Origin of the sequence: Mycobacterium kyogaense (assembly GCF_036946525.1) — a bacterium.
Taxonomy (GTDB): domain Bacteria; phylum Actinomycetota; class Actinomycetes; order Mycobacteriales; family Mycobacteriaceae; genus Mycobacterium; species Mycobacterium kyogaense_A.
In genome coordinates this window covers 112,864-168,060 of record NZ_JAQIIY010000015.1, presented here as the reverse complement: position 1 = coordinate 168,060, position 55,197 = coordinate 112,864, and the positions used below count along the sequence as shown (strand labels likewise).

The following is a 55,197-nucleotide window of genomic DNA, read 5'->3' as shown; positions in this document are numbered from 1 at the left end:
CGCCTCCAAGCGGGCTTGCTCGACGAAGCGCGCCGGCGTCATGCCGACGTGAATGCGGAACATGCGCACCAGATGCCGTTCGCTGACGGCGGCGCGATCGGCCAGCGCGGCGATCGAATGGTCGGCGGCGGGGTCGGTGATGATCGCGTCGAGGATGGCGCGCAGCCCGCTGGACACAACAGGCGCGGACTCGGTCCACACGCTGAATTGGGCCTGACCGCCGGGACGCTGGAGGAACACCACCATCCATCGCGCTACCCGCCGCGCCACGTCTGGTCCGTAGTCGCTTTCCACCAGGGCCAGCGCGAGATCGATGCCGGCGCTGATGCCGGCCCCGGTGATGAATCGCCCGTCCTGGACGAACAAGGAATCGGCGACGACCTCGACCTCCGGATACACCCTCGCGAGATGGCGGCAGTGCGCCCAGTGGGTGGTCGCGCGGCGGCCGTCGAGCAATCCGAGCGCGGCCAGCACGAAGGCGCCGGTGCACACCGACGCGACGCGACGTGCCCGCGGCGCCAGGACGTCCACCATGTCCAGCGCAGCAGGTACGTCGTCGGGCGTCCGTTCCTCAGGGATGTCGTGCTCGCCCGGTGTGAAGGCGAAATCCGGCGGCACCCCGCCCGGCACGATCAGGGTGTCGAACCGCGCGGGGACTTCGCTCAGCGCGCGGTGCACCTTGAGTGCGACGAACGACGTGGTCTCCACCGCAGCACCCGTCGGGGAGGCGAGGATGACCTCGTAGTCAGCTCCGAAATCGTTGGCGCGCGCGAAGATCTCCAACGGCGCCGCCACGTCCTGCAACGTGACCTTGTCGTAGAGGGCGAACACGATGGTCTTGGCTGCCTTCGACCGTCGAGTGTGCGTGGTGCGTGCTTGGGTCAGCCGCGCTGACCGCGCTGCCCTGCTGTCGTCGGCCACCGGCTGTGCCCCTTCGTCGCCCCCTGTGCGCTGATTGTGGTCGCTGTCCCACCGCGTTCGCTCGCGACGTCACGGACGAATGACGCTAACGCGGAGCTGTTACGACGGCATTGCCGATCGTCGCGGCCTGCGCAGACGCGCACGCCAGCCGCGCGATCTGCGGTGTCGGCGGCGGTGTCGACGTCCGGAACTGCGGGGATCGTGTCCGCTCCGGACGGCGGGTGACACATGAGATTTACGCACGCGAAACCTGTTGCCGTGAGGCTCTTTTTGACAGTACGCATGCCGCCCGGCACGCGGTCATCTGTGGCGAAGGTGAGCTCATCGATTCTCGAACGGCCTTGACGCTGAGCATCGGTGTCCTCGGCGGCGTCGCGGTCGCGCTGACCGCCGAGGTCATCACCGTGCCCATCTGGGTGGTGTTCCTGGCGTGGGCATCGTTCTTCTTCGTCGGCGGCGGCCCCGCCGGGTGGGTGCGCTCGGTTGCCTCGAATCTCACCGGCGTCGTCATCGCCTCGGCCAGTTTGTTCGCCGCGTACCTGCTCGGCGGCAGCCTGCTCGCGGTCGCAGTCGCCGTCGGCGTGGGTAGCGCGGTGATGGTGCAGGCGTCGTGGGTCGGGTTGCTGTCCACCACGCCGGCGGTCGTGGTCGGATTCGCCTCCACGGTGTCGACCGTCGCGGGGACAGGGAACGACGTCACCGTCACCACGATCTCTCACCCCGGCCTCGTCGCGGCGGTCGCCTGCCTGCTCGGAGCGTCGTTCGGTCTTCTGTCGGAATACCTCGCGACCGCGATGACCGCGAAGTCGGCCACCGCACCTGATGGAACCCCTGCCACGGAAGGAAATCCGGCCTGATGAAGCTGCAGCACTATCTCGGCGGACTGGAAGGTCTGCCGTCGCCATTGGCGCTCGAGAAGCGCGTGTTCGTCGAAGAGTGGGAGAAGCGCATCTTCGGCATCCACGTCGCGATGATGGGACTGTCGAACCATCTGGGCTCCGCTGCGCCGGCCTATCCGATCGACGCGGTGCCCACCACCTTCGCCGACGAATGGACCTGGGCCGACCTGCGGACCGGGGCCGAGGGAATGAATCCTTTCGACTACTTCAAGTTCCGCTACTACGAGAAGTGGCTCGGAGGCATCACGGCGTTCTTCGTCGAGAAGGGGTACATGACCGAAGAGGAACTCGCGGCGCGCATCGCCGAGACCACGTCTTCCGCACCGGCCACCGAGAGCCCGGAGATCGACGAGCAGGTGATCGCCTACTTGCGATCCGGTGACACGCCGCGGCGTGACATCGCCCACCCGATATTCGCCGTGGGCGACACGGTGCGGATCGCCAACCCGCGCTCCGATGCGCACAGCCGCCTTCCGGGATACCTGCGCGGCCGGGTCGGAACCGTGGAAAGGATCTTCGAAGGCGACTACGCCTACTTCTGCCAGACCGGCGACGGCATCGGCGCTCCGATGCCGATCTACATCGTGGCCTTCGACCCCGCCGAGATCTGGGGTGCCCGAGCCGAATCGGGCCCGCTGTCGTTGTACGCCGAATTGTTCGAGGCCTATCTGGAACCGATGGAGGAGTCATGACCGATCAATTCGCCTACCCGGCCGACCGGGAAGAGGCCAGCGCCAAGAAGGCCGCCGCACTCGAAGCGCTGCTGATCGAAAAAGGCGTCATCACCCCGCAGACGGTCGACAAGGTGCTCGCTTATTTCGAGACCGAGATGACCCCGCTCAACGGCAAGAAGATCGTGGTGAAAGCGTGGACCGACCCGGTGTTCGCCGAGAAGGTCGTCACCGACACCCCCGCCGCGATCGCGGAGCTCGACTTGCCCGATGGCATGGCCGGGGCGGAGGGTGAACATCTGCAGGCGGTGGCCAACACGGCCGGCGTCCACAACCTGGTGATCTGCACCCTGTGCTCGTGCTTCCCGTGGCCGGTGCTGGGTTTGCCGCCGTACTGGTACAAGGATCCGACGTTTCGGGCCAGGGCCGCCCGCGAACCGCGTGCGGTGCTGGCCGAGGTGGGCGTCGACCTGCCGGCCGAGACCGAGATCAAGGTCTGGGATTCCAGCGGGCATTCGCGATGGTTCGTGATCCCCGAAAGGCCCTCCGGGACTGAGGATTTCACTGACGAGATGCTGATGGACCTGGTCACCACCGAGTCGATGATCGGCGTCGCACTGGCGGGGTCGGCCCGATGAAGCTGCACGACACCTGCACCACTGACCAGGCGGCTCCGCAGTTCGACCACGAATGGCAGCGTCGTGCATTCGGATTGGCGCTCGCCCTGTCGGAATTCCGGCACTACCCGTGGAGTGAATTCCAGGAGACCCTGATCGCGACGATCGGGGAGTGGGAGGGCACCCCCGAATCCGAACGCGGACAGTGGGAGTACTACGACCACTGGGTGGCCACCCTGGAGAAGCTCGTCGACCGCCACGAACTCCTGACCGCCCCCCTACACACCGACGACGGCAACCACGCTGTCGCCCACGACCACTGAGGAAACAACGGCGATGAACCATGCGAACCCTGCCCTGGCCCTACCCCGGCTCGACGTCGACGCGGGCCGACTCGGTACTGCCGCCCGGCTGAGCGCCATCACGCTGCTGGCGCTGATCGGTTACTACTTCCTGGGGTACGACCAGGGTGCGGTGTCGGTCTTCGGGTCCGACACCCACATTCACGAATTCCTCCACGACGCGCGCCATCTCCTGGGGTTCCCGTGCCACTGACGGCATCGTCGAATGGGGTTCTGCGCTATCTCCTGCCGGGTGTGGTGGCCGGTGCGGTGACGTTCCTCGTCAGCCGGGTGCTGGTCGCACCGCTGATCGACGCCGCGGTGGACGCCGAGGCGGCGCTCGAACACGCCGCCGGCGGCGAGCATGCCCACGCCGCGGAGCTGTTCACCCGGTCGGTCCAGGAGAACGTCGGTGCGGCCGTCGGCGTCATCGGCTTCGGTGTCGTCATGGGTGTGCTGTTCGCGGTCGCGCACACCGTGGTGGCGCGTTCCCTGGCCACCCGTGGTGTCGCGCCGAACCCCACTGCGCTGGCGCTCCTGCTGGCCGGCGGGATGTTCGTGACGATCGCTCTCGTCCCGGCGCTGAAGTATCCGGCGAACCCGCCCGGCGTCGGGCTGGATGACACTGTCGCAGAACGGACCTCAGCGTCGCTGATGATGACGATCCTGTCGGTGGTGGTCGCCTGCGCCGCGCTGGCCGCGGTGGTGGTTGCCGCGCACCGTGTGCCGGGGTGGCGGCTCACGGGCGTCGCGGTGCTGGGCTACGCCGCGGTGATGTGCGTGGCAGCCGCCCTGCTGCCGAGCTTCCACGAGGTGCCTGACGGCTTTCCCGCCGAGACGCTCGCCGACTTCCGGCTGTACTCCGTGCTGATCCAGGCGGTGCTCTGGGCGGTCATCGGCAGCGTGTGGTCGTGGTTGGCGGCCCGCCGCCCGGTCAGGGACGAATCTTCCAGCGTCAGTCCGGTGTTCAGCGCGAGGTGACGGCGGGTTCGGCTGCGCCGAGATCGGCGGTCAGACTGCGGGTGATGACACGTCGTACCGCAATGAGCGTGACGACGCCGGCAATCGCCGTCCACGACATGTCCACGCTGAGGCGCAGAAGGCCGGCCGCAGTGAACAGGTCGATCATCGCGCGCAGCGCGGGCAGTGGCCGGCGGAAGACCAGCAGCGTGGCCACCCCGATCGTGATGCCGGCGATGGCCAGACACCATGACGCCTCGGCGACGACGGTCGAGAAGGCAGGGCTCAAGGCGGTGGCGCCGGGCGGGGCGGCTTCTGCGCGTCGATCTCCCGCTGCTCCTGGGCGATCTCGCGATTGAGGAAGTAGTTGAGCAGCGTCCGGATCGCCGCGATCGCGGCGAGCTTGCCGATCTCGGCGAACGACGGGGAGATCGCGGTGCGCAGCACATCGGCGGCGAGCTGGAACTCCAGCCCCAGCACCAGAAAGCGAGCCAGTGACAGCCGCACCGACGAGAACTGGTTGATGTCGCGCCGACCCAGTGCGGCAACGAATTTCACGATAGCGACCAGCGCACCGATCATGATGACGATCGCGCCGCACGCTTCGATCAACCGCACCATGGTGTCGACCAGGGTGCGCAGGGCCGATTCGGGCAAGATCTCCCAGGCCGCGAGTGTGACGGTCACACCCCGCGACTCCGGTCGCCCTGCAACTCCAGCGGCTCGGCCTCCAGCGGCGCCGGACCCTTGCGGGACCGTCGCAGGCGCGCCTCCAGCCGGGTGGCCAGCCACGACAGCGTGAAGTTCAGACAGATCATCAGCAGCGCGATCACGATCAGCGCCGGAATGTAGTTGCCGTAGGACGACCCGACGTTGGTGCCTTGACGCACCAACTCGACGAACGTGATCTGGTATCCCAGCGCGGTGTCCTTGAGGACGACGACGACCTGCGACACCAGCACCGGCAGCATCGAGGTGACGGCCTGCGGCAGCAGGATCGACCGCATCGTCTGCCCCGACGTCAGCCCGAGCGCCGAGGCGGCCTCGGCCTGCCCTCGCGGCAGGGCGTGCACACCGGCGCGCACGATCTCGGCGATCACGGCGCCGTTGTACAGCGTCAGACCCGTGATCACGCCTGCCAGCGCCAGGTACTTCGACGCGAACACGTCGTAGTTGGCGTAGAGGAAGTACGCGAAGATCATCATGATCAGCACCGGCACCGCGCGGAAGAACTCGACGATGACCGACGACACCCAGCGGATCGGGCGGTTCGTGGACAACCGGCCCACGCCCAGCAGGAAACCGAGCACCAGCGCCAACGCGATCGACACCGCCGCCGCGGTCAGGGTGCCTTCGATGCCGGGCAGGATGTAGGTCCGCCACAGATCGGGAGTCAGGAACGGCTCCCACTTGGCGGCGGTCAGCTGCCCCTTGGCGTCCAGCCGCGCGTAGACCACCCATGCGATCGCGAGCACCACGACCACGGTGATCGCCGATATCAGCCGGTTGCGGATCCGCGCCCGCGGCCCCGGCGCGTCGAAAAGCACCGACGACCCGGTCACGACGGCTCACCACCCCTCGGCGAGCAGACGCGAACTCGAGTGTTCGCGCGGCGTGTCACGCGAGTATGTATCTGCTCGCGGGAAGAAATCGTCACCGGGCCACCGCCAGTCGCCGGCCCAGCCAGCCGAACAGCAAGCCCAGCGGCAAGGTCAGGATCACGAAGCCGAGCGCGAAGATCGATCCCACCACGAGCACCGCCGCGGTGTTCTCGATCATCTCCTTCATCAGAAGCGCCGCCTCGGCCACCCCGATCGCCGAGGCAATCGTGGTGTTCTTGGTCAGCGCGATCAGCACCGAGCCCAGGGGAGCGATCACCGCACGAAACGCCTGCGGCAACAGGATGATTCGCAAGTTCTGGGAGAACGTGAACCCCAGCGAGCGCGCCGCCTCGGCCTGACCGAGCGGAACCGTGTTGACCCCCGAACGCACCGTCTCGCACACGAACGACGCCGTGTAGACGATGAATCCGAGGACCGCCAGGCGGAACCCGCTGTCGGCGATGAACGTCGGCGACGTCCGGTCGGCCAGCGTGATGCCCAACGTCTGCGCCAGCCCGAACGAGCAGAACAGCACGATCAGCGTCAACGGCGTGTTGCGCACGACGTTGACATAGGCGGTGCCCAGCCAGTTCAGCATCGGCACCGGCGCCAGCCGCATCGCGGCCAGCACCGTGCCCAACACCAGCGCGCCGATCGCCGAGAACACCGTCAGCTGAATCGTCGTCCAGAACGCCTCGAAGATCTCGGCGCGGTACTCGGTGAAGATGTCCACTGCGGAGCCGGACCCCGCGACTACTTGTCCAGCGGCGGCGGCGCGGGTGCCGTGATACCGGCGGGCCCGAGGTTCTTGTCGAACGCCGCCTTCCACGCCCCGCTGTCTTCCATCTTCTTCAGCGCGTCGTTGATCTTGGTCTGCAGCTCGGTGTCGTCCTTCTTCAGGCCGATTCCGTAGCGCTCCTCGGAGAATGGCTCGCCGACGATCTTGAACGTGCCCGGGCTCTGCGCCGCGTAGCCGGCGAGGATGACCTCGTCGGTGGTGACCGCGTCCACGGCGCCGTTCTTGATCGACTCGATGCACGCCGAGTAGGTGTCGAACTGCTGCAGCTGCACCTTCGGGTACTCGTCCTTGATTTTCTGCGCCGGCGTCGAACCCGACACCGAGCACAGGATCTTGCCCTCCAGCGACGCCTTGTCGGTGATGTCGTTGTTGTCCGCCCGCACCAGCAGGCTCTGGCCGGTGATGAGATACGGACCGGCGAACGACACCTTCTCCTTGCGGGCGTCGGTGATCGAGTACGTCGCGGCGATGAAGCTCACCTGACCGTTCTGGATCAGGTTCTCCCGCTGCGACGACGGGGATTCCTTCCACTCGATCTTGTCCGGCGCGTACCCGAGTTCCCCGGCGACGTAGGTCGCGACGTCGACGTCGAACCCGCTCATCGTGCCGTCGGGGTTCTTCATGCCCAGGCCCGGCTGGTCGAACTTGGTGCCGATGACGATGGTGTCACCACCCCCGCCACCGCCTCCGCTGGTGCCCCCACCACCGCATGCGGTCGCGGCGAACGGGAGGGCGACGGCCAGCGCGAGTGCGGCCACCGCGCGTGTGGAGAAAGCCGGCCTAAAAACCATGGTCAGGGGATTCCTTTCGCAATCAGTGATGCAGGATTTTGCCGAGGAAGTCCTTGGCGCGATCAGAGGTCGGATTGTCGAAGAACTGGGCGGGTTCGGCGTCCTCGACGATCGACCCGTCGGCCATGAACACCACGCGGTGCGCGGCGCGGCGGGCGAAGCCCATCTCGTGGGTGACCACGAGCATCGTCATACCGTCGGACGCCAGGTCGGTCATCACCGACAGCACCTCGTTGATCATCTCCGGATCGAGTGCGCTGGTCGGTTCGTCGAACAGCATCACCTTCGGGCTCATCGCCAGCGACCGCGCGATCGCCACCCGCTGCTGCTGCCCACCCGAGAGCTGCGCCGGATACTTGTCGGCCTGGTTGGCCACGCCGACGCGTTCGAGGAGCGTCATCGCAGCGGCGCGTGCGTCGCCCTTGCCCTTCTTGCGCACCTTGACCGGGGCCAGCATGACGTTCTCGACGATCGTCTTGTGGGCGAACAGGTTGAAGGACTGGAACACCATGCCGACGTCGCTACGCAGCTGGGCGAGCTTGCGGCCCTCCGCGGGCAGTGTCTGCCCATCGATCGTGATGGTGCCCGAATCGATGGTCTCGAGTCGATTGATGGTGCGGCACAAGGTCGATTTGCCGGAGCCCGACGGGCCGATCACGACGATGACCTGTCCCTTGCCGACTTCGAGGTTGATGTCCTGGAGGACGTGCAGGGAGCCGAAGTGCTTGTTGACCCCCTTCATCGAGATCATCGGCACGTCAGGGGACTCCCTGGGGCTCTCCATGGGAGCTGACCTTACCCAGGGAACGCACAGATGGCCCCGCAACTTGCGCAAACTGCCGCTGGACGGGCCGCCCAGCCGGCCGCCGTAGGATGGGCGCCGTGACTTCGGTGGTGACCAGGCAGGGCGACGCGGCGGCAACCGACCGCCCGGCGCGCACTTTCCAGGTCCGCACCTACGGCTGCCAGATGAACGTGCACGACTCCGAGCGCCTCGCCGGCCTGCTCGAAGAGGCCGGCTACCAGCGCGCCGCAGACGGTGCGGACCCCGACATCGTGGTGTTCAACACCTGCGCGGTGCGGGAGAACGCGGACAACAAGCTCTACGGGAACCTCAGCCACCTCGCGCCCCGCAAGCACGCCGAACCCGACATGCAGATCGCCGTCGGTGGCTGCCTGGCGCAGAAGGATCGCGACACCGTGCTGCGCAAGGCACCGTTCGTCGACGTGGTGTTCGGCACCCACAACATCGGCTCGCTGCCGGCACTGCTGGACCGTGCCAGGCACAACCGCACCGCCCAGGTCGAGATCGCCGAAGCCCTGCGCGAATTTCCGTCGTCGTTGCCGGCGCGCCGCGAATCCGCTTACGCCGCTTGGGTTTCGATCTCGGTCGGCTGCAACAACACGTGCACGTTCTGCATCGTTCCCTCGCTGCGCGGCAAAGAGGTCGATCGCAGGCCCGGTGACGTACTGGCCGAGGTGCAGTCGCTGGTCGACCAGGGCGTGCTGGAGATCACGCTGCTCGGCCAGAACGTCAACGCCTACGGCGTGTCGTTCGCCGACCTGGAGCAGCCGCGTGACCGCGGCGCGTTCGCCAAGCTGCTGCGCGCGTGCGGGCGGATCGACGGGCTGGAGCGCGTGCGCTTCACCTCGCCGCACCCGGCCGAGTTCACCGACGACGTCATCGAGGCGATGGCCGAGACCCCGAACGTCTGCCCGACGCTGCACATGCCGCTGCAGTCCGGTTCCGACAGGGTGCTGCGGGCGATGCGTCGCTCGTACCGTGCCGACAAATACCTCGGCATCATCGAGCGCGTGCGCGCCGCGATCCCGGACGCAGCCATCACGACCGACATCATCGTCGGTTTCCCCGGGGAGACCGAGGAGGACTTCCAGGCCACCCTCGACGTGGTCGCCGCGGCCCGGTTCTCCAGCGCGTTCACGTTCCAGTACAGCAAGCGGCCCGGGACGCCGGCCGCCGAGCTGCCCGACCAGGTCGCCAAAGATGTTGTCTCGCAGCGCTATCAGCGGTTGATCGACCTGCAGGAGCGAATCTCGCTGGAGGAGAACGCAGCTCAGATCGGCAGGACCGTCGAATTGCTCGTCGCGACGGGGGAGGGGCGCAAGGACACCGCCACCGCCCGCATGTCCGGGCGGGCACGCGACGGGCGCCTCGTGCACTTCGCGCCCGGAACCGACGCGGGGGCCATCCGTCCCGGCGACATCGTCGTCACCACGGTCACCGGCGCCGCGCCCCACCACCTGATCGCCGACGCGAGCCTGAGCGCGCACCGGCGCACCCGCGCCGGCGACGCGCACGAGAGCGGACAACGGCCCCGCACCGGGACCGGTCTCGGCATGCCCGGCATCGGTGCGCCGGCCCAGACCGCGCCGCTAGTGGCGGGATGTACCCGATGAGCGACCGTCCCGACGACTTCGACCATCTCCGCGAGGACCTCGAGGAGGCCGAGCGCCGCATCGCCCGCGAGATCGACCCGGGACCTCGCGCGCTGGCCATCGCGATCTTCGTGTTCGCCCTGCTGGCCACGCTCGCGCTGCCGCACGCCGGCGACGCGCGCGGCCTGGACGTGCTGGCCGGCTCCGACGCCGCCCACGCCAGCGCGATCGCGTTGCCTCACAAGGTGTTCGCCTGGCTGGCGATCGTGTTCGGGGCGGGATTCTCGATCCTCGCCCTGCTCACCCGCCGCTGGGCGCTGGCGTGGATCGCGCTCGCCGGCTGCACCGTGGCGTCGTTCCTCGGACTGCTGGCCGTGTGGTCCCGCCAGACAGCGGCCGCGCCATACCCGGGGCCCGGCATCGGGCTGCTGATCGCGTGGTTCTCGGTGATCCTGCTGGCCTACCACTGGGCCCGCGTGGTCGCCGCGCGCAGTGCGCTGCAGCTGGCCACCGAAGAGCACCGTCGCCGGCTCCTCGCCGAACGCGAGAGCAAGAGCCTGCTCGACACGTTCGGTGACGAGGACACGCCGAAGTAGCCGGCTAGCGCCGCTTCTCGAGCGACTCGGCAGCCGCCTCGGCCCACTGCCGCCACTGCTGCGCACTGGCCCTGGCCTGCTCGGCGTCCTTAGAGCGACCCGCAGCCTCGGCCTTCTCTGCCTGGCGTTCGAACTGCTCGGCCCGCTCCCGGAACTGGTCCGCGCGCGCCTGCGCCTCCGGGTCCACGCCGCCGGTCGGGGCGTCGCGGATCTTCTTCTCCACCGCACGCATGCGCCGTTCGAGTTCGGGCGCCCGCTCCCGGGGGACCTTGCCGATGGCGTCCCATTTGTCACCGATCGTGCGGAGTGCCGCGCGCGCGGCGTCGCGGTCGGAGGCGTCGATCCGCTCCGCCTCGGCCAGCAAGGCCTCCTTGGCTTCGGCGTTGGCCGTGAACTCGGCGTCGCGCTCTTTGGTGGCGGCGTTACGGGCCGCGAAGAACGTGTCCTGGGCGCCCTTGAACCGCTGCCACAGCGTGTCGTCGACGTCCTTGGACGCCCGGCCCGCCGCCTTCCACTCGGTCAGCAGATCCCGGAACGTCGCCGACGTGGCTCCCCAGTCGGTGGAGCCGGAGAGTTCCTCGGCGCGCACACACAGCGCCTCCTTCGCCTGCCGGGCGCCGGCGCGTTCACGGTCCAACTCGGCGAAGTGCGAACCGCGGCGCCGGTTGAACGTCTCGCGTGCCGCGGAATAGCGCTTCCACAGCGCGTCGTCGGTCTTGCGGTCGACCCCGCTGATCGTCTTCCACTCGTCGAGGATGGCGCGCAACCGGTCACCGGCGGCCTTCCACTGCGTCGCCGTGGCGGCCAGCTCCTCGGCCTCGACGGCCAGGGCCTCCTTGCGCGCCGTCTGCTGGGTGCGGAACTCCTCGCGCTTGGCCTTCTCCTCCTGCGAGGCGCTGTCGGCCTGGGTGACGATCGCCGCCAGCCGCTCGGACAACGAATCCACATCGCCGAGCACGTGGGCCTCGGGCAGGCCCTCGGCGAGCGCCACCGCGGCGGTGCGGATCTTGCGGGCATCGCCCGAACCCGACGCCAGCCGATGCTCCAGGAGGACCACCTCGGCGTGCAGATCGTCGAACCGGCGTCCGAAGTGCGCATAGGCCGCTTCGGCATCACCCGCCTGCCACGATCCGATCTGCCGCTCCCCGGCAGCGGTGACCAGCCACACCGTGCCGTCCGCGTCGACGCGGCCGAAGCGGTGCGGGTCGACCGACGGCACCGTGGCGACGACCGGCGCGGCCGCCGGCGCCGCCGGACGCGGAACGGGACGCGCCGGGCCGGGCTTGGGCCTGGCGCTCGACGGGCCCGGGCGTGGCGGTGACGCCGTCGCAGCGCCTGTCTCGGGTGCGCCGTTGTCTGCGGATTCGCCCGGTTCGGTCGTCGTCATGTCAGCTACCTCGTGTCTCCGCGCGGGGTCCCGCGCACCTGCCGCGCAGCGCGGCGCCTGAAGATGGTGTGACCGCTATTCAAACAGGTCGCCCGGCGCTGCGCCCACGGCTTCGCGCCCACGGTCTCTACGCTCGGTGCGGAAATCGGATCGGGCGTGTGGGGAGGTGGCCGATGGCCAAGGCGGAGATCGCCGCTGTGCTGGCGTTGGCCGCCGCGCTGTTCATCGCCATCGGCGACGTCATCCACCAGCGCAGCGCCCACGACGTCACCGACGAACCCGTCGGCCACGTCGAGCTGTTCGGCCGGTTGCTGCGCGACGGACGATGGTGGCTGGGTAGCGGCGTCGCTGCTGTCGGTTTCGCGCTGCAGGCCGCGGCGCTGGGCCTGGGGTCGGTGCTGCTCGTGCAGGCGCTGCTGGTGACCTCGCTGCTGTTCGCCCTGCCGATCAGTGCCCGGTTGTCGCACCGCCGGGTGACGAACTGGGAGTGGCTGTGGGCGGCGCTGCTGGCCGCGGCGGTCGCATTGATCGTGACGGTCGGCAATCCGACCGAGGGCGCGTCGCGTGCATCGCTGCACACGTGGGTGTGGGTGGCCGCCGTGCTAGGGCCGGCCCTGGCGTTGTGTCTGCTGTTCGCGCAGATGGCCTCTCCCACGGTCAGCGCTGTCCTGCTGGCAGTGGTCTCCGGCGCGCTGTGGGGACTGTTCGCCGTGCTGACCAAAGCGGTGGTGACCCGGCTGGATCTCAGCAGCTGGGCCGGGGTCGGCACGCTGCTGAAGACGCCGGAGCTGTATGTCTGGGCGGCGGTCGCGATCGCGGGCACCGCCATGCAGCAGGCGTCGTTCCGGTCGGGGGCGTTGACGGCGTCGCTGCCCACGATGACTGTCGCCGAACCGGTGGTGGCGAGCGTGCTGGGCGTCGTCGTGCTCGGCGAGACGCTGCGTCCCGGGGAGACCGGGGTCTTCGTGCTGGTCGTCTCCGTGGTCGCGATGATCGTCGCGACGGCGGCCCTGGCCCGCGGCGAAGCGGCCACACGGGAACCCGGGTGAGGCACGCCCACTAGGTTGGTGTCCGTGCTGACGGCCATCGCGATCGTTCCGTCGCCGCCGGTCATCGTGCCCGAACTGGCCGGTGCGGCTGCCTTCGAGGTCGCCGACCTGCGCACCGCGGCGGTGACGGCGGCCGGCAGGCTGCCGTCCCGGTGGGTCGCCGTCGGGGTCGCGGACACCGACGCGGTGATCGGGCCCGACGCGGTCGGCACCTTCGCCGGATACGGGGTCGACGTGCCGGTCCGGCTGTCCGACACCGCGGACGGCCCGCCCGACGCGCTGCCGTTGTGCGCACTCATGGCCGGCTGGCTGCGTGGCCTCGTCGCCACTGCTGCCGCCGTCGAGGTGCGCACCTACGCCGAGCACACGCCGCAGGCGGCAGCCCTGGCCGCGGGCCGGGCACTGCGCAGCGAGCTCGACGCCGCACAGGAGGCTGTCGGGGTGCTCGTCGTCGCCGACGGGGCCAACACCTTGACCGCAGCCGCGCCCGGTGGACACGACCCGGATTCGGTTCCGGTGCAGGCCGCACTCGACGACGCGCTCGCCGGAGGTGACAGCGCAGCACTGGCCGGCCTGCCCGACGGGATCGTCGGCCGGGTCGCCTACCAGGTACTGGCGGGACTGACCGAGTCCGGAACCCAAACGGCAGAACAGCTCTACCGCGGGGCGCCCTACGGCGTCGGATACTTCGTCGGCGTCTGGGCGCCGTGATCCGACCGCTGGCGATCATCGGCCCGACCGGCACCGGCAAGTCCGCGCTCGCGCTGGCCGTTGCCGAGGTGATCGGACATCCCGTCGAGGTGGTCAACGCCGACGCGATGCAGCTCTACCGCGGGATGGACATCGGCACCGCGAAGCTGCACCCCGACGAGCGGCGCGGCATCCCGCACCACCAGCTCGACGTGCTCGACGTCACCGAGACCGCGACGGTCGCCCGGTACCAGCAGGCCGCCTCCGCCGACGTGGACGCGATCCTGGCGCGCGGTGCGGTGCCGGTGATCGTCGGTGGCTCCATGCTCTACATCCAGTCCCTACTCGACGAGTGGTCGTTTCCCGCCACCGATCCCACCGTGCGAGCCCGGTGGGAGGCGCGGCTGGCCGAGGTCGGTGTCGGCGGCCTGCACCGGCAGCTCGCGGAGGTCGACCCCGCCGCGGCGGCGTCGATCCTGCCCAGCGACGGGCGGCGCATTGTGCGCGCCCTCGAGGTCGTCGAACTGACGGGCCAGCCGTTCGCCGCGTCGGCACCCACCATCGGCGCACCGCGGTGGAACACCGCGATCATCGGATTGGACTGGCCCACAGAACATCTCGATGATCGCCTGGTGCAGCGCACCGACGAGATGTTCGCCGCCGGACTGATAGACGAAGTGCGTGCACTGCAGGCGCGCGGACTGCGCGACGGCGTGACCGCCGCCCGAGCCCTCGGCTACGCGCAGGTGCTGGCCGATCTCGACGCCGGCGGTGACGGCACGGCCGCGCGAGAACCCACGTTCGTCGGCACCCGCCGCTACGTCCGCAGGCAACGGTCGTGGTTCCGCCGCGACCACCGCATCACCTGGCTCGATGGTTCGGCCGCCGATCTCGCCGGCAGCGCTGTGCGCATCTGGCGGGACGTATCCTGAGCTGGTGAAGTTCGCCAAAGGGCATGGCACGCAGAACGACTTCGTCGTGCTGCCCGACGTGGCGGCCGAGGTGACGCTGACACCCGCCGCGGTCGCCGCGCTGTGCGATCGCAGGCAGGGCCTCGGGGCCGACGGTGTGCTGCGGGTGACCACTGCGGGTGCCGCGCGGGCCGCCGGAGTGTTCGATCGCCTGCCGGAGGGGCTCGCCGCCGACGACTGGTACATGGACTACCGCAACGCCGACGGGTCGATCGCCCAGATGTGCGGCAACGGGGGTGCGGGTCTTCGCGCACTACCTGCGGGCCAGCGGACTCGAAACGCGCGACGAGTTCGTCGTCGGCTCGCTCGCGGGGCCGCGCCCGGTGGTGCTGCACAGCGTCGGCCCGGTGCGCGCCGACGTCACCGTCGAGATGGGGAAGGCCAACGTGCTCGGGTCGTCCACGGCCACGGTGGGTGGGCGGTCGTTCGACGGGCTCGCCGTCGACGTCGGCAATCCGCATCTGGCCTGCGTCGACCCGGGGCTGACGGCACAGTCGCTGGCGGACCTCGACGTGGCGGCACCGGTGAGCTTCGACCGCGGACAATTCCCCGAGGGCGTGAACGTCGAGGTGCTCACCGCCCTGACCGCCGACCGCACCGTCACGATGCGAGTCCACGAGCGCGGCGTGGGGGAGACCCGCTCCTGCGGCACCGGTACGGTCGCCGCCGCCGTCGCCGCGCTGGCGCAGCAGGGCCGGCAGACCGGCGAGGTGAGCGTGCACATCCCGGGTGGGGCGGTCACCGTCACCGTCACCGACGCGACCAGCTACCTGCGTGGACCCTCGGTCCTTCTCGCCCACGGCGAACTCGCCGAGGAATGGTGGGCCGCCCATGGCTGTTAAAGCGGGTGCATGAACAGTGTTCTCCGTGCGAACCTTGATTCGCCTATGACGTATCCCGAATTCCACAACGACACCCCCAGCCTGGGTGAACTGGCCCTCGAAGAGCGCTCGGCACTGCGCCGTGTCGCCGGGCTCTCCACCGAACTGGCCGACGTCACCGAGGTCGAGTACCGCCAGCTGCGCCTCGAACGCGTGGTCCTGGTCGGGGTCTGGACCGAAGGCTCGGCCGCCGACGCCGACGCCAGCCTCGCCGAACTGGCCGCGCTCGCCGAGACCGCCGGCTCCGAGGTGCTCGAAGGCCTCATCCAGCGCCGCGACAAGCCCGACCCTGCCACCTACATCGGCTCCGGGAAGGCCGCCGAGCTGCGCGAGATCGTCGTCGCCACCGGCGCCGACACCGTGATCTGCGATGGTGAACTCAGTCCCGCCCAGCTCAACGCGTTGGAGAAGGTCGCCAAGGTCAAGGTCATCGACCGCACGGCTCTGATCCTCGACATCTTCGCCCAGCACGCCACCAGCCGGGAGGGCAAGGCTCAGGTCTCGCTGGCGCAGATGGAGTACATGCTGCCCAGACTGCGCGGCTGGGGTGAATCGATGTCCCGACAGGCCGGCGGTCGCGCCGGCGGTGCCGGTGGCGGCGTGGGTACCCGCGGTCCCGGTGAGACGAAGATCGAGACCGACCGGCGCCGCATCCGTGAGCGGATGGCCAAGCTGCGTCGCGAGATCAAGGACATGAAGAAGATCCGCGACACCCAGCGCAGCGGGCGCAGGCGCAGCGAGGTGCCGGCGCTCGCGATCGTCGGTTACACCAACGCCGGGAAGTCGAGTCTGCTCAACGCGCTCACCGGGGCGGGTGTGCTGGTCGAGAACGCGCTGTTCGCCACCCTCGAGCCCACCACGCGCCGCGGCCAGTTCGACGACGGTAGGCCGTTCGTGCTGACCGACACGGTCGGGTTCGTGCGGCACCTGCCGACCCAGCTGGTCGAAGCGTTCCGCTCGACGCTGGAAGAGGTCGTCGACGCGGAGCTGCTGGTTCACGTGGTCGACGGATCCGATGTGAACCCGCTGGCCCAGATCAACGCCGTACGCGGTGTGATCAACGACGTCGTCGCCGAGTACGGCATCGCGGCGCCGCGAGAACTGTTGGTGGTCAACAAGACCGACGCGGCGAGCGGATTGATGCTGGCCACACTGCGCCGCGCGCTACCGGATGCGGTGTTCGTCTCGGCGCACACCGGCGACGGACTGGACCGGTTGCGGGCCAGGATGGCCGAACTCGTGGAACCCACGGACATGGCGGTCGATGTGACGATCCCCTATGACCGCGGGGATCTGGTCGCACGCGTGCACGCCGAAGGTCGCATCGACGCCACCGATCACACCGAAGCGGGAACCCGGATCACGGCGCGGGTACCGGTCGCGCTGGCAGCCGGCCTCGCGGAGTTCGCTACGTCCTGACGATCCGGGGCGGCTGGTGCGCGCGCACCGGAGGCGGTGTCGCGGTGTACTTCTCGACGTCGACAAGGACGTGTGCACCCGTGCAGCCACGCGCCAGCGACGACGTGCCGATGTCGTCGGTGAGCACGTTGGGGTTGCCGTGGACGCACGTCGCGTCGGGGTCGGCGGGATCGATCGGGTCGTACCACGCCCCCGTCGAGAGCTGTACGACCCGCGGCCGCACGCGATCGTCGACGAGCACCCCGGCCAGGCATGCGCCGCGGTCGTTGAACACCCGCACCACGTCGCCGGTGCTCAGCCCCCGCGCCGTCGCGTCCGACGGATGCATCCGGATCGGCTCTCGTCCAGCCACTTTCGAGTCCTGGCTGGCCTTCCCTCCGTCGAGCTGGCTGTGCAGCCGTGCCGCAGGCTGGTTGGCGACCAGGTGTAGCGGGAAACGCTGTGCGCGTGAGCCGCCGAGCCATTCGGCGGGCTCGAACCACGCCGGATGTCCCACGCAGTCCGGATAGCCGAAGCCGTCGATGTCGTCGGAGAAGATCTCGATCAGCCCGCTGCGCGTGCCGAGCCGGTGCGCGAGCGGATCCGCGCGGAAGTCGGCCAGCAGGGTCAGGCCGTCCTCGACCGGAAGCCTGACTTGACCCGCCGACCAGAAATCGTCGAACGCAGGTACCCGGAAATCCAATGTCTGTGACCATGTTTCGTACAGGTGGCGCAGCCACTGCGCCGAGGTTCGGCCCTCGGTGAACTGGTCTCCGACGCCGAGGGTGTACGCCAGCGCGGCGAAGGTGTCGTAGTCGTCACGGGCATCGGCGTAGGGCGCTGTCATCCGGGGCATCGCCATCAGCACCGGATCGTTGCGGGACCCCGAGAAGTCGTCGCGCTCGGCGAACGTCGTCGACGGCACGACGATGTCGGCATGTCTTGCCATCGCCGTCCAGTACGGGTCGTGCACCACCACGGTGTCCACCCGCCCCAATGCCCGACGCAGTCGCGGGATGTTCTGGTGGTGGTGGAACGGGTTACCCCCGGCCCAGTACACCAGCCGCACGTTGGGGTAGGTGAGGCGTAACCCGTTGTAGTCGAACGGCTCTCCCGGGTGCAGCAGCATGTCACTGATCGCCGCGACGGGGATGAACGAGGTGACGGGGTTGAGGCCCTGCGGAAGGCGGGGCAGCGCGCAGCGCAGTGGCGGCAGTCCCGGCTCGTTCATCGACCCGTAACCGTGGCCGAATCCTCCACCGGGCAGGCCGATCTGGCCCAGCATCGCGGCCAGCGTCACCCCCATCCACGGGGCCTGCTCGCCGAACCTGGTGCGTTGCAACGACCAGCTGACCGTGACGATCGTGCGCGCTGCGGCCATCTGGCGAGCCAGCGTGGTCAGGTCCTCTGCGTCGAGCCCACACAGCGCAGCCGCCCACTGCGGCGACTTGGGCACGCCGTCGTCGGTGCCGAGCAGGTAGCGCTCGAACCGCTCGTAGCCGGTGCAGTAGGTGGCCAGGAACTCGCGGTCGGCCAACGACTCGGTGGCCAGCACGTGCGCCAGAGCCAGCATGATCGCCACGTCCGTACCGGGCACGGGCGCGAACCAGTCGCACGGTCCGTCGACGTCGTCGCGCAACGGGGAGAACGACACGACCCTGCCGCCACGTTCGCGGAAACGGTGCAGCGCATCGCGGGCCGGATGTGCCGTCGTCCCACCGTGATTGACTCCCGTGTTCTTCAGCGCCAGTCCGCCGAAGCACACCAGCAGCTCGGTGTGCTCGACGATGACGTCCCAGGAGGTGGACCGCTTGAACAGATCGTCGTGGGTGCCCACCACCCGCGGCATGATCACCCCGGTCGCGCCCAGGCTGTAGGAATGTCGGGAAAAGGTGTATCCGCCAACGCAATTGAGGAATCGGTGAACCTGGCTCTGGGCGTGGTGGAACCTGCCGGCGCTGGCCCAGCCGTAGGAGCCGCCGTAGATCGCAGAGTTGCCGTGACGGTCGATGACGCGCCGCAGTTCCGCGGCGAGGAGTTCGGTGAGCTCGGCCCAGCTGACGGCTACGTAGTCGTCAGCACCGCGGCGGGTGCTCGGCCCCGGCCCGTCCTCGAGCCAGCCACGGCGCACCGAGGGGCCGGTGATGCGCGACGAGTGACGCACGGAACCAGGCAGATTCCCCAATGCGGGAGAGGGATCGGTGTCGCCGGCGATCGGGGCCACGGACGCGATGTCGCCGGCCTCGACGGTGGCGCGGAACGCGCCCCAGTGGGTGAGGCTCATGCCCATGGGCATGAGTGTAGGGGCGGAGGTGTGTAGGGGCGGGGCCCGACCGACGCGCCACCGAGCGCCCCACCAGAACGACCAACCATCCGGTTGGGTGGGGTAGCGTGGCGGCACACCCGTCACCGACGCGAGGAACCTCCATGGGCTCTGCAGCCGAAAAATCCGTCATCGCCTACGAGCGCACGCTGTTCGAACCGGAGCACGAGATGTTCCGCGACTCCTTCCGGACCTTCCTCGAGCGCCACGTCGTGCCGTTCCACAATCAGTGGGAGGCCGACAAGCTGGTCGACCGCAGCGTCTGGGTCGAAGCGGGCAAGCAGGGCTTTCTCGGCATGGCGGTCCCCGAGGAGTACGGCGGCGGCGGGGTGACCGACTTCCGCTACAACACCGTCATCACCGAAGAGGTCACCGCGGGCCGCTACAGCGGCCTGGGCTTCAGCCTGCACAACGACGTCACGGCGCCGTACTTCATCCGGTTGGGCACCGAGGAGCAGAAGCAGCGCTGGCTGCCGAAGTTCTGCAGCGGCGAGTACATCAGCGCGATCGCAATGACCGAACCCGGCACCGGCAGCGACCTGCAGGGCATCAAGACCCGGGCGGTGCGCGACGGGGACCACTACGTGCTCAACGGCTCCAAGACCTTCATCACCAACGGAATCCTGTCCGATCTGGTGATCGTGGTGGCGCAGACGGACCCCGACAAGGGTGCGCTGGGCTTCTCGCTGCTGGTCGTCGAGCGCGGCATGGAGGGCTTCGAGCGGGGGCGCAAGCTCGACAAGGTGGGCCTGGACGCCCAGGACACCGCGGAGCTGTCGTTCACCGATGTGAAGGTGCCGGTCGAGAACCTGCTGGGCGAGGAGGGTCAGGGCTTCATCTACCTGATGCAGAACCTCCCGCAGGAGCGCATCAGCATCGCGATCATGGCCGCCGCGGCCATGGAAGCGGTGCTGGCCGGCACGCTGCAGTACGCCAAGGAGCGCAAGGCATTCGGAAGGCCGATCGGCAGCCAGCAGAACAGCCGATTCCTGTTGGCGGAGCTGTCCACCGAAGCCACCGTGGTGCGCATGATGGTCGACGAGTTCATCCGACTTCACCTCGAGGACAAGCTCACCGTCGAGCAGGCCGCGATGGCCAAGTGGTACTCCACGGAGAAGCAGGTCCACCTCATCGACCGCTGCCTGCAGCTGCACGGCGGATACGGCTACATGCGTGAATACGACGTCGCGCGTGCCTACCTCGACGCCCGCGTGCAGACCATCTACGGCGGAACCACCGAGATCATGAAGGAGATCATCGGCCGCAGCCTGGGCGTCTAGCCGGGCGGTGGCATTTTCGGAGCACAGTTCGGCGAGGTGGCTTGGTAAACAGGGTCCACTGACGCAGAGTGAACGCACGCGGTAATTTTCGCTGAACCGTGATGGAGTTACCTCAGTCGCCGACCACGGGGAGGTTGAATGACCCGGCAGCCGATGCTGCGTCGACGTAGGACCAGTCGTTGGGCACTCGGATTGCTGGGGGTCGCCGCGGCGCTCCTGGCGTCGCCGGTCGCCACCGCGCAACCCGACGTCGATGCCGGCAACGCGATCACCGCCACGTGGCAGGCCACCGGCGGTGACACCGGCCCGCTGGGGCCCGTCTCCGGCGACGTCTACCCGATCGGCGCCGGCTTCGCGCAGAACTTCGCATCGGGCAAGGTGTTCTTCACCCCGGCCACCGGTGCGCACTTCATGCAGGGCGCCATCCTGGAGAAGTACGAGTCGTTGGGCGGCCCCGCCGACGGCGATCTCGGGTTTCCGACCATCGACGAGGGGCCGGGTCGGGCCCCCAACAGCGTCAACAGCACGTTCAGCGCGTCCGACAATCCGGTCATCTTCTGGACTCCGGACACGGGCGCACACGTGGTTCGCGGCCCCATCAACGCGGCCTGGGACCGGCTCGGAGGCTCGTCAGGGACCTTGGGTGTGCCGTCCGAGGACGAGACCTACGACGGTGCGGTGGTGACGCAGAAATTCACCGGCGGCCAGATCTCCTACGACGGGCGCACCAAGAAGTTCACCACCGCCCCGGCCGATCTGGCTGGTCAGCTCGCCGATCTCTCCGTACCGGACGATCCGGTGGCCGCGATCAACGCCGCCCGCCGCGCCGCCGGAGGTCCGCTCGGGCCGTTGGGCGCCAGCGACGGTGAGCCGTACAAGATCGGCTCCGACGGTCTCGGCCAGAACTTCGTCAACGGCAAGATCTTCTACAGCCCCGCGACCGGCGCCAACGTCGTGACCGGCCAGGTGCTCGAAAAGTACGAAAGCGTGGGAGGCCCCGAGGGCGACCTCGGATTCCCGGTGACCGGCGAAGTGGACGGCGGCGTCGCCCCGGCCAGCAGAATGAGCAGCTTCGCGGCGGCCGACAAGCCGGTCATCTTCTGGACGCCCGACTACGGCGCGGTGATCGTGCGCGGTGCTCTGAACGCGGGCGTGGGAGAAACTGGGCGGTGCCACGGGCACACTCGGTGCACCGGTGTCCCGATCAGACACAGAGCGGCAACGCGATCACCCAGAAGTTCAGTGGCGGCGCGATCACCTACGACACCGGCACCAAGCGATTCAGCACCGAGCCGGCGAACCTCGCTCCGCAGCTCGTCGGCCTGGACGTTCCGGGCCAGGAGGCGACGCAACCCACGCCGTCGGCGCAGGGCGGCGACTCCGGATCGGGTGACGGGGGTGCGCTGGGAATGGTGGTGGCTGCTGGCGATCATCCCGGTGCTGCTGATCCTCGCGGTGGTCGGGCTGGCGATCGCGCGGCGTCGAGGGCCGCGATCGCGATGATGACTCGTTCGCACTGCCTCCCTACGACTCAGACGACCACGACGCCGGTGGCTACGACGACCCGGAGTCGTCGTCGGATGCGGGGGGAGGACGCGCAGTTCGCCGACCGCTATGCGCGCGAGGGTCTGGGGTCGGTGGCTCCCGGCGCGCGGCCCGTGACTCCCGCCGAAGGCCACGAACCGAGTGGGTTGGACCTGTGGGGGCTCAGTGAGTCCGCAGCGACGGATCGTCCCGCCGCGGTCGGCCACGAGGCCGATCCTTTCGTCGAGCAGGATGACCCCGACTCGGTCGACACCGCACCGACCCGGATACAGTCCGCGCCCGACTACGACTCTGCGACCGATCACGACGTCGAACAGCCCGATCTCGCCGGGGATTCTGTACGCGACGACGTGGTCGACGAGGAACCGGTATTCAAAAATCCGGAGTACGAGGAACCGGTATTCGAGGAGCCCGCGCTCGACGAGCCCTCGCGCGAGGATGACGCCGAGTCGGACCACGCGGCCGTCACCTCGGCGTTCGCGGCCGCACCACTGGTCGCCCCGGCTCCCGAGCGCGACGAGCTCAACGACACCGGTAGACACGCTCGGATCGATGACGACGATGACATCGCACCGATGGGCACGGCGCTGCACCTGCCGCTCGATGATCCCGATGCGATTCCCGACGGGTATCCGATCAAGGCCGACACCCGATCAGGACTGTTCTGGAGCCCCGGCAGCGCCGACTACGACGAGGCGCGGGCCGAAATCTGGTTCGCCACTGAGGAGATCGCCCGCACCAACGGGTTCGTCCGCGGGAGCTGACGAACCCCGTCGGTGCCGGGTCAGATCTTGCGGATGACCGTGACGACCTTGCCGAGGACGGCAGCATCATTGCCGGGGATGGGGTCGAAGGCCGGGTTGTGCGGCATGAGCCAGACCTGACCCTTGGTGCGCTTGAACGTCTTGACGGTGGCCTCGCCGTCGATCATCGCGGCGACGATGTCGCCGTTGTCGGCGACGTTCTGTTGGCGCACCACCACCCAGTCGCCGTCACAGATCGCGGCGTCGATCATCGACTCACCCACGACCTTCAACAGGAACAGCGACCCGTCCCCGACGAGCTCACGAGGGAGCGGGAACACGTCCTCGACGGCCTCCTCGGCGAGGATCGGTCCTCCGGCTGCGATACGTCCGAGCACCGGGACGAACGTCGGCTCCGGCAGGGCGTCGGAGCCGGAGACCTCGGTGGCGACGATCGGCGTGGCGGCTGCATCGTCGACGCCGCGCACGTCGACGGCTCTGGGCCGGTTCGGGTCACGGCGCAGGTAGCCCTTGCGTTCCAGGGTGCGCAGTTGATGCGCCACCGAGGAGGTGGACGTCAGGCCGACGGCGTCACCGATTTCCCGAATGCTGGGTGGGTAGCCGCGGGTGGTCACCGACGAACGGATGACGTCGAGGATGGTGCGTTGACGTTCGGTCAGGCCTGACCCGCGGTCACGTCGGTTGGCGGAGTCCGGACCGGCCGTGGTGTCGCTGCTGTCGTCGCTCATGACCACGAATGTAACGCGCAGCGCACGCGGAATCAAACATGTGTTCGAGGCGTGTCGCCCGTGTCGGGGTGGAATCCGTCGTCGCGACGACTTGTCGGTGCCCTCCGTTAGCGTTCGCAACAGTTCGATCACATGTTCTATCGATCGAACACCTGATCGAGTAGTGTTCGAACACAAGAGCGAATCCCCGGAGCGAAAGGCAGTCAGATGACCGTTCTCCACACCCCCGATGTTCGTCAGCCCGTGGGCCGCGTCGCGCGTCCCGTGCGGATCGAGCCGGCCACCTCTGCCTCGCCGAACACGCGTGCTGCCAGGGCGGCCCGGCAGCGGGCCCACCAGCGTCCGGGCGGTGCGCGTCTGAGCTACCGCGGCAGCGGCGTGCTGGTGTCGCGCGCGTCGCACCGGCGCCGTCCCATCACGCCCGCTGCCACCGTCGTACTGGCGCTCGTCGCCGGTGCCATCACGTTGTGGCTGGGTCTGGTGGCCCAGGCAGGCGGTGTGGTCGGACCGCAGGTCGAGGTGCCGGGCCGGCTGGCCGTCGTCCAGGTGCACACGGGGGAGTCGTTGCAGCAGGTCGCCGAGCGGGTCGCTCCGCATGCGCCGGTCACGGACGTGGTCGCCAGGATTCGCGAACTCAACCAGCTCGAGACGGTTGCGCTGACCGCCGGACAGACGCTGATCGCCCCGGTCGCCTGACGGCAGACAGGACACCGGACCGGGAGGCAGCGTGGTGGCGACCGTGGACATCTCGCCCTGGAACGCGCCGATGGGTCTGCTGCTGAGCTGCGCACTGCGCCCGCAGGTACGCTCGAAGACGTTCGAAGTGGTCCGTCGGTGCGGTGAAGGAGCAGTGGTGCACTGTCCGTTCTGCCGCCATCCCGACTCGCGGGTGGTCGATTCCCGAGAGACCGACGAAGGTCAGGCCATTCGCCGCCGCCGATCCTGTCCGGAATGTGGACGCCGATTCACCACCGTGGAGACCGCGGTACTGGCCGTGGTGAAGCGCAGCGGTGTCACCGAGCCGTTCAGCCGCGAGAAGGTGATCAAAGGCGTGCGGCGAGCGTGCCAGGGTCGGCAGGTCGACGACGATGCGCTCAATCTGCTCGCCCAGACGGTGGAGGACGCCGTGCGCGCCACCGGATCGCCGGAGGTGCCCAGTAACGAAGTGGGCCTTGCGATCCTGGGCCCCCTGCGCGACCTCGACGAAGTGGCCTATCTGCGATTCGCCTCGGTGTACCGGTCCTTCTCGTCGGCCGAGGACTTCGAGCGCGAGATCGAGGCGCTACGCGCGCACCGAGAGGTGTCCGCGGGCAGCTGAGATCGTTCAGTCGATCTCGCGGCGTCCGTCCTCGACCACCCGCCCGGCCACCTGGACCCACCCTTGCGGGCTCCACACCGTGTGAATGACGGATCCGCGGCCCTGAACGATGGTGAGGTCGCGACTCAGATACTCCGTGATACGCACGGCCGCAGCGCCCGTCGCTTCGTCCTCGCGAATGCCGAGGCCTGGAGCGAACATCCGTGACTGAATGGCTCCGGCCTCGCGGTCGCGCCAAGTCCACAGATAGTGTTCGTCGATGTCGCCGTCGCCGTAGTCATCGGGGTCGACAGCTGCCAAGGACTCGACGCTGTCGATGTCATAGATCGCGAATTCGGGCGCCCATTCGGCCCTGGCGCTCACCATGGTCAGGTCATCGGAGTAGTCGACCTGGACGATGCCGGCAGGCACCTGCAGCGTCCGGATCGGCGTGCCCTGATGCTTGAGCCACCACGCCGCGCCGACAGTCGGATGCCCTGCGAAGGGCAATTCGGTTGTCGGCGTGTGGATGTGAGCGTGCGCGGTATGGGTGCCGGGCTCGGGGGTAGTGACGAAAATTGTTTCGCTGTAACCCAATTCAGTAGCAATGCCCTGCCGGTCCGCGGGGGAGACGGTGGCGGAGTCGATGACACCGAGAGGATTGCCGAAGTCGCCGTTCTCGTCGGTGAACACCCGCAGCACGGTCACGTCGATGGCCATGACCCGATGCTACGTCGTGGACGCGCCGCAACGGTCCGTGCCGTAGACGGGCACCGCTCAGGTGGCGCTGCGCTCGTCTGCGCCCATCGCATCGAGCACAGCGACTCGGGTGTCCACCGAACCCGACAGTGCGCTCTCTTCGATGCCCGTGCGCAACAGCGTACGCAGATACTCCTGGTCGTAGACCGCTGGTTGGGTCCCGTCGATGAACTTCTCGACCACCTCAACGAAGCGGTCCGGATCGTCGTGGAAGGGGAAATGCCCTGAGCCGGGGAAGATCTCGAGCTGTGAGCCCGGCATCGCGGTGTGGGCCATCTCAGCATGGTCGACCGGAATCACCGAATCGCAGCTGCCCCAGATCAGTTGCACCGGCACCGACTGCGTCAGATAACACCGATCCAGCATTGTGACGACCTGACCCCGCCAATCCACGACGGCCCGCAGCGTCCGTGCGAACGCCGATGAGGCCGTCGGCTCCGGGAGGTCAGCGAGGATTCGCAGCATGTCCGGGATGTCGCGGCCCACGCCTGTCGACCCGAACATCGCACCTCCCAGCCGGCCCACGAGCTGCAGGGCCGGGAGCACCAACGGCAGTCGAAGTAGCGCAAGGGCTTCGGTGCCCATGGGCAGCGACGCGAGCCGCAGCGCGACGTTGACATCCTTGGTCACCCCACCGGCCCCGACGAGGATGAGCCGTTCGACCAACTGGGGGAACTGGTAGGCGAATTGCATGGCTACGCCGCCGCCGAGCGAGTGCCCCACCACGGTGACACTGTCGATCCCCAGCACGCTGAGAAGATCCCGCATGCCATTGGCGTAAGCGGCTACCGAATAGTCAGCGCGGGGCTTGTCGGACTTCCCGTGGCCGAGGAGATCGGGTGCGATGACGGTGAACCGCTGCGCGAGTGCGGTCTGCACGGTGCTCCACGTGGTGGAGTTGTCACCGATTCCGTGGATCAACAGGATCGCGGGCCCGGAGCCGGCGATGCGATAGGCCCGCCGATATCCGTGGATCGTGCGGAACTGCAGCGTCGGCGTCAGTTCGCGCACGGGGCGCAGGTTTGGCTTGCGCTCAGTCATCGCCCGAAATCACATGTCATGTCGCCCACCTCGTCGTCGGGACAGGTACGTGCGGGCCCGTGCAGGCCCGCCTGGACCCGGGACGATTACGAGCTGTCCCGGGGATCGTCCTTGTCTTTGTCCTTCTGGTACTCGCCGGCCTGCTGGGCGAGGAACCGCTCGAATTCGGCGCCGAGTTCGTCACCGCTGGGCAGATCCTCGTCGCGCGCGAGGAGAGACCGGTTCTCCTGTGCGGCGACGAACGCATCGTATTGCCTCTCCAGGGCGTCCACCACCTGAGCGACCTCCGCGCTCGCGGCCACCTGTTCGTTGACCTTCTCGGCGACCTCCGCCGCGGCCCGGCTCAGGTCGGCGGTCGGGATCTGCAACGATCCGCTGCGGGCTGCCTCGGAGAGCAGCGTTTCGGCGGCGGCCGGGTACTCGGTCTGGGCCAGATAGTGCGGCACGTGCACGCTGAAGCCCACAACTTCGTGGCCGTGTTGGGCCATCCGGAATTCCAGCAGATTCGACACGCTGCCCGGCACCACGACCTCACCCACCCACGGCTGGTGTTCGGTGATCAGCTCTTTGTCGTTGGCGTGCGCGGTCAAGGTGATCGGTCGGGTGTGCGGCACGGCCATCGGGATCGCGCCCAGACCGATCACACGCCGCACCGCCAGCCGCTCGGACAGCAACCGCACCGCGGTGATGAACCGCTCCCAGCGCAGATCCGGTTCGAGACCGGCCAGCAGCAGGAACGGCGTACCGACGCTGTCGCGCATCGCGTACAGGTTGAGTTCGGGCTCCTCGTAGCTGGTGAAGTGGTCGGTCTTGAACGTCATCAGGGGGCGCCGCGACCGATAGTCGAGCAGCTCGTCGATCGCGAACGAGGCCACCAATTCGGTGTCGAGAGTGTTCTTCAGGTGCTCGGCGGCCAGCTTGATCGCCCGGCCCGCGTCCGAGAAGCCCTCGAGTGCGTGGATCAGCACCGGTCCGCGGCCGTCGGGGGAGGAGAGCGAGGGCGCGGGGAACTCGAGCTCGTACATCCCTGTCTGCTCGGGTTGGTAGTGCTGACCGGACTCTGTTTCGTCAGCCATGGCCCTTGCCTCCTCTCGATGTCGGGTGTTCCACCAGTGTCCCTCACCGGCGATCCCGCGCCCCACCGGAGTCATCCGTGCGCGGCTCACCACCCGTGAGTTCGAACGCTGGTCGACCGATGTGACATTCCGCGGCGTCGGGCGGTTCTACCCTCGTCGACCGTCATGGAAACGCCAGATGGAGGATCATCGGTGGGTATGCGCCTGTTCGCCTGTGCCCGGCCCGCGCTGGCCGTGCTCATCACGGCCTCGCTGACCGCGTGCGGGGCCGCGTACTCGGAGCCGCCGTCGGCGAAGGCCCCGGCGACGACGAGCGCCGCGCAGACGCTCGCTGCCGCTCATCCGGTCTCCCCGGACAGCAGGATGGGGGCACTGTTCTACGGCACCGACGACCTGCACTTCTGTACGGCCTCGGTCATCGAGTCCGCGGTCGCCGACCTGATTCTGACCGCCGCGCACTGCGTCACAGACGGGGCGGACACCACGTTCGTGCCCGGATTCTCCGATCAGGCGGCACCGGATGCCCTGTGGCGACTTGACGCCATCTATCTCGATCCGCGCTGGATGGCCGACCAGGATCCCGCAGCTGATTTCGCGGTCGCGCGGGTCAGTCGCAACGACGGTGATTCACTGCGGTCGCTGGCAGGCGGCGGCCTGCACCTGGGTGCTGCGCCCGTGCCCGGAACGGATGTCACGGTCGTCGGTTACGGCGCCGGCATCGGGGGAGGCCCGACAGCGTGCTCTGCGGCGACCGCACCGCCACGGGAGGGATACCCGGTGGTGCACTGTGACGGCATCGTGGCCGGCTTCTCCGGTGCACCGTGGTTGGTGGGGTCGACGGTGGTGGGTGTCATCGGTGGACTCGACGGCGGGGGTTGCCGCGACGAGGTGTCCTACACACCGGCCTTCGGCGACGCCGTCCGCGCGCTCGTGACCCGGGCGGAGTCAGACGGGCCGTCCGACGACCCGCCGGCGAGTTTCGACGACGGCTGCGGCGAGACCTAGGCGCGGAACTGCTTGAGGGCGCGCAATTTGTTCATCACGTCCAGTGCGGCGACCTTGTAGGCCTCGGAGAACGTCGGATAGTTGAACACCGCGTCGACCAGGTACTCGATGGTTCCGCCGCAGCCCATCACGGCCTGCCCGATGTGCACCAGTTCCGTTGCGCTGGTGCCGAATATGTGAACCCCGAGCACTGTGAGGTCCTCTGTGGACACCAGCAGCTTGAGCATGCCGTAGGAATCGCCGGCGATCTGACCCCGCGCGAGCTCCCGGTACCGAGAGATACCCACCTCGTAGGGCACGGAGTCCTTGGTCAGCTGCACTTCCGTCGCGCCGACGTAGGACACCTCGGGGATCGAATAGATTCCGATGGGCTGCAACTCCGTCATGCCGTGGCACGGTTCGTCGAAGGCGTGGTAGGCCGCCAACCGGCCCTGATCCATCGAGGTGGCCGCCAGTGCGGGGAATCCGATGACGTCGCCGACGGCGTAGATGTGATCGACCTTGGTGCAGAAGTTGTCGTCGACGAAGATGCGGCCGCGGTCGTCGGCTTCCAGGCCGGCGTTGGCGAGATCGAGGTGTTCGGTCTGCCCCTGCCGGCCGGCGGAGTACATCACTGTTTCGGCAGGGATCTTCTTGCCGCTGGCCAGGGTGGTCACCGTGCCGGTCGAACCGACGTCGACCGCGGTGACCTCCTCGCCGAAGCGGAATGTCACCGCCAGATCCCGCAGGTGGAACTTCAACGACTCGATGATCTCGGGATCGCAGAATTCGAGCATCGCGTCGCGCTTCTCGACGACCGTCACCTTCGTGCCCAACGCGGCGAACATCGACGCGTACTCGATGCCGATCACGCCGGCCCCGACGACCACCATCGACGTCGGGAGGATCTTGAGGTCGAGGATGCCGTCGGAGTCGAGCACCCGCTCGTCGTCGAATTCCACACCCGCGGGACGGGCGGGTTTGGTCCCGGTGGCCAAGACGATGTACTGGCCCCTCACCGTGGTGTGCTCGCGCCGCTCGGGATCATCGACTTCGATGGTGTGCGCGTCGACGAACCGGCCGTGGCCGGAGATGAGGTCGATGCGGTTGCGCATCAGCTGGGATCGCACGACGTCCTGTTCCTTGCTGATGACGTGCGTGGTCCGGGCGAGCAGATCGGCCGGCGTGATCTTCTCCTTCACCCGGTAGCTCGCGCCGTAGAGCTCGCGCTGGTTCATGCCGGTCAGGTAGACGACGGCCTCGCGCAGGGTCTTGGAGGGGATGGTTCCGGTGTTGACGCAGACGCCGCCGAGCATCCGTCCGCGCTCGATGACCGCCACGGATTTGCCCAATTTGGCGGCGGCGATCGCGGCCTTCTGTCCTCCCGGACCCGAGCCGATGACCACCAGGTCGTATTCCACCATCGAAGCCATGCAGACAGACTCGCGCGGTTGCCGCCGGTACGCATGCCGACGGAGGTCAACTTCTCGTGAACACTGCCCCGTGTTATCCCCACAGCCGATTTGATCCCCAGTTCGGCGGTGCCGCGACGGCGACAGCGCCTCGGTGTCGGTGGCGGTTGCCAGGTTGGCGGTATGTCCTCAACACCACACCCCGACGCTCCCCTCGACCGGCCTGGCGCCCTGATCGCGGCGCTGCCTGCCGTGCTGGGCTTCGTGCCCGAGAAATCGATCGTGCTCGTCACCGTTGCCGACGACGAGATGGGCGCGGTGATGCGTGCCGACCTGTCCGAGTCGCGGGAGACGTGTCTGCCGCATCTGGCCGAGCTGGCGGCCGCATCGGATGCGGAGGCGGTGATCGCGGTGATCGTCGATGCGGAGGGAGCGAGCTGTCCCATGTGCAAGGACCTGTATCGAGAATGGGCGCGCGATCTCGAGCGGGAGGTGAGCCGGTGGGGGATCGAGCTGCTCGCCGTGCACGTCGTCGATGCGGTCGCCGCGGGTGGGCGGTGGAGCTGCGCCGACGGCTGCGGCGCCACCGGTGCGGTCGAGGACCCGAGCGCGTCGCCCGTCGCGGCGGCCGCGGTGCTCGACGGCCGGCGGCTCTACGCGCGCCGCGACGAGCTGCTCGACGTCGTGGCTGTCAGCGATCCGGTGCACTGCGCCGAGCTGGCGCAGATGATCGAGGCCGCCGGGCCGCTCGAGGGTGATCGCCCGGGTGTCCACGCCCGCAGCGACATCGAGCATGCCCTGCAGTGCGCGGAGCAACTCGCCGGCGGAGAACCGGTCTGCGACGAACAGGCCGCCCGGCTGGCGCTGGCGCTCACCGACCCTCGGGTGCGGGACACGCTGTATGCGCTCGCCGTCGGCGACCGGGCCGGCATGGCCGAGGCGTTGTGGGCCGAGCTGTCGCGCCGGCTTCCGGCGCCATGGCGGGTGGAAGCGCTTGTCCTGCTGGCCTTCTCGGCGTACGCGCGCGGTGACGGGCCGCTCGCCGGGATCTCGCTGGACGCCGCACTGCGGTGTCAGCCGCTGCACCGGATGGCGGGAATGCTCGACCAGGCGCTGCAGTCCGGCCTACGCCCGGAACAGATCCGGGAGTTGGCGCGCACCGGGTACCGGCTGGCTGCACAGCTCGGTGTGCGGCTACCGCCTCGCCTGACGTTCGGCAGGCGTGCGGGGTGAGGCGGTCAGACCTTCTCGACCTTGACGGCGTGCGCCATCTCGTGGGGCAGTTCGACCTGCTCGTGTCCGGGAATCACGATCATCACGCCACCGTGGTCGTTGACCTCGACGGTCACCCGCGCGTTGGGCACCACGCCGGCGTCCTTGAGCCGGGCGATCAGATCGACGTCGCCCTGGACGTGTTCGGTGAGCTGGCGCACCACCACTGCGACGGGCATGCCGGCAGGTAGTTCGGTCAGGCGGGCGAGGTTGTGTGTCTCGTCGAGCCGGCTGTCCACGCCGAGCTCGGCGAGCCCGGGGATCGGGTTGCCGAACGGGGACGTCGTGGGGTTGTCGAGGACCTGCACCAAGCGGCGCTCGACATCCACGCTCATCACGTGCTCCCACCGGCACGCCTCGGCGTGCACTTCCTCCCAGGGCAGGCCGATCACGTCGACCAGCAGGCGTTCGGCGAGCCGGTGCTTACGCATCACGGCCACGGCCAGCGCGCGGCCCTTGTCGGTCAGTTCGAGGTGCCTGTCGCCGGCGACGCGCAGGAGACCGTCGCGCTCCATCCGTGACACGGTCTGGCTGACGGTGGGGCCGCTCTGTTCAAGACGCTCTGCGATGCGTGCGCGCAGCGGTACGACGCCCTCTTCCTCGAGGTCGTAGATGGTTCGCAGATACATCTCGGTGGTATCGACTAGATCATTCATTCGCACACCCTCCGTCCGGGGCGAGTCTACCGGCCACCCGATCGGTTAGCGGGTCTTCCTGCGGCGACACGGACCACAGGGTCTCGACAGCGCAGTAGGCCCGCCGGGGAACACCCGACGGGCCTACTGGCAGAACAGGTCTAGCTGGCGTACGACCGGAGCCGGTCGGCGCGCTCGCCGTTACGGAGCTTGGCCATCACTTCCCGCTCGATTTGGCGGACCCGCTCCCGGGAGAGCCCGAAGAGCTTGCCGATCTGGTCCAGCGTGCGCGGCTGTCCGTCGTCGAGCCCGAAGCGCAGACGGATCACCTGCTGCTCGCGTTCATCGAGAGTGGCCAGCACGTAACGGATGTCGGTGTGCAGCAATTCGGAGATCACGGCGTTCTCGGCCGACATCGCCTCGGCGTCTTCGATGAAGTCGCCCAGCGGTGCCTCCTCGTCGCTGCCGACCGGCATGTCCAGGCTCACCGGATCCCGGCTGTGCTCGAGCAGATCGTTGATCTTCTCCACGGGGATGCCCGACTCAGCGGCCAGTTCCTCGTCGGTGGCCTCGCGGCCGAGGTTCTGATGCATCTCGCGCTTGATGCGGGCCAGCTTGTTCACCTGCTCGACCAAGTGCACGGGAAGGCGGATGGTGCGGCTCTGGTCGGCCATACCGCGGGTGATCGCCTGCCGAATCCACCACGTGGCGTAGGTGGAGAACTTGAATCCCTTGCTGTAGTCGAACTTCTCCATCGCACGGATCAACCCGAGGTTGCCCTCCTGGATGAGGTCCAACAGCGGCATCCCACGGCCGGTGTAGCGCTTGGCCAACGAGACGACCAGGCGGAGGTTCGCCTCCAGAAGGTGGCGGCGGGCGGCTTCACCGTCGCGAACCACCGCCGCCAGGTCGCGCTTGCGGTTCTCGCCCAACCGCTTACGGGTCGCGAGAACATGCTGAGCGAAGAGCCCCGCCTCGATCCGCTTGGCCAGTTCGACCTCGTCGGCGGCGTTGAGCAGAGCCGTCTTCCCGATCCCGTTCAGATACACCCGCACCAGGTCGGCGGCGGGGGACTGAGCGTCGAGGTCTTGGTCCATGCGGCTGGTGGTGGCATTTGCCATGACGGCCTCCTGATCGGGTGGAACTTTCAAGAGCTACAACGCCCCAGACCCGCTCAGAGTTCCCACGATGGATCCGCTTCACACCTTCTGATCAGCGGTTATTCGGGCTCGACCTGAGAATGTGCTGAGAAATGAGCAAGAACGCGCTCAGCTGCGGAAGTCGTCGCCCGAATTGTCCGAACCAGGTTGCGGTGCCCGGGGACGGCCAACATCGATGGCCGGCCGCTCCGCGGTGGGGAACAGCGGAATGCGCTGCTGGTTCTGGTAGCGCCGAGGTTCCTCGGCACGCCGCGGCGGTCTGTCGTTGGCGATCAGCACGGCCATCCATGGAAGTGGGATGGCCACCACGACGATGGCCAGCGAGACGAGGCCGTTGTGCCAGATGCCGTAGGCGACCGCGGCAAGAATGAGCGACGGAATGCGGAAGGACATCAATGTCAGGTACTTCCGGACCCGCTGACGGTGCTGTTCCTCGTAGGCGGGGGCGGCCCTGGTGATCAGTACGGGTCGACCCTCGTCGTCGAAACTCAGCTCTTGGCCTTGTTTCATATCTCCACTGTTCCACATCGGGAGCAGGCAATGCCTGCCGCATTTATTACCAATTGATTCCCAGGCAGAATGGCCTCATGCAAACCCAGACCATCGAGCGGCCCGACACCGACGAACGCGTCGACGACGGGACCGGCGACGACACCCCCAAGTTCTTCCACTACGTCAAGAAAGACAAGATCGCCGAGAGCGCCGTGATGGGCACGCACGTCGTGGCGCTGTGCGGTGAGGTGTTTCCCGTGACCAAGTCGGCCAAGCCGGGGTCGCCGGTCTGCCCGGACTGCAAGCGCATCTACGACCAGCTCAAGAAGTAGCGGCGTCGGAGTCCTTTGCCGCTGCCTTTTGCGCTGCCGCCGCGGCTGACGCGGTGGTGGCGGCCGCGGATCCGTTGCCGCTCACCGGTTCCGATCGCGTCTCCAGCCACTCGCGCATGCGATTGACGTGGGTGGCCGGCGCCGGCCACTCCTCCTCGATCGCCGCGTTCAGCTCCGCGCCGATCATGATCGCGAACCCGAGGAAGAATGCGAACAGCAGGAACGCGATCGGTGTGGCGAGCGCTCCGTACGTGTAGCCGGTGCTGGTGATCCAGGTCAGGTAGACCCGCAGACCCCACGTGGCGACGAGGAACACCGTGGTCGCCAGCACCGAGCCCATGAGCAGTCGGTGGGTGGGCAGCGGCTTGGGCAGTGACACCCGGTACAAGACGTTCATGGCCACGGTGATCGCCACGAACAGCACCGGGTAGTACCCGAACCGCAGCACGTTGTCCCAGCTGTCGGGAATGAACTCGGCGATCTTGCGCGGCCCCAGCGCCAGGAACGGCGCCGTGATGATCGCCCCGACCAGCATGACGACATAGAGCCCGAGCGCGTAGAAGCGCTGGCGCACCGGATGTCTCAGCTCTGTCTGGTCGTGCGCCTCCGTGACCGAGTCGACGAACGCCGAGATGGCCGACGATCCCGCCCACAGCGAGATGACGAAGCCGATCGACACCACCTCACCGCGCGCGCCCCGCACGATGTCACGCACGGTCGGCTCGATGATCTCGCTGACGACGTTGGGCGAGAAGAACCGTCCCGCTGTGCTGATCAGCTGACTTTCGATCACCGGGAGGGTGTCGGGCCCGAACAGCGGTGCGATGTAGGCCAGGCTGCCCAGCATGCCGAGCAGTAGAGGCGGTAGCGACAACGCACACCAGAAGGCAGCCTGAGCCGATTCGGAGAAGATCGAATCGTCCCAACTCTTCGACAGCGTTCTCAGCGAGATCTGCCTGATGTGGTGACGCGACGGCTTCGGCCGGGACGCTCGGTCGCCCGAGCGCGGAGACTGGTCAGTCATGACCAGCACAGCATGGCTGATTTCTGGCTACGACTCCACCGGGCTCGCCTCGAGCACCGCAGCCAGTTCGACGAGCTTGGCCTCGTGCTCATTGGCGTGATGCTGGCAGAACAGCAGCTCGGCGCCCGACGGGAGCTTGGCGCGTACCTTGGCCGCCGCTCCACACCGGTCGCAGCGATCAGCCCTGGTCAATTCCGGACTGGTGAGCGTTGCGGTCATGGCACCTCCATAGGGTGTAGCGACGTGGTTCTACTGTGTCAGACGCTCGGGGTTTCGGCCTTGTTCCCCGGGGGTTTACGGGTGTGTCGTGTCTCACGGCCGTCCGATCGGCGACTCTGAGAGGCGGCTGGTATGCCCGATCCGCGAGATGCTGCGGACTTCGTGCACCTGTGCACCGCTGACGAGTGGGCGACTGCGCAGAGGTGCGGCGCGCATCACCCGCCCTCACTGTCCGATGTCGGTTTCGTCCACCTGTCCGCGCCGCATCAGGTTCACCTGCCCGCCAACCGGCTCTACGCCGGCCGCACGGACCTGGTGCTGCTGCACATCGACGGGGCACGGGTGTTGTCTCCTGTTCGCTGGGAGCCGGGGGTTCCGGCCGACCCAGATGGCATGGAGTTCCCACATTTGTACGGAGAACTGCCGATAGCTGCTGTGATCCGCGTCACTCCCTACCGCCCGGGATCTGACGGGCTGTTCGCTCCGCTGCCGCCCTCGACATAGGCGTCGGCCTCGATTTCGACGAACAATCCGGGGTGGATGAGGGCCGACACCTCGACCATGGTCGCCACCGGCCGGATGTCGGAGAAGACGTCGGCGTGCACGGCCCCCACCTCATGCCACGACGCGATGTCAGTGACGAAGATGCGGGTCCGGACGACGTCGGACAGTGCGGCGCCCACCTGGTCGAGCGCGATCGCTATGCGCCGCAACACTTCTCGTGTCTGCGTGGCCGCATCGGGGCCTGGGGCGGTGGTGCCCGCGATGGCGATAAACGGCCCGACGCGCACCGCCCGCGAATAGCCGACCTGGTCTTCGAACGGTGAGCCGGAGGACACGTTGACGCGCTGGTGCACGCTGCCAACGTAGCTGCCGTCGTAACCCTCGCGACATGGGAAAACCTCAGGGCCGACGGCGTGCCTATTGACTGTGATCGCAATTTGCCGGTTAGATTCCAGCAATTCATGGACTCAATCGCGGGGGGATCGAACATGTCCAGAGTTGGGCGCAGCGCAGCGGCCGGCCGTCATCGCATCACGGCGCGGCAGTGGTTGGCGGCGGGCACCGGCGGGGCCGCGATGGTCGGGGTCGGCTTCGTGATGGCTCTGCAGCCCGGCGCGGGCAACCCCATTCGGCTGGAGGTCGCGCTGGCCTCGACGGAGTCCAGTCTCTCGGCAGAAGACGGTGCTGCACAGACCATCTGGTGGCTAGGTCGGTCCGGTGTCGTTCATGGCGACGGTGGCACGACGACTGCCGCTGTACCGGGATCGGGTCCGCGCGTCCGGATGATCGGCACCGGCGGCTGGCTCATCGGTGACGGCGCCGATGCCGCGGCGGACTGCACGGGCGCGGCCTGCAACGGCCGCAACGGCGGTCTGCTGTGGGGCGACGGCGGCGATGGCGCAAACGGCGGCAAGGGTGGCAACGGCGGACTCCTTGGCGGAAATGGCGGCCGCGGGGGAGACGGGCGGTATCCGGGCCAGGACGGCGGTGCCGGTGGCAACGCCGGACGCTTCGCCGAGACCGGCAACGGGGGTGACGGCGGCAACGGCGCGGACGGCGGGCCGGGCATGGCCGGCGGCAAGGGCGGTGCTGGCGGGGCAGCCGGATCGCTGCACGGAAACGGCGGTAACGGCGGGGCCGGCGGTAAGGGCGGGGTGGGCCTCGACGGCGACAACCCGGCTCCCGGCGGCCGCGGCGCGACGGGCAACCCCAGCTATCTGGGCACCTCCGGGTTGCCGTTCACCGGCACCATCGTCGACGGAGCGATCACCGGCGCCAACGGCGGCCGTGGCGCCGACGGAGCCGCGGGCAGCAACCAATCCGGCGGCCAGGGCGGCACCGGCCAGGGCGCCAGAGGGCTCCTCGGCGGTCGCCACCAGTTCACGATCAGTGGAAACGGCGGCGACGGCGGTAACGGAGCCGGCGGCGGGATGGGCGGTGACGGCGGGAACGCCGGGCTGGCTCAGCAGAACGCGCCCGGGGCCGCCGCGTTCGGCGGCCGGGGCGGCAACGGCGGTGCCGGTGGCACCGGCGCCCGGGGTGGTGACGGCGGCGACGGCGGCAGCGTCGACATCGGTTCCACGGTGGGCTTCGGCGGCACGGGCGGTAACGGAGGTGCCGGCGGGACCGGCGCGACGGGTGGCACCGGCGCGACCGGCGGCGCAGGCGGCGCCGGCGGCCGCGCGGGCCGGCTGACCGGTACCGGTGGCGTCGGCGGCGCGGGCGGCGCCGGCGGCCAGGGTGGCACCGGCGCGACGGGCGGCAGCGGTGGAGACGGAGGCGACGGCGGGATCGACATGTCCGACCCGGTGCGCGGCACGGTGACCGACGGTGACGGCGGCGACGGCGGTGTCGGCGGCCGCGGCGGAACCGGCGGCGCCGGTGGCACGGGTGGCGCCGGTGGACGCGGTGGCGCGGGCAGCGAAGAGCAGAACTCGGCAGGCAGCGACGGCGCCGGCGGAGCGACGGGCGGCGGCGGTGCCGGCGGACTCGGCGGCCGCGGCGGCAGCGGCGGGTCCCGCGGTGACAACGCCGGAGCGGCCGGATCATCGGGAAGTGCAGGAAGCGCGGGAAGCGGAACAGCCGGTGGTGCCGGCGGCGGCGGAGGTACCGGCGGAGCGGGTAACCGCGCAGACTAGGCGACCTAGACGGGCACCGCTTCGATCACCGACAGCGGACTGACCGTCGGAATCACCTTGGTGAGCCGAAAACCCGCTCGGCGCAACAACTCCGAGTACTCGGCTCGGGTGCGTTCCCGACCGTGGAGCATCAGCAGCATCTCGAGGTCCAGCATGTGGCCGATGAACGACGAGGCGCGGTCGGGGAGCACCATTTCCAGCAGGACCAGCCTGCCGTCGGCGGCGATTCCGGTACGGATGTTCCGCAGAATCGTGACCGAGTGTTCGTCGTCCCAGTCGTGGATGACGTTCTTCATCACGTACAGGTCGGCGCCGGCGGGCACGCTGTCGAGAAAAGATCCGCTCTCGACACTCGCGCGTGCCGCGACCCCCGGCAGCGTCGAAGACCGAGCCCGCTCCATCGACGACCGCCGGCAGATCGAACAGCACCCCACGCGCATCCGGTGCCTGCGCCAGGATGGTGGCGAGCACAGCCCCGTGCCCGCCGCCGACATCGACGGCGAGCCGGCAGCCGGTGAAGTCATAGGCTTGCAGCGCAACGTCATTCGACAGTCCGCTGGCAGCGGTCATCGCGCTGTTGAACACCTCGGCGAACTCCGGGTCGGTGTCGAGGTAGTCGAAGAACGGCATCCCGCGCAGCATGTCGGCGGCAGGCTCACCCGTGCGCACCGAGTAGTCCAGGCTGCCCCAGTCAGCCCATCGCGCAGGATGCCCGATGAACAACACCATGTCGCGCATCGAGCCGGGGGTGTCGGCGCGCAGCGCCTGACCCACCGACGTCAGCGCGAAGCGGCCGTCGCGCCGCTCACGCAGTGCGCCGCGACTGGTCATGGCGCGCATCAGTCGATGCACCGCGCCGGGATCGGCTCCCACCGCCGTCGCCACGTCCGCCGAATGGCGCGCACCGCCGGCCAACTGGTCGGCGATGCCGAGCTTGGCCGCGACGTAGAGCACCTGGGTGGTCCAGGCTCCGGTGGCGAGTTCGAGCAACGCCACGTTGCCGGGGGCGGTGCCACGATGCCACTGCGCGAGCGCTGCACGCATCCGATCGATGGCGCGGATCACCACTACCGGCGGAAGAGTTCGTCCCATGGCAGAGACGGTAAGTGGAGCGCCTTGAGTAATTCTTGGACGACGCTTGGTGACGACCTAGTCGAGGTAGTCGCGCAGGACCTGCGAGCGGCTGGGGTGGCGCAGCTTGCTCATCGTCTTGCTCTCGATCTGGCGGATGCGCTCACGGGTGACGCCGTACACCTGCCCGATCTCGTCGAGCGTGCGCGGCTGTCCGTCGGTGAGGCCGAAGCGCAACCGCACCACACCGGCTTCGCGCTCGGAGAGCGTCTCGAGCACCGACTGGAGCTGGTCCTGCAGCAGGGTGAAGCTGACGGCGTCCACGGCCACGACGGCCTCGGAGTCCTCGATGAAGTCGCCGAGCTGGCTGTCGCCCTCGTCGCCGATCGTCTGGTCCAGCGAGATGGGCTCACGCGCGTACTGCTGGATCTCCAGCACCTTCTCCGGCGTGATGTCCATTTCCTTGGCGAGCTCTTCAGGAGTGGGCTCGCGGCCCAGGTCCTGCAGGAGCTCGCGCTGGATGCGACCGAGCTTGTTGATGACCTCGACCATGTGCACCGGGATGCGGATGGTGCGCGCCTGGTCGGCCATCGCGCGCGTGATCGCCTGCCGGATCCACCAGGTGGCGTAGGTCGAGAACTTGTAACCCTTGGTGTAGTCGAATTTCTCGACCGCACGGATCAGGCCGAGGTTGCCCTCCTGGATGAGGTCCAGGAACGCCATGCCGCGGCCGGTGTAGCGCTTGGCCAACGACACCACGAGGCGCAGGTTCGCTTCGAGCAGATGGTTTTTCGCGCGGTCGCCGTCGCGGCAGATCCACATCATGTCGCGACGCTGGGCGGCAGGCAGTTTCTCGCCCTTCTCGGTGAGTTCTGCCATGAGCTGCGTGGCGTACAGGCCGGCCTCGATGCGCTTGGCCAGCTCGACCTCTTCCTCGGCATTGAGCAGCGCGACCTTGCCGATCTGCTTGAGGTAAGCGCGCACCGAGTCGGCGGAGGCGGTGAGTTCGGCGTCCTTGCGTGCCTGGCGCAGCGCCTCGGATTCCTCTTCGTCCCAGACGAAGTCGCCGGAGGCCTTGTCCTTCTCCGAGGGCTCGGCGATGTCGTCGTCGGCGCCGTCCTTGGCGGCCGTAGCAGCCTTGCCGGACGCTGCTGAGGCGGCGGTCGCATCCTCGGCGGCGGGCTCGTCGGCGTCGTCGTCACCGCCGTCCTCGCTGTCATCACCGGCGTCGTCGACGTCGATGTCGTCGAGTTCGATGTCGGTGTCCTCGACCTCGAGGTCTTCGCCGGGCTCGCCGTCGAGTTCGTCGGTGGTCTCGAGTTCGTCGGTGTTCAGGTCGGTGTCGACACCGTCGGCACCGGTCGCCTTCTTGGCCCGGCCGCGACCGGCGGGAGCGTCTGCGGCCTTGGCCGGACGCTTGGCGGCCTTGGCGGGCGCGCTCTTGACCGCCTTCTTCGCGGGCGCCTTCTTCGCGGGAGTCTTGGCGGCGGTGCGCTTCACCGGCTCATCGGTTGCCGGGCTTGCCTTTGTCGCTGCCACGTACACCCTTCCAATCGTGCGGGTTTCGGCGCGCATGCGTGCGCCACCGAAAAGTGTCGGCTATGTCGAATGTCGGCGACGATCTCTAGTGAGGAACCTCCGCCGCTCTCGGTGTAGGCGGCCGCCGTCGACCATTGTAACGACAGTGTGGGTGCGCACCGTGCCGAGCGGCAAATTTGACGGGCGCGCCGCGTCGGTTACTTGTGAGTAGCCGTGACGTCGACCGCCGCGGCCATCGCCGCGCCGACGATCCCGGCGCTGTTCTGCAGGGCTGCGGCGACCACGGGGGTGCGGTTCTCCAGCAGCGGAATCCACTTGTCGGCCTTGCGGCTGATGCCGCCGCCGGCGATGAACAGGTCGGGCCAGATCGCGTTCTCGATCGCCACCAGCACCTTGGTGACCTCTTTGGTCCAGCGCTCGTAGGTCCAGTCCTTGCGCTCTTTCACCGAGCTCGCGGCGCGGTGCTCGGCTTCCTTGCCCTCGACCTCGATGTGGCCGAACTCGGTGTTCGGCAGGAGTGCGCCGTTGTGGATCACCGCCGAGCCGATACCCGTGCCGAACGTCAGTAGCACGATCACTCCGGTGTGGCCGCGCCCCGCCCCGAACTTCTCTTCGGCGAGCCCGGCGGCGTCGGCGTCGTTGAGTACGGTGACGGGCTGCCCGCCCAGCGCTGCGCTGATGACCTCGCGCGCGTTGGCGCCGATCCATGACTTGTCGACATTGGCCGCGGTCTGCACGATCCCGTCGGACACCACGCCGGGATAGGTGACACCCAGCGGTCCCTCCCACCCGAAGTGCTTGACCACCTCGGCGATGGTGGCGGCCACGGCATCGGGGGTGGCCGGCTGCGGCGTCAGCAGCTTGTACCGGTCGCCGATCAGCGTCCCGGTGTCCAGGTCGACGATGCCGCCCTTGACGCCGCTGCCGCCGACGTCGATGCCGAATCCGCGGCGCTGCGAGCCGTTTTCGGATGCGGTGGCAGGTGAGTCGGTGGCAGTCATGCAAGCTCCTCTGCACAGGTGGGCGGCCCGGTCGGTGCCCACCCTATCGGCTGACCAATCGCGGGGGGCGTCACTCCGGTCATCCCGGGCTGCCAGCCCGGGCCGCCGCGGCGGGCGTCGGTGTGCTGCGATGGTCGGTGTGAGCGAGATCGACACCGAGCCACTGGCCGTCGCAGCGGTCGCCCAGCAGTTGGCCGCCGAAGCGGCGGCGTTCGTCAGGCGGCGCCGCGCCGAGGTGTTCGACCAGGCCAGTCAGGCCGACGCCGACGCCGCCATCCGATCCAAGAGCACGCCGACCGACCCGGTGACCGTCGTCGACACGGAGACCGAGCGTCTGCTGCGCGAGCGGCTGGCGCAGCTGCGCCCCGGGGAGTCGATCCTGGGGGAGGAAGAGGGCGGACCCGAGGGCGAGCAGGACGAGCGGCTCACCTGGGTGCTCGACCCGATCGACGGCACGGTCAACTTCGTCTACGGCATCGAGGCATTCGCAGTGTCGATCGGCGTGCACCGGGGTGGGGTGCCGGTCGCCGGCGCGGTCGCCGATGTCGCCCACGACGCCGTCTACGCCGCCGCCGCGGGCCACGGTGCCTGGGTGGTCCGCGACGGGCAGACCACCCGGTTGCACTGCAATGCGGTGTCGTCGTTGCCGATGGCCCTCGTCGGCACCGGGTTCTCCTACCAGCCCGACGATCGTCGGCGCCAGGGCGCCGTCGTGGCGCAGCTGCTGCCCGAGATCCGGGATCTTCGGCGCATCGGGTCCTGCGCGCTGGACCTGTGCATGGTGGCTGCCGGCCGGCTCGACGCCTACTTCGAAGACGGCGTGCACGTCTGGGATTGGGCGGCGGGCGCGCTGATCGCCGCCGAGGCGGGTGCGGTGGTGCGGGCGCCGGGGACCACGGGGGCCGGACTCATGGTGGCAGCGGCCCCCGGAGTGGCCGCCGCGTTCGACGACGTCCTGCGGCGCTGCGGCGTCGATCTCGACATCGATCGTGACGAGGTCGGGGACCGCTGAGGTCAGCAGGTCTGCGTGTGGATCTTGGTCAGCAGTGACGGGTCGGCCGGGGCCGTGGCGTCGGGCATCAGGCTGGCCAGGACTGCGTCGATGTCGTCGCTGTGGGCGAGCTCGGTGAAATCGGTGCCGATCGCCAGATCGACGGTGTCGTCCTGGCGCTGATCCTGGAACAGTTCCGTGCAGGGCGCGACCAGCCACAGTGACGCTGCTGCTGCGCGACCCGCGGGACCGAAGCGGATCTGCCCCTGACACTGCAGGCGCCCGTTCGCGTAGAGGGGATCGTTGGCGGCTTCGGGCTCGTTGAATCCCAGATCACGCAGCGCACCGGCCACTTCGCCGGCCTGACCGCCCTGCCCGCTGGCGTTGAGGACCTTGATCCGGGTGTCGGCGAGCTTGGCGGGCGTGACGTCCGTCATGTCCGATCGAGACACCTGCTCCCCGAGGGTGGGGGTGGGCGCGTTGGGGTCGGCGGGCGCGGGCGGGCGGTTGCACACGGCGACCTCGCGCACGTCCGGCGGTTGGGACAGCGCGATCACCCAGACCAACAGCGCGGCCACGGCCAGGGCTGCGAACATCAGGGCGCCGGGCAGGAAGTTCCGCCGGCGGAAGGGACGTCCGTTCTTGTCGAACGCAGTGCCCTCGGTGATTTGCGCGACCACGGCACAGACTCTAGAGGCCCCGGCGCCAAGCCTCCTACCGGCACCGACAGCGCAACGGTCGCCCATGTGATGCAAATCACATTAGATCAGGGCCGATTCCGGGCACGAATCATTTGGTGGAAGCGTTCGACGCTGGTACAAAACCAACGCTGCAACGAGCTTCACGGAGGGGACAGGCCATGGCTACCGATTACGACGCCCCACGGCGCACAGAGACCGACGACGTTTCCGAGGATTCCCTCGAGGAACTGAAGGCACGCCGCAACGAAGCTCAGTCTGCTGTCGTCGACGTCGACGAATCCGAGACCGCCGAATCGTTCGAACTGCCCGGCGCCGATTTGTCGGGCGAGGAACTGTCGGTGCGGGTGATTCCGAAGCAGGCAGACGAATTCACGTGCTCGAGCTGCTTTCTGGTGCATCACCGCAGCCGCTTGGCCAGTGAGAAGAACGGCGTGATGATCTGCTCGGACTGCGCGGCCTGACGACGATCAAGCGGTGAGGGACGAGCCGCGTTGAGGAGTCGGGCCAGAGGGTGCGGCCTAGAACGTCAGCTTGGTTTGGCGCGCCCTAGGAGTTCAGGGCCGCGAGTACCCGGTCGGGGTGGCGAGCGCTGATCAGCCAGTACGGCGTCGGATCGTCGGGATCGTCGAGCACGAGCAGCACCAGCGGACCCACCCACGCCCGGTGCACGACATAGGCGGCCGGGTCGAGTTGTCGACCCAGTGCCGCCGATTTCGCTGTTCTGGGCACCGTCGCCGAGCGGGTGATCACCGCGGCGGGAAGGTGCGCACGTCCCACCCAGAGTTCCGCGCCTCCGGTGCCGGGATCCACCACCGCGATCTCCATCCGGCCGAGCCACAGCAGAGCCACGGCCGCGACCGGCAGAAGCAGGGCGTACGGGAGCCACAGCGGCAGGGCGGGGACGCCCTGGTTGATCTCGAGGGCGATCAGCGCGGTAAGGCCCAGCCCCGGCAGCCACCACCACCACGGCACCCAGAGCCGTTCGCGGTAGCGAACGCTGCGGGCGGTGGTGTGCGTGTCGGACACGGGGCCAAGAGTAATCTCTGACGCCGTGCCCACCTCCCTGCCGGTCGTTCGCCTGGATCCGGAACTGCCGATGCCGCAACGGGCCCACGACGGGGACGCCGGGGTGGACCTTTTCAGTGCCGTCGACGTCGAACTGGCCCCTGGCCACCGAGCGCTGGTGGGTACCGGAATCGCCGTGGCCATCCCGCACGGCATGGTCGGCCTGATCCATCCGCGGTCGGGATTGGCTGCGCGCGTTGGCCTTTCGATTGTCAACAGCCCGGGCACGATCGATGCCGGGTATCGCGGCGAGATCAAGGTGTCATTGATCAACCTCGATCCGCAGACGCCCGTCGTCATACATCGGGGCGACCGGATCGCCCAGTTGCTCGTGCAGCGGGTGGAGTTGCCGGAACTGGTGGAGGTCACCTCGTTCGACGAGGCGGGGTTGGCCGACACGACCCGCGGCGCCGGTGGCCACGGATCTTCCGGCGGGCATGCCAGTCTGTGACGATGGCTCGACAGACGTACCGACAGACCTGAGGTGGTAGCAGTGGAAGCCGACGAGGAACTCGAAGGCCCGTTCGACATCGACGATTTCGACGACCCTGACCAGGCCGCCATCGCACGGCTGGATCTGGGGTCCGTATTGGTTCCGATGCCCGAGGCGGGCCAGGTGCAGGTCGAGATCAACGAGACCGGGGTGCCCAGCGCGGTCTGGGTGGTGACCCCGCACGGCCGCTTCACCATCGCCGCCTATGCGGCGCCGAAATCGACGGGTCTGTGGCGTGAGGTGGCCTCCGAACTGGCGGAGTCGCTGCGCAAGGACGTGCCCAAGGTCAGCATCGAGGACGGCCCGTGGGGTCGCGAGGTGGTCGGCTCGGGTGGTCCTGCCGTGGTCCGCTTCATCGGCGTCGACGGCTACCGCTGGATGATCCGCTGTGTGGTCAACGGCCCCGAGGAGAGCATCCGAGCGCTGGCCGACCAGGCCCGTGAGGCGCTCGCCGACACCGTGGTCCGCCGCGGCGACACCCCGCTGCCGGTGCGGACCCCGCTGCCTGTCGCCCTTCCCGAGCAGATGGCCGAGCAGTTGCGTGCCGCCACCGAGCAGGCCGCGGCCGCGCAGCAGGCGCAAGCAGCTCCGGAACAACAGCAGCAGGAACCCGAGCCGCCGCAGCCGCCCGACGGTGCCGCGCGCCGCGCCGCGCAAGGATCGGCGATGCAACAGCTGCGGACCATCACCGGCGGCTAGCCAGAGCTGCCACCGCGGTGCCACGTCAGCGCTGTGCCGCTGCCAGCGCGTCGAGGCAGGCCGCGCCCAGCACCGACGGGTCGGCGCCGATGTCGGCCAGCGTCACCGTGCGCAACGCTGCGCGTGGCGCGGCAGCCACCCACTCGACGCCGACCTCCAGCGGGTGGACTGCGTCGTCGGTGGCCGACACCACGCCCATCGGCGCGGACAGTGCCTCGAACTCGCCGACGGTCGGGGCGATGTAGCGGGCGGCCGTGTCCATCGCATCGGGAAGGGCGGGCCACTGCCCGACCCACGACCGGGTCAGCTCCTCGGCCAGCCACGCCGGGCTCGACGCCTGCATCGCCGCGGTGGTCGACACCAACCCGTCGCGGCGCAGCATCTCCGCCGACGCCCGCGCGGCCAGCGAGGCCGGTGCGGCGTCGGGCGGACCCGTCCACGCCGGTAGCGCGGCGAGCACCGCGACCACATCGCCAGGGTGTGACAGTGCCCACGCCGCCGCGACGGCAGCGCCGATCGACACGCCACCCACGGCGATCGGCCCTCCCGCCGCGCGGGAGGCGTCGGCCAGCGCGTCGAGGTAGCCGTCGATGAGCCGGTCCGGTTGCGGCGCCGGCGTCACCACCACCGCGCCGAGCTGGTGTAACACCGGCGAAAACGCCCGGTCGACGAAGTTCTCGTCCGACCCGGTGCCGGGCAGGAGGACGGTCGTGACACCGCGCAGATCGACGGTCATGTTTCGATCGTGCCTGGTCGTGGAATCAGCTCTCCCGCGACCCGCCGCGGCGTTCGCATCTGGGAACCAACAGGTCTACCGTGGCGTTCGGTTGGAGTAGGCACAGCAAGAAGTGGTAAGAGGTCAGGAGAGGCCATGGCTACGGCCGAGGGTTACCTACGGCGGCTCACCCGTCGGTTGACCGAAGACCCTGAGCAGCTCGACGTCGAGGAACTCAGCGACGACGTGGAGAGCACCGGGGCGCAGAAGGCGATCGACTGCCAGCGCGGTCAAGAGGTGACCATGATCGGGACGCTACGCAGCGTCGAGTGCAACGGCAAAGGATGCTCCGGCGGCGTGAAGGCCGAACTGTTCGACGGCACCGATTCGGTCGTGTTGGTCTGGCTGGGTCAGCGCCGCATCCCCGGTATCGAGCAGGGTCGCACGCTGAAGGTGCACGGCCGCGTCGGCAAGCTCGACAACGGCGCCAAAGCGATCTACAACCCCCACTACGAGATCCAGAAGTGAGCGCACCCGGCGACGAACCGGGCACCGAGGCCACACCAGAAACGACACCGGCACGCGGCGCTGCCGTCCTGGAGCAGATGGGCGGCATCAGCGGCCTGATCTACTCCTCGCTGCCCGTCCTGGTCTTCGTCCCGGTCTCCACCGCTTTCGGCCTGCTGCCTGCCATCGGTGCGGCGCTCGGCGTCGCGACACTGATCCTCATCTGGCGGTTGGTCCGCCGAGATTCCGTGCAGCCGGCGATCTCGGGATTCTTCGGCGTCGGCATCAGCGCGCTGATCGCCTATCTGGTCGGCGCGTCCAAGGGCTACTTCCTGCTCGGCATCTGGACATCGCTGCTCTGGGCGGTGGTGTTCGCCATCTCCGTGGTCATCCGCCGGCCTATCGTCGGCTACATCTGGGGCTGGGTGCAGAGCAACGACCGTGACTGGCGCGACGTGCGGCGCGCGGTGTACGCGTTCGACATCGCCACGCTCGTGTGGGTTGCCGTGTTCACCGCCCGCTTCCTGGTCCAGCAGCACCTCTACGACGAGGACCAGACCGGCTGGCTGGGAGTGGCACGCATCGCGATGGGATGGCCGCTGACCGCGGTGGCGGCGCTGGTGACCTACGGCGCCATCCGGGCGGCCCGACGGGCGGTGCGTGAGCAGACCCCCACAGAGGCAGAGACGGCTACAGCCGCCGGGACCGAGACCGACGATCCGGTGTCCGAGCAGCGCTGAGCGGGCTCAGCGCTGACGGGGCCGCAGCAGCAGCTCGCGCAATTCGTCCTCGACCTGGGCAACGGCCACGAACAGCAACTCGTCGCCCCCTTCGAGGGGTTCGTCCCGCTCGGGGACGATCACCCGCGGCCCGCGCAGGATCGTGACGAGCGTGGCGTCGCGCGGCAGCTCGAGGCGCTTGACGGGCTTGCCGCCCCAGGGCGTGTCGTCGGGCAGCGTGATCTCCACGAGGTTCGCCTGACCCTTGCGGAACTCCATGAGCCGCACCAGATCACCCACCGAGACCGCTTCCTCGACCAGGGAGGCCAGCATCCGCGGTGTCGACACCGCGACATCGACACCCCAGGACTCGTCGAACAGCCACTCGTTGCGCGGGTCGTTGACGCGGGCGACCACCCGGGGCACCGCGAACTCCGTCTTCGACAACAGGCTCAGCACCACGTTGGCTTTGTCGTCGCCCGTCGCGGCGATCACCACGTCGAACTCCTCGAGCTTGACTGCCTCCAGCAGGCTCAGCTCGCAGGCGTCACCGAGGCGCCAGTGCGCCGCCGGAATCGCCTCCACGTCGATGTGGTCGGAGTCGCGTTCGAGCAGCGTGACGTCATGGGACTCCACCAGCTCGCGGGCAATGGATCGGCCGACTGCGCCCGCTCCGGCGATCGCAACCTTCATCTGCGCCGCTCCTCATAATCGTCGCCGGCGGTCTTCACGTCCTCAGCCCTCCGCGTCTTCGCTCGGCGGCTGCGCCGCGATGGCCAGCGCCTCGGCGACATGACCGGAGATCGCCGCCAGGTACACCTGATCGCCCGCCTGGATCACCGTCTTCGGGTCGGGCAGCAGGCCCGCGCCGAAGCGGATGATGAACGCGACGCGGCCCGACGTGGCCGCCTCCAGATCGGTCATGCGGCGGCCGGCCCAGCTCTCGTGCAGCGCGAGTTCGGTGACACCGACGTTGCCACTGGGGTCACGCCACTTCGTGGTCTCGGTCTCGCGGATGAGGACGTTGAGCAGCCGGTCGGTGGTCCACGGCACCGTCGCCACGGTCGGGATGCCCAGACGCTCGTAGACCGCGGCCCGCTTGGCGTCGTAGATGCGCGCGACGACCCGTTGGACACCGAAGGTCTCCCGCGCGACACGCGCGGAGATGATGTTCGAGTTGTCGCCGGAGGAGACTGCCGCGAACGCGGCCGCGTTCTCGATGCCCGCGCGGATCAGCACGTCGCGGTCGAACCCCATGCCGAGCACGCGCTGGCCCGGGAACGAGGGGGACAGGCGGTGAAAAGCCGTGCCGTCACGGTCGATGACGGAGACGTCGTGGCCGATTCGGGCCAGACTGTCGGACAGTGACGCGCCCACGCGGCCGCATCCCATCACCACTACACGCACTGCGGGTCCTTTCCGGCGGGGCCGAATGTGGCGTCTGGCGAAAGCTGTCACCACCCGGGTACAGAGGAACGCTACAGCTTTGCGTCACCTCACGACTGTCGGGCTTTACTCTTGGCACTCGTGTCCAAGCTTTCGACGGCCGCCCGACGGCTCGTACTGGGCCGGCCGTTCCGCAGCGACAAGCTCGCCCACACGCTGCTGCCGAAACGGATCGCGCTCCCGGTCTTCGCCTCTGACGCGCTGTCCTCGGTCGCCTACGCCCCCGAAGAGATCTTCCTGGTGCTCTCGGTGGCCGGGCTGTCCGCCTACTCGATGGCGCCCTGGATCGGCCTCGTGGTCGCGGCGGTCATGCTGATCGTGATCGCCAGCTACCGCCAGAACGTGCACGCCTACCCGTCCGGCGGCGGCGACTACGAGGTGGTGACCACCAACCTCGGCCCCACCGCGGGCCTGACCGTGGCCAGCGCGCTGCTGGTCGACTACGTGCTGACCGTGGCCGTGTCGATGTCGTCGGCGATGTCGAACATCGGATCGGCGATTCCGTTCGTCGACCAGCACAAGGTGTGGTTCGCGATCATCGCGATCCTTGTCCTGGCATCGCTCAACCTGCGCGGTATCCGGGAATCGGGCACCGCGTTCGCGATCCCCACCTACGCCTTCATGGTCGGCATGTACGTGATGCTGGGCTGGGGCTTCTTCCAGATCTATGTGCTGGGCCACCACCTGCGCGCCGAGTCGGCGGGTTTCGAGATGCATTCCGAGCACGGCGACGTCCTCGGGTTCGCGTTGGTGTTCCTGATCGCGCGCGCGTTCTCCTCGGGCAGCGCGGCGCTGACCGGTGTCGAGGCGATCAGCAACGGGGTGCCGGCGTTCCAGAAACCCAAGTCCCGCAACGCCGCGACCACGCTGCTGTTGCTCGGCGGGATCGCGATCACGCTGTTCATGGGGATCATCATGTTGGCGCGTGCCACCGGTGCGCAGATCGCCGAGCGTCCGCTGGAACAGCTTGGTGGGGCGCCGCCGGATTATCAGCAGAAGACGCTGATCGCCCAGTTGGCCGACGCGGTGTTCCACGATTTCCCGATCGGGCTCTACCTGATCGCGGGGGTGACCGCACTGATCCTGGTGCTCGCCGCGAACACGGCGTTCAACGGATTCCCGGTGCTGGGCTCCATCCTCGCCCAGGACCGTTTCCTGCCCCGCCAGCTGCACACCCGCGGAGACCGGCTGGCCTTCTCCAACGGCATCCTGTTCCTGGCGTTCGGCGCGATCGCGTTCATCGTGGCGTTCCAGGCCCAGGTGACCGCGCTGATCCAGCTCTACATCGTCGGGGTGTTCGTGTCGTTCACTCTCAGCCAGATCGGCATGGTGCGGCACTGGACGCGGCTGCTGCGCACCGAGACGGACGCGTCCGCTCGGGCGAGGATGATGCGCTCGCGGGTCATCAACACCATCGGTTTCCTGTGCACCGGAACGGTGTTGATCATCGTCGTGCTCACCAAGTTCCTGGTGGGGGCGTGGATCGCGATCCTCGCGATGGCCGCGCTCTTCTTCATCATGAAGCTGATCCACAAGCACTACGCGTCGGTGAGCCGCGAGCTGGAAGCCCGCGCGGCCGAGATGGAGGACATCGTGCTGCCCAGCCGCAACCACGCGGTGGTGCTGGTGTCGAACGTGCACCTGCCGACCCTGCGCGCGCTGGCTTACGCGCGGGCCACCCGCCCCGACATGCTGGAAGCCATCACGGTCAGCGTCGACGACGCGGAAACCCGTGAGCTCGTGCACAAGTGGGAATCCAGTGACATCAGTGTGCCGCTGAAGGTCATCGCCTCCCCGTACCGCGAGATCACCCGTCCCGTCCTCGAGTACGTCAAGCGGGTCAGCCGCGAGTCGCCCCGCACCGTGGTGACGGTGTTCATCCCCGAGTACGTGGTCGGCCACTGGTGGGAACAGGTGCTGCACAACCAGAGTGCGTTGCGCCTCAAGGGCAGACTGCTGTTCGAACCCAACGTCATGGTGACCTCGGTGCCGTGGCAGCTGTCCTCGTCGGAGCGGCTCAAGAAGCTCGAACCGCAGTCCGCCCCGGGCGACGCGCGCAAGGGGTTCCTCGATTGACCGATGAGCCGCCGGCGGAGTTGATCCTCACCACGGGGCGCCCCGCCAACGGCGGTAGCGTCGTCGCCCGCCACGACGGCAGGGTGGTGTTCGTGCGCTACGCCCTGCCGGGGGAGACCGTGCGGGCGCGCCTGATCGGCGCCGGGCCGCGGGAGAAGTTCTGGAACGCCGAAGCGGTCGAGGTGATCGAGCCGTCGCCGGATCGCGTCGACTCCTGGTGCCCCATCGCCGGCGTGGGCGGGTCGGGATGCTGCGATCTGGCGTTCGTCGAGCCTGCGGCGGCGCGTCGGCTCAAAGGTGCGGTGGTGGCCAATCAGCTTGCGCGGCTGGGCAATTACGACTGGCGGGCAGAGGACGACGCGTCGGCGGAGGCAGTCGGGGAGGCCGGGCACACCGGCTGGCGTACCCGCGTGCGTCTTGACGTATCGGCTGATGGGCGAGCCGGATTTCACCGGTACCACAGCGCCGATCTGGTGCACCGGCTCGACTGCGCACAGGTGCCCGACTCCCTGCTGTCCGGGGTGGCCGAGCAGCGGTGGCCCTCGGACGCCGCGGTACACGTGGCCGTCGACGATGACGGCCACCGACATATCGTGGTGGCAGCCAAGGGCCGCAAAACCGAAGTGCTCGAAGGTGATTACGAGGGAATGCAGCGGGTCGCCGGTCGGACGTGGCGTGTCCCGGTGACGGCGTTCTGGCAGGCGCACCGAAACGCCCCGGCTCTCTACAGCGCACTGGTGTCGGAGTGGGCGCAGCTCACGCCGGGCATGACCGCGTGGGATCTGTACGGCGGTGCGGGCGTGTTCGCGGCGGCACTGGCGACCGCCATGGGGGACTCGGGGCGAGTGCTCACCGTCGACACCTCGCGCGGCGCCGCACGCGCCGCCCGTGCCGCGCTGGCCGATCTGAGCTCGGTCAGCGTGATCACCGACTCGGTGCGCCGTGCGCTGGCTGCGCAGACGACCCGCGCCGACGTCGCGGTGCTCGACCCGCCGCGCACCGGGGCCGGGCGCGACGTGATCGCCGCACTGGCCGCGGCCGAGGTGCCCCGGATCGTTCACATCGGTTGCGAGGCGGCATCTTTCGCGCGCGACATCGGCTTGTACCGCGACGGCGGCTATCAGGTCGAGGATCTGCGGGTCTTCGATTCGTTCCCCCTCACCCACCACGTCGAGTGCGTCGCGGTGCTCACCCGGTAGTAGGGTCATCGCCAGGTGTGCCGGGAAGTCTGGTCGGCGTCCATTCGGCGACCGAGGAGGCACCTGATGACCGACGATCCCCGTGTGCCGCTGCGGCGGCGGTTGTTCAGCCGCGGGTCCTGGGCCGAGACCAGCCGGGCCACCGAGATCCTGCGCAAGGAGACCGTCGGCGGCGTCATCCTCCTCGTGGCGGCCGCCGCTGCGCTCGTGTGGGCCAACTCGCCGTGGGCGGCAAGCTACTTCGCATTGCGTGACCTCGAGGTCGGCGGCCACTGGCTGGGGCTGCATCTCGACCTGACGCTTGGGACGTGGGCGGCCGACGGGCTGCTGGCGATCTTCTTCTTCGTCGTCGGACTGGAGCTCAAACGGGAGTTCGTCGCCGGCGATCTGCGGGATCCGAGCCGCGCCGCGCTGCCGATCGCCGCCGCCGTGGGCGGCATGGCGGTGCCCGCGCTGATCTTCGTCGCCATCAACTCCGGCACCGGGGACGGCGCGCTCCGCGGTTGGGCGATCCCGACCGCCACCGACATCGCGTTCGCGGTGGCCGTCCTCGCCGTCATCGCCACGCATCTGCCGTCGGCGCTGCGCACCTTTCTCCTGACGCTGGCTGTGGTGGACGACCTGCTGGCCATCACCGTGATCGCGGTCTTCTACTCCGAGAAGATCAACCTGGTCGCGTTGGCGGCCACGCTGATCCCGCTCGGGTTGTTCGCGCTGTGTGTGCAGCGCCGCATCCGGTCCTGGTGGCTGCTGATCCCGCTGGCCGTGCTCACCTGGGTGCTGATGCACGAGTCGGGCGTGCACGCCACGGTCGCCGGCGTGCTGCTCGGGTTCACCGTGCCGGTGCTGCGCAGTGAGGCCGCCGGAGGGCCCGACGCCGGGCCGGGGCTCGCGGAGCACTTCGAGCATCAGCTGCGTCCGGTCTCTGCGGGGTTCGCGATCCCGGTGTTCGCGTTCTTCGCCGCCGGGGTGGGGATCGGCGGGCTGAGCGGTCTGGGCCACGCGCTGACCGACCCGATCACGCTCGGCATCATCGCCGGGCTGGTGCTGGGCAAGCCGATCGGCATCCTGCTGACCACCGGAGTCCTGTCGCGGGTCACCCGGGCCACGCTCGATCCGTCGCTGCGCTGGGTCGACGTGTTCGGCATCTCGCTACTGGCCGGAATCGGCTTCACAGTGTCGCTGCTGATCGGCGACCTGGCCTACGGCATGGGCTCCGAACGTGACGAATTCGTGAAGATCGGCGTGTTGTGCGGATCACTGTCGGCGGCCTGTCTGGCCGCGGTGGTCCTGCTGACCAGGAACGCGGCCTACCGGCGGATTTGCCGGGAGGAATCGGTGGACGAGGACCTCGACGGCGTGCCCGATGTGTACCAGCGTCGAAACGACTGATCTCGTTACCGGTGCGTAGACTGACCCAATGCTTGAACAGATCCGCGGTCCCGCTGATCTTCAGCACCTGTCGCAGGCACAGGTGGATGCGCTGGCCAAGGAAATCCGCCACTTCCTGATCCACAAGGTCGCGGCAACCGGCGGTCACCTGGGACCCAATCTCGGCGTGGTGGAGCTGACGCTGGCGCTGCATCGCGTCTTCGATTCACCCCATGATCCGATCCTGTTCGACACCGGGCATCAGGCCTACGTGCACAAGATGCTCACGGGCCGCAGCCAGGACTTCGAGACGCTGCGCAAGAAGGACGGCCTATCCGGCTATCCCTCGCGCGAGGAGAGCGTGCACGACTGGGTCGAGTCCAGCCACGCGTCCTCGGCGCTCTCCTACGCCGACGGCCTGGCGAAGGCCTTCGAGCTCAGCGGGCACCGCAACCGCCACGTGGTGGCCGTCGTCGGCGACGGCGCCCTGACCGGCGGCATGTGCTGGGAAGCGATGAACAACATCGCGGCGTCGCGGCGTCCCGTCGTGATCGTCGTCAACGACAACGGCCGCAGCTACGCGCCCACGATCGGCGGGTTCGCCGAGCACCTGGCCCGGTTGCGTCTGCAGCCCGGCTACGAGCGGGTGCTCGAAGAAGGCCGTAAGGCGGTGCGGGGCGTGCCGATGATCGGCGAGTTCTGCTACCAGTGCATGCACAGCATCAAGGCCGGCATCAAAGACGCGCTCTCCCCGCAGGTGATGTTCACCGACCTGGGCCTCAAGTACGTCGGTCCGATCGACGGCCACGACGAGCACGCCGTGGAAAGCGCGCTGCGCCACGCCCGCGCCTTCAACGCGCCGGTGGTGGTGCACGTCGTCACCCGCAAGGGGATGGGCTACGCGCCCGCCGAGAACGACGAAGACGACCAGATGCACGCGTGCGGCGTGATCGATCCGGAGACGGGCCTGGCGACGACGATCCCGGGTCCGGGATGGACGTCGACGTTTTCCGAATCGTTGATCGCGCTGGCCGGCAAGCGGCGCGACGTCGTCGCGATCACCGCGGCGATGCCGGGTCCGACGGGTCTGAGCGCGTTCCGGCAGCGCTATCCCGACCGTTTCTTCGACGTCGGCATCGCCGAGCAGCACGCGATCACCTCTGCTGCAGGTCTGGCGATGGGCGGCATGCACCCTGTTGTCGCGGTGTACTCGACGTTCCTGAACCGAGCGTTCGACCAGGTGATGATGGACGTCGCGCTGCACAAGCTGCCGGTGACCATCGTGCTGGACCGCGCCGGAGTCACCGGTCCCGACGGGGCCAGCCACAACGGCATGTGGGACATGTCGATCCTCGGCGTGGTCCCCGGCATGAAGGTGGCGGCGCCGCGCGACGGCGCCCGGCTGCACGAAGAGCTGGCCGAGGCCCTCGACGTCAACGACGGCCCCACCGCCATTCGCTTCCCGAAAGGCGATGTCGGACAAGACATTCCGGCAGTGGAACGCCGCGACGGGGTGGACGTGCTGGCTAAGCCCGCCGAGGGTCTCTCCGACGACGTGCTGGTCATCGCCGTCGGTCCGTTCGCGACGATGGCGCTGGCGGTGGCCGAGCGGCTGCGCAATCAGGGCATCGGCGTCACGGTCGTCGATCC

59 protein-coding genes and 2 pseudogenes (2 of these 61 cut by a window edge) are annotated in these 55,197 nt (G+C 68.5%); 33 read left to right on the top strand and 28 right to left on the bottom strand.

All coding sequences use genetic code 11. From position 1 onward, the window contains the following. A protein-coding gene (locus PGN37_RS13965; RefSeq protein WP_335331632.1) for a GlxA family transcriptional regulator crosses the window boundary here: on the bottom strand, nt 1-885 show its 5' portion. Its footprint begins 168 nt before the window's first position; 885 of the gene's 1,053 nt are visible here — the first part of the coding sequence; its start codon is at nt 883-885; its stop codon lies beyond the left edge, outside the window. A gap of 359 nt (nt 886-1,244) precedes the next feature. Here PGN37_RS13965 and PGN37_RS13960 point away from each other — a divergent pair, with 359 nt between their 5' ends. Genes PGN37_RS13960 through PGN37_RS13935 form a run of 6 tightly spaced genes read left to right on the top strand, consistent with a single transcriptional unit; the run spans nt 1,245 to nt 4,430 of the window. Next, nucleotides 1,245-1,778 (top strand): DUF1097 domain-containing protein, encoded by a 534-nt coding sequence (locus PGN37_RS13960; protein WP_335331631.1) that lies wholly within the window; start codon nt 1,245-1,247, stop codon nt 1,776-1,778. Continuing rightward, entirely contained in the window at nt 1,778-2,512 is a 735-nt protein-coding gene (gene nthB / locus PGN37_RS13955) for a nitrile hydratase subunit beta (RefSeq protein ID WP_335331608.1), read from the top strand. The genes PGN37_RS13960 and nthB overlap by 1 nt, the downstream gene beginning before the upstream one ends. Next, nucleotides 2,509-3,129: a nitrile hydratase subunit alpha gene (gene nthA / locus PGN37_RS13950; protein ID WP_335331607.1), complete on the top strand. Its 621-nt coding sequence runs from the start codon at nt 2,509-2,511 to the stop codon at nt 3,127-3,129. Before nthB ends, nthA begins: the two co-directional genes overlap by 4 nt. Next, the gene (locus PGN37_RS13945) at nt 3,126-3,431 is read left to right on the top strand and encodes a nitrile hydratase accessory protein (RefSeq protein WP_335331606.1); all 306 of its coding nucleotides are present in this window, start codon (nt 3,126-3,128) and stop codon (nt 3,429-3,431) included. Before nthA ends, PGN37_RS13945 begins: the two co-directional genes overlap by 4 nt. 13 nt (nt 3,432-3,444) lie before the next feature. Further along, a complete protein-coding gene (locus PGN37_RS13940) occupies nt 3,445-3,663 on the top strand; it encodes a CbtB domain-containing protein (RefSeq protein WP_335331605.1) in 219 nt (72 codons plus the stop codon). Further along, a complete protein-coding gene (locus tag PGN37_RS13935; RefSeq protein ID WP_335331604.1) occupies nt 3,654-4,430 on the top strand; it encodes a CbtA family protein in 777 nt (258 codons plus the stop codon). Before PGN37_RS13940 ends, PGN37_RS13935 begins: the two co-directional genes overlap by 10 nt. On the opposite strand, the gene PGN37_RS13930 is transcribed toward PGN37_RS13935, so the two are convergent. The 6 genes from PGN37_RS13930 to PGN37_RS13905 all read right to left on the bottom strand — a co-directional run bounded on the left by PGN37_RS13930 (nt 4,417) and on the right by PGN37_RS13905 (nt 8,351). Continuing rightward, a complete protein-coding gene (locus PGN37_RS13930) occupies nt 4,417-4,698 on the bottom strand; it encodes a hypothetical protein (protein ID WP_335331603.1) in 282 nt (93 codons plus the stop codon). The genes PGN37_RS13935 and PGN37_RS13930 overlap by 14 nt on opposite strands. Beyond that, complete coding sequence (locus tag PGN37_RS13925) at nt 4,695-5,096, bottom strand: DUF1622 domain-containing protein (RefSeq protein WP_335331602.1); 402 nt, start codon at nt 5,094-5,096, stop codon at nt 4,695-4,697. Before PGN37_RS13925 ends, PGN37_RS13930 begins: the two co-directional genes overlap by 4 nt. After that, entirely contained in the window at nt 5,093-5,971 is an 879-nt protein-coding gene (locus tag PGN37_RS13920) for an amino acid ABC transporter permease (RefSeq protein ID WP_335331601.1), read from the bottom strand. Before PGN37_RS13920 ends, PGN37_RS13925 begins: the two co-directional genes overlap by 4 nt. Before the next feature lie 91 nt (nt 5,972-6,062). After that, nucleotides 6,063-6,743: an amino acid ABC transporter permease gene (locus PGN37_RS13915; protein WP_335331600.1), complete on the bottom strand. Its 681-nt coding sequence runs from the start codon at nt 6,741-6,743 to the stop codon at nt 6,063-6,065. A 20-nt stretch (nt 6,744-6,763) separates the two neighbouring features. After that, the gene (locus PGN37_RS13910) at nt 6,764-7,600 is read right to left on the bottom strand and encodes a glutamate ABC transporter substrate-binding protein (protein ID WP_335331599.1); all 837 of its coding nucleotides are present in this window, start codon (nt 7,598-7,600) and stop codon (nt 6,764-6,766) included. A 22-nt stretch (nt 7,601-7,622) separates the two neighbouring features. Next, a complete protein-coding gene (locus tag PGN37_RS13905) occupies nt 7,623-8,351 on the bottom strand; it encodes an amino acid ABC transporter ATP-binding protein (protein WP_335331630.1) in 729 nt (242 codons plus the stop codon). A gap of 122 nt (nt 8,352-8,473) precedes the next feature. Here PGN37_RS13905 and miaB point away from each other — a divergent pair, with 122 nt between their 5' ends. Further along, complete coding sequence (gene miaB / locus PGN37_RS13900) at nt 8,474-10,018, top strand: tRNA (N6-isopentenyl adenosine(37)-C2)-methylthiotransferase MiaB (protein WP_335331598.1); 1,545 nt, start codon at nt 8,474-8,476, stop codon at nt 10,016-10,018. Next, nucleotides 10,015-10,593: an Rv2732c family membrane protein gene (locus PGN37_RS13895; RefSeq protein WP_335331597.1), complete on the top strand. Its 579-nt coding sequence runs from the start codon at nt 10,015-10,017 to the stop codon at nt 10,591-10,593. Before miaB ends, PGN37_RS13895 begins: the two co-directional genes overlap by 4 nt. A gap of 4 nt (nt 10,594-10,597) precedes the next feature. On the opposite strand, the gene PGN37_RS13890 is transcribed toward PGN37_RS13895, so the two are convergent. Next, the gene (locus PGN37_RS13890; protein ID WP_335331596.1) at nt 10,598-11,980 is read right to left on the bottom strand and encodes a DUF349 domain-containing protein; all 1,383 of its coding nucleotides are present in this window, start codon (nt 11,978-11,980) and stop codon (nt 10,598-10,600) included. A gap of 173 nt (nt 11,981-12,153) precedes the next feature. Here PGN37_RS13890 and PGN37_RS13885 point away from each other — a divergent pair, with 173 nt between their 5' ends. The 5 genes and pseudogenes from PGN37_RS13885 (at nt 12,154) to hflX (ending at nt 16,990) form a co-directional block, all read left to right on the top strand. Then, nucleotides 12,154-13,029: a DMT family transporter gene (locus PGN37_RS13885; RefSeq protein WP_335331595.1), complete on the top strand. Its 876-nt coding sequence runs from the start codon at nt 12,154-12,156 to the stop codon at nt 13,027-13,029. Nucleotides 13,030-13,053: 24 nt separating this feature from the next. Next, nucleotides 13,054-13,740 (top strand): hypothetical protein, encoded by a 687-nt coding sequence (locus tag PGN37_RS13880; RefSeq protein WP_335331594.1) that lies wholly within the window; start codon nt 13,054-13,056, stop codon nt 13,738-13,740. Continuing rightward, complete coding sequence (miaA, locus tag PGN37_RS13875; protein WP_442932931.1) at nt 13,740-14,651, top strand: tRNA (adenosine(37)-N6)-dimethylallyltransferase MiaA; 912 nt, start codon at nt 13,740-13,742, stop codon at nt 14,649-14,651. The genes PGN37_RS13880 and miaA overlap by 1 nt, the downstream gene beginning before the upstream one ends. A 4-nt stretch (nt 14,652-14,655) precedes the next feature. Then, a pseudogene (dapF, locus tag PGN37_RS13870) lies at nt 14,656-15,532 on the top strand (diaminopimelate epimerase). A gap of 45 nt (nt 15,533-15,577) precedes the next feature. Then, nucleotides 15,578-16,990 carry a GTPase HflX gene (hflX, locus tag PGN37_RS13865; RefSeq protein WP_335331592.1) on the top strand — a complete coding sequence of 471 codons (1,413 nt, stop codon included), beginning with the start codon at nt 15,578-15,580 and terminating at the stop codon, nt 16,988-16,990. Here the strand turns inward: hflX and PGN37_RS13860 are convergent. Then, the gene (locus PGN37_RS13860; protein WP_442932928.1) at nt 16,980-19,265 is read right to left on the bottom strand and encodes a molybdopterin guanine dinucleotide-containing S/N-oxide reductase; all 2,286 of its coding nucleotides are present in this window, start codon (nt 19,263-19,265) and stop codon (nt 16,980-16,982) included. The genes hflX and PGN37_RS13860 overlap by 11 nt on opposite strands. Nucleotides 19,266-19,396: 131 nt before the next feature. Here PGN37_RS13860 and PGN37_RS13855 point away from each other — a divergent pair, with 131 nt between their 5' ends. From PGN37_RS13855 to PGN37_RS27325, 3 genes are all read left to right on the top strand, one after another. Continuing rightward, a complete protein-coding gene (locus PGN37_RS13855) occupies nt 19,397-20,572 on the top strand; it encodes an acyl-CoA dehydrogenase family protein (RefSeq protein WP_335331591.1) in 1,176 nt (391 codons plus the stop codon). A 138-nt stretch (nt 20,573-20,710) separates the two neighbouring features. Further along, the gene (locus tag PGN37_RS27330) at nt 20,711-22,075 is read left to right on the top strand and encodes an LGFP repeat-containing protein (RefSeq protein WP_442932927.1); all 1,365 of its coding nucleotides are present in this window, start codon (nt 20,711-20,713) and stop codon (nt 22,073-22,075) included. 77 nt (nt 22,076-22,152) lie between these two features. Further along, nucleotides 22,153-22,881, top strand: a complete 729-nt coding sequence (locus PGN37_RS27325) for a sunset domain-containing protein (RefSeq protein ID WP_442932926.1) — start codon at nt 22,153-22,155, stop codon at nt 22,879-22,881. Between the two features lie 20 nt (nt 22,882-22,901). On the opposite strand, the gene lexA is transcribed toward PGN37_RS27325, so the two are convergent. Further along, a complete protein-coding gene (lexA, locus tag PGN37_RS13845; RefSeq protein ID WP_335331590.1) occupies nt 22,902-23,609 on the bottom strand; it encodes a transcriptional repressor LexA in 708 nt (235 codons plus the stop codon). Between the two features lie 207 nt (nt 23,610-23,816). Between lexA and PGN37_RS13840 the strand changes: the two genes are divergently transcribed. Together PGN37_RS13840 and nrdR are read left to right on the top strand one after the other, a co-directional pair. Further along, on the top strand, nt 23,817-24,305 hold the full coding sequence (locus PGN37_RS13840; RefSeq protein ID WP_335331589.1) for a LysM peptidoglycan-binding domain-containing protein: 489 nt from the start codon (nt 23,817-23,819) through the stop codon (nt 24,303-24,305). 157 nt (nt 24,306-24,462) lie between these two features. Then, nucleotides 24,463-24,927, top strand: coding sequence for a transcriptional regulator NrdR (gene nrdR / locus PGN37_RS13835; protein WP_335331628.1), 465 nt, complete (start codon nt 24,463-24,465; stop codon nt 24,925-24,927). 6 nt (nt 24,928-24,933) lie between these two features. Here the strand turns inward: nrdR and PGN37_RS13830 are convergent, their stop codons facing one another. The 3 genes from PGN37_RS13830 to PGN37_RS13820 all read right to left on the bottom strand — a co-directional run bounded on the left by PGN37_RS13830 (nt 24,934) and on the right by PGN37_RS13820 (nt 27,782). Further along, nucleotides 24,934-25,626, bottom strand: a complete 693-nt coding sequence (locus PGN37_RS13830; RefSeq protein ID WP_335331588.1) for a PhzF family phenazine biosynthesis protein — start codon at nt 25,624-25,626, stop codon at nt 24,934-24,936. A gap of 57 nt (nt 25,627-25,683) precedes the next feature. Further along, nucleotides 25,684-26,706, bottom strand: a complete 1,023-nt coding sequence (locus PGN37_RS13825; RefSeq protein ID WP_335331587.1) for an alpha/beta fold hydrolase — start codon at nt 26,704-26,706, stop codon at nt 25,684-25,686. A gap of 86 nt (nt 26,707-26,792) precedes the next feature. Continuing rightward, nucleotides 26,793-27,782 carry a proteasome assembly chaperone family protein gene (locus PGN37_RS13820; protein WP_335331586.1) on the bottom strand — a complete coding sequence of 330 codons (990 nt, stop codon included), beginning with the start codon at nt 27,780-27,782 and terminating at the stop codon, nt 26,793-26,795. Nucleotides 27,783-27,980: 198 nt separating this feature from the next. On the opposite strand from PGN37_RS13820, the gene PGN37_RS13815 reads away from it, so the two are divergent. After that, nucleotides 27,981-28,787, top strand: a complete 807-nt coding sequence (locus PGN37_RS13815; RefSeq protein WP_335331627.1) for a trypsin-like serine peptidase — start codon at nt 27,981-27,983, stop codon at nt 28,785-28,787. On the opposite strand, the gene sthA is transcribed toward PGN37_RS13815, so the two are convergent. Further along, complete coding sequence (gene sthA, locus PGN37_RS13810; protein WP_335331626.1) at nt 28,784-30,190, bottom strand: Si-specific NAD(P)(+) transhydrogenase; 1,407 nt, start codon at nt 30,188-30,190, stop codon at nt 28,784-28,786. The genes PGN37_RS13815 and sthA overlap by 4 nt on opposite strands. A gap of 171 nt (nt 30,191-30,361) precedes the next feature. On the opposite strand from sthA, the gene PGN37_RS13805 reads away from it, so the two are divergent. After that, complete coding sequence (locus PGN37_RS13805) at nt 30,362-31,411, top strand: DUF4192 domain-containing protein (protein ID WP_335331585.1); 1,050 nt, start codon at nt 30,362-30,364, stop codon at nt 31,409-31,411. A gap of 5 nt (nt 31,412-31,416) precedes the next feature. Here PGN37_RS13805 and PGN37_RS13800 read toward each other — a convergent pair whose 3' ends face one another. The 3 genes from PGN37_RS13800 to PGN37_RS13790 form a co-directional block, all read right to left on the bottom strand. Then, nucleotides 31,417-32,106 (bottom strand): metal-dependent transcriptional regulator, encoded by a 690-nt coding sequence (locus tag PGN37_RS13800; protein ID WP_335331584.1) that lies wholly within the window; start codon nt 32,104-32,106, stop codon nt 31,417-31,419. 140 nt (nt 32,107-32,246) lie between these two features. Beyond that, complete coding sequence (gene sigB / locus PGN37_RS13795) at nt 32,247-33,206, bottom strand: sigma-70 family RNA polymerase sigma factor SigB (RefSeq protein ID WP_335331583.1); 960 nt, start codon at nt 33,204-33,206, stop codon at nt 32,247-32,249. Nucleotides 33,207-33,353: 147 nt separating this feature from the next. After that, nucleotides 33,354-33,773 carry a DUF3099 domain-containing protein gene (locus PGN37_RS13790; protein ID WP_442932925.1) on the bottom strand — a complete coding sequence of 140 codons (420 nt, stop codon included), beginning with the start codon at nt 33,771-33,773 and terminating at the stop codon, nt 33,354-33,356. A 59-nt stretch (nt 33,774-33,832) separates the two neighbouring features. Between PGN37_RS13790 and PGN37_RS13785 the strand changes: the two genes are divergently transcribed. Next, nucleotides 33,833-34,069, top strand: a complete 237-nt coding sequence (locus tag PGN37_RS13785; RefSeq protein WP_335331581.1) for a DUF3039 domain-containing protein — start codon at nt 33,833-33,835, stop codon at nt 34,067-34,069. On the opposite strand, the gene PGN37_RS13780 is transcribed toward PGN37_RS13785, so the two are convergent. Together PGN37_RS13780 and PGN37_RS13775 are read right to left on the bottom strand one after the other, a co-directional pair. After that, nucleotides 34,059-35,093: a YihY/virulence factor BrkB family protein gene (locus tag PGN37_RS13780; RefSeq protein WP_335331580.1), complete on the bottom strand. Its 1,035-nt coding sequence runs from the start codon at nt 35,091-35,093 to the stop codon at nt 34,059-34,061. The genes PGN37_RS13785 and PGN37_RS13780 overlap by 11 nt on opposite strands. A gap of 27 nt (nt 35,094-35,120) precedes the next feature. Then, complete coding sequence (locus PGN37_RS13775; RefSeq protein ID WP_221359708.1) at nt 35,121-35,312, bottom strand: DUF7455 domain-containing protein; 192 nt, start codon at nt 35,310-35,312, stop codon at nt 35,121-35,123. Between the two features lie 132 nt (nt 35,313-35,444). On the opposite strand from PGN37_RS13775, the gene PGN37_RS13770 reads away from it, so the two are divergent. Then, nucleotides 35,445-35,816: a DUF952 domain-containing protein gene (locus PGN37_RS13770; RefSeq protein ID WP_335331579.1), complete on the top strand. Its 372-nt coding sequence runs from the start codon at nt 35,445-35,447 to the stop codon at nt 35,814-35,816. Here the strand turns inward: PGN37_RS13770 and PGN37_RS13765 are convergent. Continuing rightward, entirely contained in the window at nt 35,765-36,169 is a 405-nt protein-coding gene (locus PGN37_RS13765; RefSeq protein ID WP_335331578.1) for a RidA family protein, read from the bottom strand. The genes PGN37_RS13770 and PGN37_RS13765 overlap by 52 nt on opposite strands. A 135-nt stretch (nt 36,170-36,304) precedes the next feature. Between PGN37_RS13765 and PGN37_RS13760 the strand changes: the two genes are divergently transcribed. Further along, entirely contained in the window at nt 36,305-37,954 is a 1,650-nt protein-coding gene (locus PGN37_RS13760) for a hypothetical protein (protein ID WP_335331577.1), read from the top strand. 5 nt (nt 37,955-37,959) lie between these two features. Here the strand turns inward: PGN37_RS13760 and PGN37_RS27320 are convergent. The 3 genes and pseudogenes from PGN37_RS27320 to ppgK form a co-directional block, all read right to left on the bottom strand. Continuing rightward, a pseudogene (locus PGN37_RS27320) lies at nt 37,960-39,046 on the bottom strand (methyltransferase). A gap of 57 nt (nt 39,047-39,103) precedes the next feature. After that, entirely contained in the window at nt 39,104-40,564 is a 1,461-nt protein-coding gene (locus tag PGN37_RS13745) for an RNA polymerase sigma factor (protein WP_335331576.1), read from the bottom strand. A gap of 197 nt (nt 40,565-40,761) precedes the next feature. Further along, a complete protein-coding gene (gene ppgK / locus PGN37_RS13740) occupies nt 40,762-41,565 on the bottom strand; it encodes a polyphosphate--glucose phosphotransferase (RefSeq protein ID WP_335331575.1) in 804 nt (267 codons plus the stop codon). A 139-nt stretch (nt 41,566-41,704) separates the two neighbouring features. Here ppgK and PGN37_RS13735 point away from each other — a divergent pair, with 139 nt between their 5' ends. Continuing rightward, the gene (locus PGN37_RS13735) at nt 41,705-42,577 is read left to right on the top strand and encodes an inositol monophosphatase family protein (protein WP_442932924.1); all 873 of its coding nucleotides are present in this window, start codon (nt 41,705-41,707) and stop codon (nt 42,575-42,577) included. A gap of 2 nt (nt 42,578-42,579) precedes the next feature. Here PGN37_RS13735 and cei read toward each other — a convergent pair whose 3' ends face one another. After that, nucleotides 42,580-43,236: an envelope integrity protein Cei gene (gene cei, locus PGN37_RS13730; protein ID WP_335331573.1), complete on the bottom strand. Its 657-nt coding sequence runs from the start codon at nt 43,234-43,236 to the stop codon at nt 42,580-42,582. Between the two features lie 179 nt (nt 43,237-43,415). On the opposite strand from cei, the gene PGN37_RS13725 reads away from it, so the two are divergent. Further along, on the top strand, nt 43,416-43,718 hold the full coding sequence (locus PGN37_RS13725) for a DUF4193 domain-containing protein (protein ID WP_046366510.1): 303 nt from the start codon (nt 43,416-43,418) through the stop codon (nt 43,716-43,718). Between the two features lie 85 nt (nt 43,719-43,803). On the opposite strand, the gene PGN37_RS13720 is transcribed toward PGN37_RS13725, so the two are convergent. After that, nucleotides 43,804-44,283 (bottom strand): DUF3093 domain-containing protein, encoded by a 480-nt coding sequence (locus PGN37_RS13720; protein ID WP_335331572.1) that lies wholly within the window; start codon nt 44,281-44,283, stop codon nt 43,804-43,806. Nucleotides 44,284-44,308: 25 nt separating this feature from the next. Here PGN37_RS13720 and dut point away from each other — a divergent pair, with 25 nt between their 5' ends. Together dut and PGN37_RS13710 are read left to right on the top strand one after the other, a co-directional pair. Continuing rightward, entirely contained in the window at nt 44,309-44,773 is a 465-nt protein-coding gene (gene dut, locus PGN37_RS13715; RefSeq protein WP_335331571.1) for a dUTP diphosphatase, read from the top strand. 33 nt (nt 44,774-44,806) lie between these two features. Next, complete coding sequence (locus tag PGN37_RS13710; RefSeq protein ID WP_335331570.1) at nt 44,807-45,514, top strand: DUF3710 domain-containing protein; 708 nt, start codon at nt 44,807-44,809, stop codon at nt 45,512-45,514. A 25-nt stretch (nt 45,515-45,539) separates the two neighbouring features. Here PGN37_RS13710 and PGN37_RS13705 read toward each other — a convergent pair whose 3' ends face one another. Then, entirely contained in the window at nt 45,540-46,250 is a 711-nt protein-coding gene (locus PGN37_RS13705; protein ID WP_335331569.1) for a serine aminopeptidase domain-containing protein, read from the bottom strand. Nucleotides 46,251-46,385: 135 nt separating this feature from the next. Here PGN37_RS13705 and PGN37_RS13700 point away from each other — a divergent pair, with 135 nt between their 5' ends. Beyond that, the gene (locus PGN37_RS13700; protein WP_046366313.1) at nt 46,386-46,757 is read left to right on the top strand and encodes an OB-fold nucleic acid binding domain-containing protein; all 372 of its coding nucleotides are present in this window, start codon (nt 46,386-46,388) and stop codon (nt 46,755-46,757) included. Beyond that, the gene (locus PGN37_RS13695; protein WP_442932923.1) at nt 46,754-47,476 is read left to right on the top strand and encodes a DUF3159 domain-containing protein; all 723 of its coding nucleotides are present in this window, start codon (nt 46,754-46,756) and stop codon (nt 47,474-47,476) included. Before PGN37_RS13700 ends, PGN37_RS13695 begins: the two co-directional genes overlap by 4 nt. Nucleotides 47,477-47,482: 6 nt before the next feature. On the opposite strand, the gene PGN37_RS13690 is transcribed toward PGN37_RS13695, so the two are convergent. Next, the gene (locus PGN37_RS13690; RefSeq protein WP_335331568.1) at nt 47,483-48,148 is read right to left on the bottom strand and encodes a potassium channel family protein; all 666 of its coding nucleotides are present in this window, start codon (nt 48,146-48,148) and stop codon (nt 47,483-47,485) included. A 42-nt stretch (nt 48,149-48,190) separates the two neighbouring features. Then, entirely contained in the window at nt 48,191-48,862 is a 672-nt protein-coding gene (locus PGN37_RS13685) for a potassium channel family protein (protein ID WP_335331567.1), read from the bottom strand. 120 nt (nt 48,863-48,982) lie between these two features. Between PGN37_RS13685 and PGN37_RS13680 the strand changes: the two genes are divergently transcribed. The 4 genes from PGN37_RS13680 to dxs form a co-directional block, all read left to right on the top strand. Next, nucleotides 48,983-50,977 (top strand): APC family permease, encoded by a 1,995-nt coding sequence (locus PGN37_RS13680; RefSeq protein WP_335331566.1) that lies wholly within the window; start codon nt 48,983-48,985, stop codon nt 50,975-50,977. Next, a complete protein-coding gene (locus PGN37_RS13675) occupies nt 50,974-52,176 on the top strand; it encodes a class I SAM-dependent RNA methyltransferase (RefSeq protein ID WP_335331565.1) in 1,203 nt (400 codons plus the stop codon). The genes PGN37_RS13680 and PGN37_RS13675 overlap by 4 nt, the downstream gene beginning before the upstream one ends. A 66-nt stretch (nt 52,177-52,242) precedes the next feature. Next, the gene (gene nhaA / locus PGN37_RS13670) at nt 52,243-53,568 is read left to right on the top strand and encodes a Na+/H+ antiporter NhaA (RefSeq protein ID WP_335331564.1); all 1,326 of its coding nucleotides are present in this window, start codon (nt 52,243-52,245) and stop codon (nt 53,566-53,568) included. Nucleotides 53,569-53,596: 28 nt separating this feature from the next. Next, nucleotides 53,597-55,197 carry the 5' portion of a 1-deoxy-D-xylulose-5-phosphate synthase gene (dxs, locus tag PGN37_RS13665; protein ID WP_335331563.1) on the top strand. Its footprint extends 313 nt past the window's final position, so the window shows 1,601 of its 1,914 coding nt (coding positions 1-1,601); its start codon is at nt 53,597-53,599; its stop codon lies off the right edge, out of view.

Excerpts from the sequence above, each read along its gene's own strand:
- PGN37_RS13785 (WP_335331581.1), top strand. The coding sequence starts at position 33,833 with ATGCAAACCCAGACCATCGAGCGGCCCGACACCGACGAACGCGTCGAC.
- PGN37_RS13890 (WP_335331596.1), bottom strand. The coding sequence starts at position 11,980 with ATGACGACGACCGAACCGGGCGAATCCGCAGACAACGGCGCACCCGAG.
- nthB (WP_335331608.1), top strand. The coding sequence starts at position 1,778 with ATGAAGCTGCAGCACTATCTCGGCGGACTGGAAGGTCTGCCGTCGCCA.
- PGN37_RS13830 (WP_335331588.1), bottom strand. The coding sequence starts at position 25,626 with ATGGCCATCGACGTGACCGTGCTGCGGGTGTTCACCGACGAGAACGGC.
- PGN37_RS13945 (WP_335331606.1), top strand. The coding sequence starts at position 3,126 with ATGAAGCTGCACGACACCTGCACCACTGACCAGGCGGCTCCGCAGTTC.
- PGN37_RS13775 (WP_221359708.1), bottom strand. The coding sequence starts at position 35,312 with ATGACCGCAACGCTCACCAGTCCGGAATTGACCAGGGCTGATCGCTGC.
- PGN37_RS13815 (WP_335331627.1), top strand. The coding sequence starts at position 27,981 with ATGCGCCTGTTCGCCTGTGCCCGGCCCGCGCTGGCCGTGCTCATCACG.
- PGN37_RS13760 (WP_335331577.1), top strand. The coding sequence starts at position 36,305 with ATGTCCAGAGTTGGGCGCAGCGCAGCGGCCGGCCGTCATCGCATCACG.
- PGN37_RS13690 (WP_335331568.1), bottom strand. The coding sequence starts at position 48,148 with ATGAAGGTTGCGATCGCCGGAGCGGGCGCAGTCGGCCGATCCATTGCC.
- PGN37_RS13885 (WP_335331595.1), top strand. The coding sequence starts at position 12,154 with ATGGCCAAGGCGGAGATCGCCGCTGTGCTGGCGTTGGCCGCCGCGCTG.
- lexA (WP_335331590.1), bottom strand. The coding sequence starts at position 23,609 with ATGAGCGACGACAGCAGCGACACCACGGCCGGTCCGGACTCCGCCAAC.
- PGN37_RS13895 (WP_335331597.1), top strand. The coding sequence starts at position 10,015 with ATGAGCGACCGTCCCGACGACTTCGACCATCTCCGCGAGGACCTCGAG.
- nthA (WP_335331607.1), top strand. The coding sequence starts at position 2,509 with ATGACCGATCAATTCGCCTACCCGGCCGACCGGGAAGAGGCCAGCGCC.
- sthA (WP_335331626.1), bottom strand. The coding sequence starts at position 30,190 with ATGGTGGAATACGACCTGGTGGTCATCGGCTCGGGTCCGGGAGGACAG.
- PGN37_RS13770 (WP_335331579.1), top strand. The coding sequence starts at position 35,445 with ATGCCCGATCCGCGAGATGCTGCGGACTTCGTGCACCTGTGCACCGCT.
- PGN37_RS13855 (WP_335331591.1), top strand. The coding sequence starts at position 19,397 with ATGGGCTCTGCAGCCGAAAAATCCGTCATCGCCTACGAGCGCACGCTG.
- PGN37_RS13910 (WP_335331599.1), bottom strand. The coding sequence starts at position 7,600 with ATGGTTTTTAGGCCGGCTTTCTCCACACGCGCGGTGGCCGCACTCGCG.
- miaB (WP_335331598.1), top strand. The coding sequence starts at position 8,474 with ATGGGCGCCGTGACTTCGGTGGTGACCAGGCAGGGCGACGCGGCGGCA.
- ppgK (WP_335331575.1), bottom strand. The coding sequence starts at position 41,565 with ATGACTGCCACCGACTCACCTGCCACCGCATCCGAAAACGGCTCGCAG.
- sigB (WP_335331583.1), bottom strand. The coding sequence starts at position 33,206 with ATGGCAAATGCCACCACCAGCCGCATGGACCAAGACCTCGACGCTCAG.
- PGN37_RS13820 (WP_335331586.1), bottom strand. The coding sequence starts at position 27,782 with ATGGCTGACGAAACAGAGTCCGGTCAGCACTACCAACCCGAGCAGACA.
- PGN37_RS13700 (WP_046366313.1), top strand. The coding sequence starts at position 46,386 with ATGGCTACGGCCGAGGGTTACCTACGGCGGCTCACCCGTCGGTTGACC.
- PGN37_RS13940 (WP_335331605.1), top strand. The coding sequence starts at position 3,445 with ATGAACCATGCGAACCCTGCCCTGGCCCTACCCCGGCTCGACGTCGAC.
- PGN37_RS13725 (WP_046366510.1), top strand. The coding sequence starts at position 43,416 with ATGGCTACCGATTACGACGCCCCACGGCGCACAGAGACCGACGACGTT.
- PGN37_RS13790 (WP_442932925.1), bottom strand. The coding sequence starts at position 33,773 with ATGTGGAACAGTGGAGATATGAAACAAGGCCAAGAGCTGAGTTTCGAC.
- hflX (WP_335331592.1), top strand. The coding sequence starts at position 15,578 with ATGACGTATCCCGAATTCCACAACGACACCCCCAGCCTGGGTGAACTG.
- PGN37_RS13825 (WP_335331587.1), bottom strand. The coding sequence starts at position 26,706 with ATGACTGAGCGCAAGCCAAACCTGCGCCCCGTGCGCGAACTGACGCCG.
- PGN37_RS13705 (WP_335331569.1), bottom strand. The coding sequence starts at position 46,250 with ATGACCGTCGATCTGCGCGGTGTCACGACCGTCCTCCTGCCCGGCACC.
- PGN37_RS13800 (WP_335331584.1), bottom strand. The coding sequence starts at position 32,106 with ATGAATGATCTAGTCGATACCACCGAGATGTATCTGCGAACCATCTAC.
- PGN37_RS27325 (WP_442932926.1), top strand. The coding sequence starts at position 22,153 with ATGCGGGGGGAGGACGCGCAGTTCGCCGACCGCTATGCGCGCGAGGGT.
- nhaA (WP_335331564.1), top strand. The coding sequence starts at position 52,243 with ATGACCGACGATCCCCGTGTGCCGCTGCGGCGGCGGTTGTTCAGCCGC.
- PGN37_RS13840 (WP_335331589.1), top strand. The coding sequence starts at position 23,817 with ATGACCGTTCTCCACACCCCCGATGTTCGTCAGCCCGTGGGCCGCGTC.
- PGN37_RS13780 (WP_335331580.1), bottom strand. The coding sequence starts at position 35,093 with ATGACTGACCAGTCTCCGCGCTCGGGCGACCGAGCGTCCCGGCCGAAG.
- PGN37_RS13905 (WP_335331630.1), bottom strand. The coding sequence starts at position 8,351 with ATGATCTCGATGAAGGGGGTCAACAAGCACTTCGGCTCCCTGCACGTC.
- PGN37_RS13860 (WP_442932928.1), bottom strand. The coding sequence starts at position 19,265 with ATGCCCATGGGCATGAGCCTCACCCACTGGGGCGCGTTCCGCGCCACC.
- PGN37_RS27330 (WP_442932927.1), top strand. The coding sequence starts at position 20,711 with ATGACCCGGCAGCCGATGCTGCGTCGACGTAGGACCAGTCGTTGGGCA.
- PGN37_RS13805 (WP_335331585.1), top strand. The coding sequence starts at position 30,362 with ATGTCCTCAACACCACACCCCGACGCTCCCCTCGACCGGCCTGGCGCC.